This window comes from Lutimaribacter pacificus (assembly GCF_900142185.1).
GTDB classification, from domain to species: Bacteria; Pseudomonadota; Alphaproteobacteria; order Rhodobacterales; family Rhodobacteraceae; genus Lutimaribacter; species Lutimaribacter pacificus.
On record NZ_FQZZ01000002.1, the window covers coordinates 281,407 to 338,222 of the forward strand.

Annotated in this window: 52 protein-coding genes (2 of these 52 only partly in view); 36 read left to right on the forward strand and 16 right to left on the reverse strand. The window is 63.4% G+C overall.

Annotated elements, in window-relative coordinates; all coding sequences use genetic code 11:
- The 6 genes from F3H87_RS07400 to F3H87_RS07425 all read left to right on the forward strand — a co-directional run.
- Nucleotides 1-142: the 3' end of a type I restriction-modification system subunit M gene (locus F3H87_RS07400; protein ID WP_149787940.1), read on the forward strand. The gene continues 1,433 nt to the left of window position 1, outside the view; only the last 142 of its 1,575 coding nucleotides appear in the window; its start codon lies beyond the left edge, outside the window; the stop codon is at nt 140-142.
- Nucleotides 139-1,320, forward strand: a complete 1,182-nt coding sequence (locus tag F3H87_RS07405; RefSeq protein WP_149787941.1) for a restriction endonuclease subunit S — start codon at nt 139-141, stop codon at nt 1,318-1,320. Before F3H87_RS07400 ends, F3H87_RS07405 begins: the two co-directional genes overlap by 4 nt.
- Before the next feature lies 1 nt (nt 1,321).
- Nucleotides 1,322-2,254: a hypothetical protein gene (locus tag F3H87_RS07410; RefSeq protein WP_149787942.1), complete on the forward strand. Its 933-nt coding sequence runs from the start codon at nt 1,322-1,324 to the stop codon at nt 2,252-2,254.
- A 27-nt stretch (nt 2,255-2,281) separates the two neighbouring features.
- Nucleotides 2,282-4,381 carry a DUF262 and DUF1524 domain-containing protein gene (locus tag F3H87_RS07415; RefSeq protein ID WP_149787943.1) on the forward strand — a complete coding sequence of 700 codons (2,100 nt, stop codon included), beginning with the start codon at nt 2,282-2,284 and terminating at the stop codon, nt 4,379-4,381.
- Nucleotides 4,378-7,770, forward strand: a complete 3,393-nt coding sequence (locus F3H87_RS07420; protein ID WP_149787944.1) for a DEAD/DEAH box helicase family protein — start codon at nt 4,378-4,380, stop codon at nt 7,768-7,770. Before F3H87_RS07415 ends, F3H87_RS07420 begins: the two co-directional genes overlap by 4 nt.
- Before the next feature lie 155 nt (nt 7,771-7,925).
- Complete coding sequence (locus tag F3H87_RS07425) at nt 7,926-8,780, forward strand: hypothetical protein (RefSeq protein WP_149787945.1); 855 nt, start codon at nt 7,926-7,928, stop codon at nt 8,778-8,780.
- A 292-nt stretch (nt 8,781-9,072) separates the two neighbouring features.
- Here F3H87_RS07425 and F3H87_RS07430 read toward each other — a convergent pair whose 3' ends face one another.
- Nucleotides 9,073-9,291, reverse strand: a complete 219-nt coding sequence (locus F3H87_RS07430) for a helix-turn-helix domain-containing protein (RefSeq protein WP_149787946.1) — start codon at nt 9,289-9,291, stop codon at nt 9,073-9,075.
- A gap of 75 nt (nt 9,292-9,366) precedes the next feature.
- On the opposite strand from F3H87_RS07430, the gene F3H87_RS07435 reads away from it, so the two are divergent.
- Genes F3H87_RS07435 through F3H87_RS07455 form a run of 6 tightly spaced genes read left to right on the forward strand, consistent with a single transcriptional unit; the run spans nt 9,367 to nt 11,761 of the window.
- Entirely contained in the window at nt 9,367-10,212 is an 846-nt protein-coding gene (locus F3H87_RS07435) for a hypothetical protein (protein WP_149787947.1), read from the forward strand.
- A gap of 4 nt (nt 10,213-10,216) precedes the next feature.
- Nucleotides 10,217-10,513, forward strand: a complete 297-nt coding sequence (locus F3H87_RS07440; protein ID WP_149787948.1) for a hypothetical protein — start codon at nt 10,217-10,219, stop codon at nt 10,511-10,513.
- Nucleotides 10,514-10,523: 10 nt separating this feature from the next.
- On the forward strand, nt 10,524-10,697 hold the full coding sequence (locus F3H87_RS21790; RefSeq protein ID WP_188129192.1) for a hypothetical protein: 174 nt from the start codon (nt 10,524-10,526) through the stop codon (nt 10,695-10,697).
- A gap of 28 nt (nt 10,698-10,725) precedes the next feature.
- Complete coding sequence (locus F3H87_RS07445; RefSeq protein WP_149787949.1) at nt 10,726-11,292, forward strand: metallophosphoesterase; 567 nt, start codon at nt 10,726-10,728, stop codon at nt 11,290-11,292.
- A 5-nt stretch (nt 11,293-11,297) separates the two neighbouring features.
- Entirely contained in the window at nt 11,298-11,525 is a 228-nt protein-coding gene (locus F3H87_RS07450; RefSeq protein ID WP_149787950.1) for a hypothetical protein, read from the forward strand.
- The gene (locus F3H87_RS07455) at nt 11,522-11,761 is read left to right on the forward strand and encodes a hypothetical protein (protein ID WP_149787951.1); all 240 of its coding nucleotides are present in this window, start codon (nt 11,522-11,524) and stop codon (nt 11,759-11,761) included. The genes F3H87_RS07450 and F3H87_RS07455 overlap by 4 nt, the downstream gene beginning before the upstream one ends.
- 213 nt (nt 11,762-11,974) lie before the next feature.
- Here F3H87_RS07455 and F3H87_RS07460 read toward each other — a convergent pair whose 3' ends face one another.
- From F3H87_RS07460 to F3H87_RS07480, 5 genes are all read right to left on the reverse strand, one after another.
- Complete coding sequence (locus tag F3H87_RS07460) at nt 11,975-13,414, reverse strand: ATP-binding protein (RefSeq protein WP_149787952.1); 1,440 nt, start codon at nt 13,412-13,414, stop codon at nt 11,975-11,977.
- 131 nt (nt 13,415-13,545) lie between these two features.
- Nucleotides 13,546-14,202 (reverse strand): hypothetical protein, encoded by a 657-nt coding sequence (locus tag F3H87_RS07465; protein ID WP_149787953.1) that lies wholly within the window; start codon nt 14,200-14,202, stop codon nt 13,546-13,548.
- Complete coding sequence (locus F3H87_RS07470) at nt 14,199-15,605, reverse strand: plasmid recombination protein (RefSeq protein ID WP_149787954.1); 1,407 nt, start codon at nt 15,603-15,605, stop codon at nt 14,199-14,201. Before F3H87_RS07470 ends, F3H87_RS07465 begins: the two co-directional genes overlap by 4 nt.
- 237 nt (nt 15,606-15,842) lie before the next feature.
- On the reverse strand, nt 15,843-16,943 hold the full coding sequence (locus F3H87_RS07475; RefSeq protein WP_149787955.1) for a helix-turn-helix domain-containing protein: 1,101 nt from the start codon (nt 16,941-16,943) through the stop codon (nt 15,843-15,845).
- Nucleotides 16,944-17,466: 523 nt separating this feature from the next.
- The gene (locus F3H87_RS07480) at nt 17,467-18,678 is read right to left on the reverse strand and encodes a hypothetical protein (RefSeq protein ID WP_149787956.1); all 1,212 of its coding nucleotides are present in this window, start codon (nt 18,676-18,678) and stop codon (nt 17,467-17,469) included.
- Between the two features lie 280 nt (nt 18,679-18,958).
- On the opposite strand from F3H87_RS07480, the gene F3H87_RS07485 reads away from it, so the two are divergent.
- On the forward strand, nt 18,959-20,344 hold the full coding sequence (locus tag F3H87_RS07485) for an aspartate aminotransferase family protein (protein ID WP_149787957.1): 1,386 nt from the start codon (nt 18,959-18,961) through the stop codon (nt 20,342-20,344).
- Between the two features lie 33 nt (nt 20,345-20,377).
- Here the strand turns inward: F3H87_RS07485 and F3H87_RS07490 are convergent, their stop codons facing one another.
- Nucleotides 20,378-22,387: a glycoside hydrolase family 5 protein gene (locus F3H87_RS07490; protein ID WP_149787958.1), complete on the reverse strand. Its 2,010-nt coding sequence runs from the start codon at nt 22,385-22,387 to the stop codon at nt 20,378-20,380.
- 141 nt (nt 22,388-22,528) lie between these two features.
- Nucleotides 22,529-24,202 (reverse strand): bifunctional protein tyrosine phosphatase family protein/NAD(P)/FAD-dependent oxidoreductase, encoded by a 1,674-nt coding sequence (locus tag F3H87_RS07495; RefSeq protein ID WP_149787959.1) that lies wholly within the window; start codon nt 24,200-24,202, stop codon nt 22,529-22,531.
- Between the two features lie 201 nt (nt 24,203-24,403).
- Here F3H87_RS07495 and zapE point away from each other — a divergent pair, with 201 nt between their 5' ends.
- Both zapE and F3H87_RS07505 read left to right on the forward strand, forming a co-directional pair.
- Nucleotides 24,404-25,462 (forward strand): cell division protein ZapE, encoded by a 1,059-nt coding sequence (gene zapE, locus F3H87_RS07500; protein ID WP_394852159.1) that lies wholly within the window; start codon nt 24,404-24,406, stop codon nt 25,460-25,462.
- Between the two features lie 196 nt (nt 25,463-25,658).
- Nucleotides 25,659-26,123, forward strand: coding sequence for a lytic transglycosylase domain-containing protein (locus F3H87_RS07505; RefSeq protein ID WP_149787961.1), 465 nt, complete (start codon nt 25,659-25,661; stop codon nt 26,121-26,123).
- 293 nt (nt 26,124-26,416) lie between these two features.
- Here the strand turns inward: F3H87_RS07505 and F3H87_RS07510 are convergent, their stop codons facing one another.
- From F3H87_RS07510 to F3H87_RS07525, 4 genes are all read right to left on the reverse strand, one after another.
- A complete protein-coding gene (locus F3H87_RS07510) occupies nt 26,417-27,694 on the reverse strand; it encodes a bifunctional folylpolyglutamate synthase/dihydrofolate synthase (RefSeq protein WP_223228005.1) in 1,278 nt (425 codons plus the stop codon).
- Between the two features lie 82 nt (nt 27,695-27,776).
- Nucleotides 27,777-28,742: an acetyl-CoA carboxylase, carboxyltransferase subunit beta gene (gene accD / locus F3H87_RS07515; RefSeq protein ID WP_149787962.1), complete on the reverse strand. Its 966-nt coding sequence runs from the start codon at nt 28,740-28,742 to the stop codon at nt 27,777-27,779.
- A 58-nt stretch (nt 28,743-28,800) separates the two neighbouring features.
- Nucleotides 28,801-29,697 carry a CPBP family intramembrane glutamic endopeptidase gene (locus F3H87_RS07520; protein ID WP_149787963.1) on the reverse strand — a complete coding sequence of 299 codons (897 nt, stop codon included), beginning with the start codon at nt 29,695-29,697 and terminating at the stop codon, nt 28,801-28,803.
- 56 nt (nt 29,698-29,753) lie between these two features.
- A complete protein-coding gene (locus F3H87_RS07525; RefSeq protein ID WP_149787964.1) occupies nt 29,754-30,644 on the reverse strand; it encodes a CPBP family intramembrane glutamic endopeptidase in 891 nt (296 codons plus the stop codon).
- A 159-nt stretch (nt 30,645-30,803) separates the two neighbouring features.
- Here F3H87_RS07525 and F3H87_RS07530 point away from each other — a divergent pair, with 159 nt between their 5' ends.
- The 13 genes from F3H87_RS07530 (at nt 30,804) to F3H87_RS07590 (ending at nt 45,607) form a co-directional block, all read left to right on the forward strand.
- On the forward strand, nt 30,804-31,799 hold the full coding sequence (locus F3H87_RS07530; RefSeq protein WP_149787965.1) for a zinc transporter ZntB: 996 nt from the start codon (nt 30,804-30,806) through the stop codon (nt 31,797-31,799).
- A 412-nt stretch (nt 31,800-32,211) separates the two neighbouring features.
- Nucleotides 32,212-33,969: a dihydroxy-acid dehydratase gene (gene ilvD, locus F3H87_RS07535; protein WP_149787966.1), complete on the forward strand. Its 1,758-nt coding sequence runs from the start codon at nt 32,212-32,214 to the stop codon at nt 33,967-33,969.
- Between the two features lies 1 nt (nt 33,970).
- Nucleotides 33,971-34,651, forward strand: coding sequence for a hypothetical protein (locus F3H87_RS07540; RefSeq protein ID WP_149787967.1), 681 nt, complete (start codon nt 33,971-33,973; stop codon nt 34,649-34,651).
- A 59-nt stretch (nt 34,652-34,710) separates the two neighbouring features.
- Nucleotides 34,711-35,475, forward strand: a complete 765-nt coding sequence (locus tag F3H87_RS07545; protein ID WP_149787968.1) for a DUF6478 family protein — start codon at nt 34,711-34,713, stop codon at nt 35,473-35,475.
- Between the two features lie 13 nt (nt 35,476-35,488).
- Nucleotides 35,489-35,866, forward strand: coding sequence for a hypothetical protein (locus F3H87_RS07550; protein ID WP_149787969.1), 378 nt, complete (start codon nt 35,489-35,491; stop codon nt 35,864-35,866).
- 56 nt (nt 35,867-35,922) lie between these two features.
- Nucleotides 35,923-36,216, forward strand: coding sequence for a monooxygenase (locus tag F3H87_RS07555; protein ID WP_149787970.1), 294 nt, complete (start codon nt 35,923-35,925; stop codon nt 36,214-36,216).
- Between the two features lie 68 nt (nt 36,217-36,284).
- Complete coding sequence (locus tag F3H87_RS07560) at nt 36,285-38,312, forward strand: NADPH-dependent 2,4-dienoyl-CoA reductase (RefSeq protein ID WP_149787971.1); 2,028 nt, start codon at nt 36,285-36,287, stop codon at nt 38,310-38,312.
- A 95-nt stretch (nt 38,313-38,407) separates the two neighbouring features.
- A complete protein-coding gene (locus F3H87_RS07565; protein WP_149787972.1) occupies nt 38,408-40,144 on the forward strand; it encodes a heparinase II/III family protein in 1,737 nt (578 codons plus the stop codon).
- Between the two features lie 16 nt (nt 40,145-40,160).
- Nucleotides 40,161-41,753 carry a bifunctional phosphoribosylaminoimidazolecarboxamide formyltransferase/IMP cyclohydrolase gene (gene purH / locus F3H87_RS07570; protein ID WP_149787973.1) on the forward strand — a complete coding sequence of 531 codons (1,593 nt, stop codon included), beginning with the start codon at nt 40,161-40,163 and terminating at the stop codon, nt 41,751-41,753.
- Nucleotides 41,754-41,825: 72 nt separating this feature from the next.
- Nucleotides 41,826-42,308 carry a signal peptidase II gene (gene lspA, locus F3H87_RS07575; protein ID WP_149787974.1) on the forward strand — a complete coding sequence of 161 codons (483 nt, stop codon included), beginning with the start codon at nt 41,826-41,828 and terminating at the stop codon, nt 42,306-42,308.
- 50 nt (nt 42,309-42,358) lie between these two features.
- Nucleotides 42,359-42,883 (forward strand): DUF3035 domain-containing protein, encoded by a 525-nt coding sequence (locus F3H87_RS07580; RefSeq protein WP_149787975.1) that lies wholly within the window; start codon nt 42,359-42,361, stop codon nt 42,881-42,883.
- An 82-nt stretch (nt 42,884-42,965) separates the two neighbouring features.
- On the forward strand, nt 42,966-44,297 hold the full coding sequence (locus F3H87_RS07585; RefSeq protein WP_149787976.1) for a M16 family metallopeptidase: 1,332 nt from the start codon (nt 42,966-42,968) through the stop codon (nt 44,295-44,297).
- Nucleotides 44,294-45,607: a M16 family metallopeptidase gene (locus F3H87_RS07590; protein WP_188129193.1), complete on the forward strand. Its 1,314-nt coding sequence runs from the start codon at nt 44,294-44,296 to the stop codon at nt 45,605-45,607. Before F3H87_RS07585 ends, F3H87_RS07590 begins: the two co-directional genes overlap by 4 nt.
- Before the next feature lie 15 nt (nt 45,608-45,622).
- On the opposite strand, the gene F3H87_RS07595 is transcribed toward F3H87_RS07590, so the two are convergent.
- A complete protein-coding gene (locus tag F3H87_RS07595; protein ID WP_149787977.1) occupies nt 45,623-47,968 on the reverse strand; it encodes an aldehyde dehydrogenase family protein in 2,346 nt (781 codons plus the stop codon).
- A gap of 46 nt (nt 47,969-48,014) precedes the next feature.
- Nucleotides 48,015-49,004, reverse strand: a complete 990-nt coding sequence (deoC, locus tag F3H87_RS07600; RefSeq protein ID WP_149787978.1) for a deoxyribose-phosphate aldolase — start codon at nt 49,002-49,004, stop codon at nt 48,015-48,017.
- 146 nt (nt 49,005-49,150) lie between these two features.
- On the opposite strand from deoC, the gene F3H87_RS07605 reads away from it, so the two are divergent.
- Complete coding sequence (locus F3H87_RS07605) at nt 49,151-49,375, forward strand: AbrB/MazE/SpoVT family DNA-binding domain-containing protein (RefSeq protein WP_149787979.1); 225 nt, start codon at nt 49,151-49,153, stop codon at nt 49,373-49,375.
- On the forward strand, nt 49,372-49,758 hold the full coding sequence (locus tag F3H87_RS07610; RefSeq protein ID WP_149787980.1) for a type II toxin-antitoxin system death-on-curing family toxin: 387 nt from the start codon (nt 49,372-49,374) through the stop codon (nt 49,756-49,758). The genes F3H87_RS07605 and F3H87_RS07610 overlap by 4 nt, the downstream gene beginning before the upstream one ends.
- A 50-nt stretch (nt 49,759-49,808) precedes the next feature.
- Here the strand turns inward: F3H87_RS07610 and F3H87_RS07615 are convergent, their stop codons facing one another.
- Nucleotides 49,809-50,765, reverse strand: a complete 957-nt coding sequence (locus tag F3H87_RS07615) for an L-malyl-CoA/beta-methylmalyl-CoA lyase (RefSeq protein WP_149787981.1) — start codon at nt 50,763-50,765, stop codon at nt 49,809-49,811.
- Nucleotides 50,766-51,086: 321 nt separating this feature from the next.
- Here F3H87_RS07615 and dgcN point away from each other — a divergent pair, with 321 nt between their 5' ends.
- From dgcN to F3H87_RS07640, 5 genes are all read left to right on the forward strand, one after another.
- The gene (gene dgcN, locus F3H87_RS07620) at nt 51,087-52,091 is read left to right on the forward strand and encodes an N-acetyltransferase DgcN (RefSeq protein ID WP_149787982.1); all 1,005 of its coding nucleotides are present in this window, start codon (nt 51,087-51,089) and stop codon (nt 52,089-52,091) included.
- Nucleotides 52,092-52,186: 95 nt separating this feature from the next.
- Nucleotides 52,187-53,152 carry an N-acetyl-D-Glu racemase DgcA gene (dgcA, locus tag F3H87_RS07625; RefSeq protein WP_149787983.1) on the forward strand — a complete coding sequence of 322 codons (966 nt, stop codon included), beginning with the start codon at nt 52,187-52,189 and terminating at the stop codon, nt 53,150-53,152.
- A gap of 4 nt (nt 53,153-53,156) precedes the next feature.
- Nucleotides 53,157-53,786 (forward strand): PolC-type DNA polymerase III domain-containing protein, encoded by a 630-nt coding sequence (locus F3H87_RS07630; protein WP_149787984.1) that lies wholly within the window; start codon nt 53,157-53,159, stop codon nt 53,784-53,786.
- 55 nt (nt 53,787-53,841) lie between these two features.
- Nucleotides 53,842-54,705 carry a D-amino-acid transaminase gene (locus F3H87_RS07635; protein WP_188129194.1) on the forward strand — a complete coding sequence of 288 codons (864 nt, stop codon included), beginning with the start codon at nt 53,842-53,844 and terminating at the stop codon, nt 54,703-54,705.
- 280 nt (nt 54,706-54,985) lie between these two features.
- Complete coding sequence (locus F3H87_RS07640; protein WP_149787985.1) at nt 54,986-55,891, forward strand: patatin-like phospholipase family protein; 906 nt, start codon at nt 54,986-54,988, stop codon at nt 55,889-55,891.
- Nucleotides 55,892-55,924: 33 nt separating this feature from the next.
- Here F3H87_RS07640 and F3H87_RS07645 read toward each other — a convergent pair whose 3' ends face one another.
- On the reverse strand, nt 55,925-56,377 hold the full coding sequence (locus F3H87_RS07645) for an Lrp/AsnC family transcriptional regulator (RefSeq protein ID WP_149787986.1): 453 nt from the start codon (nt 56,375-56,377) through the stop codon (nt 55,925-55,927).
- Between the two features lie 102 nt (nt 56,378-56,479).
- Between F3H87_RS07645 and F3H87_RS07650 the strand changes: the two genes are divergently transcribed.
- A protein-coding gene (locus tag F3H87_RS07650) for an AzlC family ABC transporter permease (protein ID WP_149787987.1) crosses the window boundary here: on the forward strand, nt 56,480-56,816 show its 5' end (the start). Its footprint extends 344 nt past the window's final position; only the first 337 of its 681 coding nucleotides appear in the window; the start codon lies at nt 56,480-56,482; its stop codon lies beyond the right edge, outside the window.

Here is a 56,816-nt window from a genome sequence, read left to right on the forward strand (position 1 = left end):
GGACTTGTCGCTCAACCGCTACAAGGAAGTGGCCCATGAGGAGGTCGACCATCAGCCCCCAAAAGAGATCATCGCCGAACTGCGTGCGATTGAGGCCGAGATCACCGAAGGTCTGGATCGTCTGGAGGGGATGCTGGGATGAGTTGGCCAGCAGTCGAAGTAACCGAAGTTGCAAGAGTAGTCGGCGGCGCGACACCCAAGAGCGCTATCGAAGAGTTTTGGGATGGCGACGTCAATTGGGTTACCCCCAAGGACCTCAGCAACCTCGACGGCAAGTACATTGCGGAAACGCCAAGGAAGATCACCGCCCAAGGATTGCGGAGTTGTGCGGCTGAACTCTTGCCTGCCAACTCCGTTCTGTTTTCTTCCCGAGCACCGATAGGCCATGTGGCGATAAATGCTGAGCCAATGGCAACAAACCAAGGCTTTAAGAGCTTCGTTCCTGGCCCTGATCTCGATGCGAGTTTTCTGTATTGGTGGCTGGATGCCAATAGGGGCTATCTTCAGTCTCTTGGGACTGGCGCAACATTCAAGGAAGTCTCTAAGGCCGTCGTCCAGCGCATCAAAATCCCCCTCCCGCCGTTGGAGGAACAGAGGCGGATTGCGGGAATACTGGATCAGGCAGACGCGCTTCGCCGCCTCCGCACCCGCGCCTTGGACAAACTGAACACCCTCGGCCAGGCGATCTTTCATGAGATGTTTGGGGCGGCATTGGCCAACCAGTTCTTTGAGTTTGGCAAGGCCGTCGAAGAATTTCGCTATGGCACGTCAAATAAATCGGGTGACGGTGGGCTTCCTACACTCCGCATTCCGAACGTGATCGGCGGCGGCATCGACACTGGTGAAATCAAGAACGTCGAAGTGACCGGGGCAGAGCTTAACCGGCTACGACTTCGGGAGGGCGATGTCCTGTTCGTCCGGACCAATGGTAATCCCGATTATGTGGGTAGATGTGCAAGTTTCTCTCAGGATGCTGTCGCAGGCTATGGCGCGGAGACTGATTGGATTTTCGCGTCCTATCTAATCCGCGCGCGCCTGTCAGATCGGATCAACCCGGTGTTCGCCAAGACCTACTTCGCGTCTCAGATTGGACGGAAAGCAATCCGGGAGCGGTGCAAGACATCGGCGGGGCAATTCAACATCAACACCGAAGGACTGAGCTCTCTGCCCTTCCCTGATGTCTCGCGCGAGCAGCAGGATCGTTTCGCGGAAACCGTACTTGAAATTGAAAAAAACAGCGCTCCGATGAAGGCGTCTGCCGAAGCCATGGAACGCAAGTTTTCGTCCCTTCAGTACAGCGCATTCAGAGGAGAACTCTAAGATGCGTGGTGAGTTTTCTGGGGTTCGGCAAGAGATCATCGACGAGCTTGTGTCATCGTTCAATTGGCACGAAGCCGTTGATAGCACCTTCTTTCACAGCTTGTTTCGGGACACGATTCCGTCGCCAAAAGCGCCGCGCGCCCCTGAACCAACAGATTTGAATGATGATGGAGAGATTTACCTGCCCGGCGACCTCGAACGCTTCGCAGCGTACAAGCAAGATCTGGAAGACTTCGAAGACCGAAAAGCGGCATTTAATGACGCTACGTCTGACGAAGCCGCCGCGTGGGAGTACTTTCAAGGTTACATTCTAGAAGGAAAAACCACCGAGCTCGAACTCGTTCGCGTGGTTGAACGTGCATTCGATGTGTTCGAAGAGTTTGGTGGGGATGACCTGGCAAATGACTACTTCAACACGGTCAGCAGGTTCCTTGAACGGTACAGCTTGAGGTATGATCTTCGTCGTCCGCTCAGCCTTCATCCCACTCTGCCAGGGATTTTCGCAAAGTTGATCCGTGATCTGAAAGTGATTTCTGCCCGAGATGCCAACATGGCTGACCGCTTGCAAGACTTTGAAGAAGCGCTCCGTGATCTCAAGATCGACTATTCGTCGCGCCGCATTCGTGTCTGTGTGCAGGCGCAGATGAACCTCTTGGAAGCGGTCGCTTGCCGTCACCCGCAAGCTGAAGGTCAGGCGACGCTTGGAGAGATGTGCAAGTCCCTCGATACATGGCCCCACAAGGCTGTGAGCGGATCACTTTCTAGCCTTTACGGCTTTTCCTCCGACTTTTCAGGCGTCCGACATGGGAAGGCCTCTAAAGGGGTGAAGCGGGAGATCGACATGCGCGACTTAGTTTCAATGAGCGTGATCCTCGCCGGGTTTGTGCCCTATTTAACAGAAGAGCTTGATTCAGAAGCGATTTATGCAGGCTGATTTGCCAGTGAAAAGGACGTTTGATTAATGAAAGCCACCGATGCCAACCTCCTAAACTTCATCAACAGCGCGCCACAGTTCGTCATTCCGATCTATCAGCGGACCTATTCCTGGACTGAACGGGAATGTCGTCAGTTGTGGGAGGACATCCGGCGTGCGGGGCGTAGTGGTCATATCCCCGTACACTTCCTTGGCTCGGTCGTTTACATCGAAGAAAGCCTGTCCAACACATCCAGCCGCGCGCCGCTGCTTGTCATCGACGGCCAACAGCGCCTGACCTCGGTCACGCTGCTCCTCGCCGCCCTGTCGCGGAAGGTGGGTGACGATGAGCCGGTCGATGGCTTTTCGTTCAAGAAAATCCGCAACCGATACCTGCTGGACCCGGATGAAAGCGGGGAACGTGCTTTCAAGCTGTTATTGTCCAAGACCGACCGCACGACGCTGAACGCGGTGGTGTCGGGCGATGACTTGCCCGAGCCGCATTCGGTGCGTGTCGCCGAGAACTTCAAGATGTTCTCACGTTGGCTCGACCAGGACGACGCGGCAGTGTCGGAGGTTTGTTCTGGCCTAGCAAAGCTGATGATTGTGGACGTGGCGCTCAGCCGGGAACATGACAACCCTCAGCTGATTTTCGAAAGCATGAACTCGACGGGCAAGGAGCTGTCGCAGGCCGATCTGATCCGCAATTTCGTCTTGATGGGGTTAGAGCCGAAACTGCAAACCCGGCTCTATGAGCAATACTGGCGGCGCATGGAAGAAGGTTTTGGTCAGGCAGCCTATGCCTCGCACTTTGACGGTTTTATGCGGAATTATCTGACAGTCGTAACCGGGTCGATCCCCAGACTTGATGATGTCTATGATGCGTACAAGGCGTATTCCCAGGAACAAATTGGCGGTGGCCGTGAGGTGGAAGACCTCGTGCGGGAGGTCTGGGAATTCTCGCAGTACTACGGGGCGCTCGTATTGGGGCAAGAGAAAGATAAGGCCTTGGCGCTCGGCTTCAGGGATCTGCGAGAGCTGAAAGTTGATGTCGCCTACCCATTCCTTCTGGAGGTCTACAAAGACTATAAGACGAGCGCATTGAGCGCTGACGATTTCCTTGAAGTGGTCCGCTTGGTCGAGGCCTATGTCTTCCGTCGCGCGATCTGTTCCGTGCCCACGAATTCCCTGAACAAGACCTTTGCGACATTTGGCCGAGAGCTGAAAAAAGATCGCTACCTTGAAAGCGTCAAGGCACACATGCTCAACATGAAGTCATATCGCCGGTTTCCGCGTGACGAAGAGTTCATCGCGCGCATTCAAGATCGCGACCTCTACAACTTCCGTAGCCGCACTTACTGGCTTCGGAAATTTGAGAACTTCGGAAGAAAAGAACGCGTCGAGGTCGACGATTACACGATTGAGCACATCCTGCCGCAGAACGAGAACCTATCAACAGAATGGCAAGCCGCCCTTGGATCGGACTGGGCCGCCGTGCAAGAGAAGTGGCTTCACACGTTGGGGAACCTGACACTTACCGGGTATAATTCCGAATACAGTGACAAGAGTTTCGCTGAGAAGCGCGACATGGCCGGCGGTTTCAAAGAAAGCCCGTTGCGCGTCAATAAAGGGTTGGGTTTGTTGGAGACATGGGACGAAGTTGCGATCAAGTCGCGAGCCCAACAACTTGCGCAGCAGGCCGCTGAAGTTTGGGCGGCACCTTCTCTGAGCGCCGAGGTCCTGGCGACCTACCGTACCCCGACTGAAGAGGCCAACGGTTATACCATCGAAGATCATCCCCATCTAACATCAGGCAAGATGAGAGACCTCTTCGAGCAGTTTCGTCGCGAAGTGATGGCGCTGGACCCGAGTGTAAGCGAACAGTTCCTCAAGCTTTACGTGGCTTACAAGGCCGAAACAAATTTCGCGGATGTCGTACCACAGGCCAAGGCGCTCAGGATTTCTATCAACATTGAACCTTATGAACTGAACGATCCGCGCGGGATGGCGGTCGATGTCACTGATGTAGGTCGATGGGGCAATGGAAACACCGAGGTCAAGCTAACGGGCCACGAGGACTTGCCATATGTCTTGGGGTTGGTGCGGCAAGCACTGGACCGTCAACTCGGAGCGGATGAACCAGCATGACCCAATTCGTTTTCTTGACTGCCGATTTCCCCGACCTCCTAGCTCACGCGAAAAAGGCTGAGAGTGCGGCACTATCCGACCCACGAGGCGCATGCTTCTGGGCGCGGTTGACCTTGGAAACAGCGATAAAATGGCTTTATCGCAACGACCCGTCGATGCGCTCGCCCTACCAGGACACTCTCGCGGCGTTGATTGCCGAGCCGTCGCTCGGCCAACTCACTGGCCCGGCTATCGTCACCAAAGCGCGATTTATCAAAGATCATGGCAACCGGGCGGCGCATGACAGCGGCAAGCCGATCAAGCCTCAGGACGCCGCCGCCGTTGTGCGTGAACTGTTCCATGTCTGCTATTGGATGGCGCGGACCTATGCAAAGGATGCGAAGCCAGACTCTTCGTTGCAGTTCGATGCCTCAAAGTTGGAAAAAACCCTGACGATTAGTGCCAGCACAGTTGCACAAATCCAGGCATTGAAAGAGAAGCACGACGCCCATGCCAAAGCGCTAAAGGACGCTGAAGCCGCCGCGCTCGCATCTGAGGAAGGTCGAAAGAGGCTCGAGGCTGAACTCGCGCAAGTGCGGGCTGAAATCAAAGAAATTCGCCAGGCCAACACTGCGGTACAAGATGACCACGACTACAATGAGGCCGCGACGCGCGATGCTTTCATTGATCTGCTGCTGAACGAGGCTGGGTGGCCGCTCGACCAGGAGCGCGACCGTGAATTTCCGGTATCAGGTATGCCTAATGACAAAGGTGAAGGCCTTGTCGATTATGTGCTTTGGGGAAACGATGCCAAGCCACTCGGCTTGGTCGAAGCGAAACGAACCAAGAAGGACAGCCGGATAGGGCAGCAGCAAGCCAAGATTTACGCCGATTGTCTTGAAACGATGTATGGGCGCCGTCCGGTGATTTTCACGACGAACGGCTATGAACATTGGCTCTGGGACGACCAGATGTACCCCCCGCGTCGTGTATCGGGCTTCCTGAAGAGGGATGAGCTCGTCCTGCTTCACCAACGTAGAGGCACCAGAAAATCGTTAGATGGGGTGTCCGTAGACCAGGGTATTGCTGGGCGCTTTTACCAGCAGCGAGCCATTCGCCGGGTAGGGGAGGCTTTTGAACGAGACCGACAGCGGAAGGCCCTGCTTGTAATGGCGACTGGCAGTGGCAAGACGCGAACGGTCATCGCGCTTATCGACCAGCTCATGCGCGCAAATTGGGTGCGGCGTGTGCTCTTCCTCGCGGATCGCGTGGCTCTGGTGAAGCAGGCACACAATGCCTTCAAGACACACTTGCCGACGGCGGCAAGTGCAAACCTGCTGAAAAAGCATGACCCGGCCAAGAACGATCATTCTGGTGCTCGTATTTTTCTATCGACCTATCCCACGATGATGGGGTTGATCGACGACGTCAAAGGCGGTGAAAAGCAGTTTGGCCCCGGCCACTTTGACTTGATCGTGATCGACGAAGCGCACCGTTCTGTCTATCGGAAGTACCGTGCCATCTTCGACTATTTTGATGGACTCCTGGTCGGCCTCACGGCGACGCCGCGCGAAGAGATTGACCGTGACACATACTCGCTCTTTGAGCTGGAACGCGGAATACCAACCGACAGTTATGACTTAGAGGATGCGGTGGCGGATGAATATCTCGTGCCGCCTAGGTCGATCTCGGTCCCTTTGAAGTTCCAACGTGACGGTATCGACTACGACAGCCTTTCTGACGAAGAAAAAGCCGAGTGGGACGCAATCGAGTGGGATGATGAGGGCGCGGTTCCTGATCGGGTGGAGGCGGCTGACTTGAACCGCTGGCTGTTCAACAAGGATACAGTGGACAAAGTCCTTGAGCATTTAATGACCAACGGCATCAAAGTCGCCGGAGGCGACAGGCTTGGGAAGACCATCATTTTCGCTAAAAACAGCGATCATGCGAAGTTCATTGTCGAGCGCTTCGATGCCAACTACCCACATTACATGGGTCAGTTTGCACGTCTCATCGACTACAGTGTCACCTATGCCCAATCGTTGATCGACGATTTCTCAGAAGCGGAGAAAGCCCCCCATATCGCAGTCTCTGTCGATATGTTGGACACAGGCATTGATGTGCCCGAGGTCGTGAATCTCGTCTTCTTCAAGATTGTTCGTTCTAAAACGAAGTTCTGGCAAATGGTTGGTAGAGGCACCCGAACTTGCGAGGATCTGTTCGGGCCAGGGCAAGACAAAGAAGAGTTCATCATCTTTGACTTCTGCCAAAACTTAGAGTTTTTCAATGAGAACCCCCAAATCACGGATGGCCCCGCAGCGCGACCAATCGGTGAACGCCTTTTTGTCTCGCGTGTCGACTTGGTAAACGCCTTGGTCGAAAGCGGAAACGAGAGCTCATTGGCTGTCGATATTAAGGACCGTCTGCACCAAGAAGTTCTCGGTATGAACCTTGAGAACTTCATTGTGCGTCGAGTGCGCCGATCCGTCGAGCGCTTTCAAAGGGCTGACGCATGGGACGTGCTTGACCTCGATGCACGTCTTGCCCTGACTGAGGAGGTTGCAGGGCTTCCTACAGCCTTCGAAGATGGCGGTCTCTCAGCAAAGCAGTTTGATCTTTTAGTGCTCAATGCTCAGTTGCTTCTGCTTCGCGGCGACGCCGCCTTTGCCAACCTTCAGCGGAGGATCGTGTCATTTGCCTTCGCTCTGGAGGGCCTTTCCAACGTTCCGGCGGTCGCACAGGAGCTTGAGGTTGTGTTGGCGATCCAAACGGACGAGTTTTGGCAGGACATCACGCCTGAAATCCTCGAAGACATCCGCCGACGTCTGCGCAACCTTGCTGAGCTGATCCAGCCTAAAGAGCGAAAGAATGTTATAACGGATTTCGAGGACAGTATTGGCGAAGCGACGACCATCGACTTGCCAGAAGTTGGGAGCGGTGTGGATAAGGTGCGGTTCAAGGCGAAGACGCGGAAGTTCATAGAGACCCACTTAGACCACATCACGATCCAGAAAATCAGGCGCGGTGAACAGCTGACGCCTGCCGATCTTGAAGAACTAGAACGAATGCTGATTTCTGAAGGTGTTGCCGATCAGGAAATACTAGAAGGGCTTCAGAACGAGGGCGGTCTGGGGGTATTCCTGCGCTCTCTGACTGGTCTAAGCCGATCTGCCGCAAAAGACGTATTCAGCAATTTCGCGGCAACCAACCAGCTTTCGGCAAATCAAACCGAGTTTATCGAGCTGATCATCAACAGTCTCTGTGAAAACGGTGTGGTCGACCCCAAAAGCTTCTATGAGAGCCCATATACTGATCTAGACGACATGGGCATTAATGGACTTTTTGATCCTACACAAACAGCTCAAATCGTCTCGTTAGTTCGGAGCATCAATGAAACCGCTGCTGCTTGAACGGCTGCATGGAAGCCATTGGCTCTTAATAATGCTGGGACTACACCATCGTCGACACAACCGGGATTTAATAACTGATGATTGAGCAACCTGTTACAATATATTTCGATCTGAAAGCTGATGCTAGGCCGACTATAGGATCAGTTGGTCGGGCAATGGTCGAGTTTGAAAAAATGGCTGGTGAGACAATCTACCTACTCGAGCCAGGTATAGAGTTCTCACTGGTCTATGAATCTTCGGCGGAAGGTAGCCTGAGGATCATAACAATGCTTCGTGGTGTGGTGACCCGCGAGCGCTTGGTCACTCTAGCCATCGTATTGACTACCACCCTTTTCAATAACGCCGTTGGACATTTTCAAGGCAAGGCGATGGACGAGGTCATCCAGGCATTGGCCGACGAAAACACAACCCTTACAGATGGTGATGTCGCCAGAATTGCAGCCGCAGTTGCGAATGTTGAACGATCCGAGACTGTAAGAGCGCCCCGTCGGGAGTTTTATCACGCGATTGAACAAGATGAGGCGATTGCTGGTGTAGCAGCTGTTCCAAACAGCAAGGCTGAAAGACCCGCCGTTATTGTGCCTCGCTCGGAATTTTCGGAGCGTGCGACACGCTATACACCGGCTGAACCCAACAACGCCCCTGAACCGCGTGTGGTGCCTGAGAGATTGGAGGTCGTGCTCGTTCAGCCCCCACTCATCGACAGCAATCGGCAGTGGCGTCTTTTCGCCAATGGGCATGAATTTGGGGCCAAGATGCTTGATGAAAAATTCAAAAAACAGGTCTTGGAAGGAACTACTGACCTTCGATTGGCGGGTGGTGTGATCCTTGATATTACCCTTGAGACTACGCAGGTCAACGAGGGCGGGTTGTGGCACAACAGATCATTCGCTGTTGCAGAAGTTCATAGCTGGAGGCAAAATCCACAGCAAGCAGAGCTCTTACTTTCGCATCGACGCGATGATGATGATCAACATAATCAAGATGATAACGAGGATAGGCCACGCTGACACGAACCCAACCCAGTTGATGAATAGCTGAAGCAACACAACGGTCAGTGCAATCGCGAGCAGTTCCGCGATCAGCTTAATCAACCGTTTGATGAACTTTTCGTCCAAAATTAGATGCCTCGCAGTCTTTTGGGCGAGCTTATGCCAAACCTACTGAAAAATGGTAAGGCTTCTTGTTGCGCGCACCGAGCGCGTTCACACATAAGTGCCATTCGTCCCGTTCGGCTATAGTCTCCGCGAGGGCCATTCCGAACCATCAGGGCCCGAGAAAAGCCAAAATTGGCTGCTCATGTCATCTCGCTTTAAACAACTCCGCCGCAGGCACCCCAAGCGCTTCAGCTATCCTCAGGATCGTCTTGAGGCCCGGATTCCGTTCCCCACGCTCGATCCCCCCGATATAGGTTCGGTCAAGCTCCACGGTCAGGGCAAAGCCCTCCTGTGAATAGCCTTGTGCCTTGCGCAGCTCGCGCAGGCGCTTCCCGAAATCCTCGATTGTAAACGTGCGCTCCATACCGCTGTAGCGCAAAAAAGGTGTTTAATCGTCCACGGACTAATCGTATCATTTTGGGTAGCAGAGGAGATTTCGATGAGTTTCGTACGATTTGCCCGCCAGTTGTTCATGGCTTCGCTGATTTCCGGTGCAGCGGTTGCCGCCCACGCCCAAGATCGCCTGACCGAAACGTTGACGCCAGCCCCGCGCCCTTACCCCTACGCGATCCTCGACATTCAGCCGGGCGCGGAGGCGATGGACGCGGCCAGCATGTTCGGCGAGCGGATGATGCTGATCCTCGTGCCGGAGCAGGTTGCGCTGCGGGTCGAGAATGGTGAGGGACGCGCCTTTGCGCTGACCTTCGACCAGAAGCTGATCACACAGGGCGTGGGGCTGCACACGCGCGTGGGCCGCGATCCCTATGCCGAGATCAGCGCCACGCTGGCGACCGAGGCCATGGGCGGGAGGGTGCTGCAAATTCGGCGCACGATCCGCGAGCCGAACGAGAACCTGCCTGAACCCGCTGCGCTGATCGCGCAACTGGAAGAGCGCTATGGTCCGCCCTCAAAGCGCGACGGTAGCAGCGCAACATGGGCGTGGAGCGAGGATGGCTTTATTCCTGATCTCGATGGCCAGCCGCTGAATGAGATCACCACCGTCAGCCAGTTCGGGTCGCGCAAGACGATCCAGTACCGGCCTTGTACGACAGGCTTCAGTGCCGATGCCGAATACCGTTTCCGCCAGCATCGTGAAACGCCGATCATGCCCGGGTGCACGGCACTTTTCACGGTGGGGGTTAGCGGTGGCGCACAGCTCTCAACCGTCAGCTTTTCGCTGACCGATTTCGACCTGATCCGCCAGCATGTGGCCGAGGTGGATCGTCAGATCCTCGAAGCCTTGACCACCGACGCGCCGGTAGCGCCCGCCGACATGGACCTGTGACGCCATGACAGACGCCACAGCAGAAACCCAGACCTGTCCCTTCTGCTACACCGAGCTGGACGCCCGCGCGACCGTCTGCGGGCAATGCGGTGCTGTCAAAGACCTCACCCCCGCATGGATGAGCCGCCTGAAGTTCTATGGCCTGAGCATCGGGCTTGTGCTGGTCGGACTGTTCCTCGCCTTCGTGGACGGCAAAGGGATCAATTGGTGGGCGGTGCCTTTCGCCGTGATCGGAGCCGCCTTTCTGGTGATGGGGCGGAAAGTCGACCTCTCCAACCAGCTTTGGCACCGTAAGGAATGAGGAGGCTGCTATGGCTTGGTATGATACACCGGCGTGCAGGGAGCAGCGTCAAGAACTTTTCGCATTGGCAAAGCGCGACCGATCCGAGGCTGAAGAGGCCCGCTTTCAGGAATTGATCGACCTTGTGAAGAAATGCGATGCATACAACAAGGCCGCCGAGGATTTCGTAAACGGCGCGCCATGAGCGGCGGGCCGCCGCGCAAGGTTGAGTGATGGCACATTGGTACACGGCGGACCCGCATTTCGGGCATGAAGCGATTTTGGCTCATGCCGCGCGGCCCTTTCGCAGCATCGAACATATGGACGCGACCCTGATCGAGCGGATGTGGAGCCGTGTCGGCCCTGAAGACGATCTCTGGATCGTCGGGGATTTCGCCTTTGGCCCGAAGGCAAAGGATGAAGGCTGGCTGCTCGGCCTCTTCGGGCAGCTTCCCGGCGCGCGCAAACATCTGATCACCGGCAATCACGACCTTGCCCCAACACTGGCCCTACCCTGGAACAGCATCACGCCCATTGCCGAGGTGCAGGACACCGAGGCTGAACGCCCGATCACGCTCTGCCATTATCCGATGATCACCTGGAACCACGCCCGCGAAGGCGCGCTGCATTTCTTCGGCCATGTCCACGCCAACTGGCGCGGCTCGTCCAATGCGGTGAATGTCGGCGTCGATGTCTGGGACTATGCCCCTGTCAGCGCCCGCGAAGCCGCCGCCCGCGCCCGCAGCCTGCCGCCCAACAGGCACTGGCAGGATGCTGAGCCACGGGCGAAAGCGAGGTAATTCACATGTCCCGTTCCCACCGCAAAACGCCAATCATCGGCGTGACAAAAGCCCCAAGCGACAAGTCCTTCAAGACCAGCGAACACCGCCGGGCACGCCGCGCCCTGAACCAGATCGACCTGACCGCAGATGATGCGCCTCATGAAAAGCAATTCGGCGACCCATGGCGCCCCGACAAGGACGGCAAGCATCCTTTCGACCCGAAAGAATGCCCCGAGTTGATGCGCAAATGACCCGCAACCCTGAGCACCGCCCGACGCATCGCGGCAACAACAAGCCATTCCGCATGAAATGCACGCTCTGCGGCACCATTGCGGAAAGCTGGCACTATGCAGCCAAAGCGCCGAAGGGGGCGACGAAGGGCATGGCGTCATGCGCGTGCGGAAACATCACCGTCGACAGCCTGGGCTACAAGAACCTCGGGCGGGTTTTCGAGAAGCAGCCAGGCACAGCGGAAGGCGTGGAATGACCCGCGATTCTCCGCATCAGGTGCGGAGAATAGGCCGCGCAATCTCCGCACCCCGCCTGAAACCCCACAATCGCTCAATACTTGGCGTCTCGCTCATGTGGATTTTCCGGCTCCCGTGTGGCATCCGGCCCCGCCTGACATCGCCCGCCATAAGGCAGGGGAAGGCGGGGTGGCCATGAGCCTTGAACAGACCAGCAAGGCTGCCTCAATCCCTCAGGGCGCTCGCCCTTCGGCGACGTTCTTGCCAACCTGATAGCAATGCAGGGCGCAGGGAAAGTGCCGGATGAGGACCCCGTCAATTTCGCTCTCGGCGGTGATCGTCTTCGTAGTCGCCCCTGCGGGCACGCTGTTGGCAAAGTTGCGTTTGGCGAACTCGACAAGCCCGCGCAATTCGCCTGGTTGATCGCTGGCGTAGCGGTCGGACCATTTGATTTCATATGCCCAGGTCGGCTTGAGGCGCGCCGGATCGACACGAACCAGATCAACTTCCAGATCGGTCCTTCCCTGCTTCCACCGCGCGTAATGCAGGTTTTTCATCAGATCGGAGTGGAACCATTGCGAAAAAATCGCCGTCTCGGCCATTGCGCCCATCGCATCGTCACCATCGGCAATCGGAGCGAATAGCGCGGCGCGCATGGATGGGTTGGTCAGGTAGACCTTGAAGTTTCGCATCCGCTGAAATGTCTTGCCAGTGTCGTCCACACGGCGGATTCGGACAACCAGAAAAGCGGCTTCCAAGTATTCGAGATACTTCGTGATCGTGTTCTTGGCTACGCCCGAGCTTTGAGCCAGGCCGTCGAGGCTGATTTCCTGCCCCGTATGGTAGGCTATTGTCGTGAAAAGCCGATTGAGTTCCTGAATGTCCTGAATTCCGTAGAGGCTGGGGAGGTCACGCAGCAAAACCTTGTCGATGATATCACGGCCAAGGAAACGCTGCACATCCGCTTGAATCGCCGGGTTGAGAACCGCCTCTGGATAGCCTCCGAAGTTCAGGTAATTGATGAACTCATCGTTCAGTCGTTCGATGTTCGGCGTGGAAAACCGCAAGGTAGCCCCAATCGGAGCGGATTTGATCAGATCGGCTTCCATCTCCCTAAATGCGAGGAATTCGGCAAAGGTGAGTGGCGGGAGGAAAAAGTCAGTGAAGCGACCCGCGCCCGATTCCTGGCTTTTCAGGCGCAGCGCTGCCGCCGCCGAACCGGATGCGATGAACCTTGTGTTCGGGTGCTGGTCGGTCAGAACCTTGAGATGGACTTCCCAGTCTTTCAGATACTGGATCTCATCAAAGACGATGATCCGCTTTGCCTGCGCATCATGCTCAGTCTCCTCCTCGAACAGGTCAATCAGGCGCGAGAGCGGCATTCCGCTATAGAGTGGTGTGTCGATGGATACGAACAGGATGTTCTGGCCGCTGAACCCCTCGTTTATCGCCTTCTCGATCAACTGACGCAGCATGACGGTCTTGCCAACCCGTCGCGGCCCCATCAGGATGGTTGAGCGTCGCACAGACCAGTCCAGGGCAAGCGTCGAGAAGGGGCTGAAATAGGCGCGCGTCTTCTCGGTCGGACTTTGAGCCATCTTATACGAAGCATCCCACCACGGGTTATCCCGGCGGAGACTTTTTAGAATGTCTGATTTCGCAATTTCGAGCATGTTTCTCTAGTATCAACGCATTGATCTTATGTCAACGCCACCGCTCATGGCACTGATAATATGAGGATATTCATGTAAGGTTAGTGAGCCGTACCTGCTTTCTGGACGGCCCCTTACGTTTAACCGAACGCTTAGTCTGCGCGCACCACCCGGAACATCCGCCCGTTGTAGCGGGCGAGATCCGACAGGCCAGGGGCGCTCCAGCGGGTGATGGTTTCGCCCTGCGGCACCACGATCACTACTCGGTTGCGGTAGGGGATCAGATCAAACCCGATTTGCTGCCGCAGGTCTGCAAAGTGCTCCAGATCGGCGCGCGCTGCATCGCGGTCGGCACCGAGCTGTGCCAAATCGGCACCCATCGCCTCGATCTCGGCGGTCAGTACGGCCTCACGGCTTGCCAACCGATCGGCGAGGGCTTGCAAGGCGGCCTCCCCTTCGGCGCGGGCCTCGGCAATCTCTTGGGTGTTCTCGGTGCGGATGCGAGCGGCCTCGCTTCGTGCTTCATCGACCATGCGGCTGGCGACTGCCCCGGTCAGTGCCAAGACCAAAGCCCCGACGAGGGCGACGAATACCACACCAACAGTCACCCGGCGACGAAGGGCCGTGATCCTTCGGCTATCGGCTTTGACGGCCTCAGACAGGGTTTGCCGGACAGCGTCCAGTTCCGCAAGTTTGCTCTGGGCCTCGGCCAACCCGTCTTTCAACTGCGCAAAATCATCGGCAGCCGAGGTGCGGGCTTCCGCTTTTTGCCGTCGTATCCTCGCAAGTCGCTCATCGAGCTCATTCATGGTTGGTGGCCGGGCTGTCGGTCTAGCGCCGCCTTCACAGGCTCCGCAATCTTGTCGGCGACCACCGCTTGTTCGGTGGACGGCAGTCGTTTGGAAAGCTGCGTCCAGGCGACGTGCAGAGCTTTCATCGTGTCTTTGATCAACTCGATCAGGTCGAGCTTCTTCGCCCGCTCCCGAAGATCATCATCGCGGATAGTCCACACTCTCGGGTCGGCGGGATTTGGGCGCACCGAACCATCAAGCACCCCAAGAAACAGCTCCAGAACAACATGCGCAGCCTCTTTCGCCGCATTGCGCAGCGCGTCAGCCCGATCTTGGTTGAGCTGCGCCTGTGCATCCCGCAGGCGGCGAGCTTCCTGTTCGGCCTCCTGCCGGGCGCGGTGCAGGTCGGCGCGTTCCGCTTCGCGCTGTTGCCGATGCAGAGCCTCAAGCTCCTCTTGCTTCTGGTCAAGCTGCTGCTGAATACGAGCTTCGGCATTCTGGGCATCCCGCGCCGCCTGCTCGCGCAGACGCTTGGCCTCTGCACGATCCGCCTCCGCCTCTTCCAGCGCTTGATCAGCCAAATCGAGCTTTTCCACGATCTCCTCGGCCTTGGCGGCCAGTGACCGCTCCAGACCATCTTCCGCGTCAACCACATCTTCCAGCCGCCCGTCGATTTCCTGGCTGATTTGGGCCGTCAGCTTTGCTGCGTCCTTCCGCGCCTTCCATTGCTGGCGGCTGAGGCGCTCGCGCTTTGGGCCAGTTCGAGTCAGGCCACAGGCCAGACTGACATGCTCATAGTAGTGGTCCTGCAATTCACGCGCCTTCGCGCGATAGGCAGCATTGCCCAATTTCAGCGCGGCTTTGTCGTCATGACCGGCGGCACGGGCCGTTTCCATGGCCTTCTCCTTGGCCTGCCATGCTGGGTTGAGCTGGCGTGCCGAACAGGTCGGATCGTCCAACGGGAGGATATAGGCGTGAATGTGGGGGTGCTTTTCGTCCCAATGTTCGATCACGGACACCAGCTTGTCGCCGAAACGCGCCTTTAGCCAGGCAAGGTTGTGGTCCCGCCAGCGCTCGTAATCGGCGCGGGCGTCGGGTTTCGTGTTCACAAGATCGGTCGGCAAGGGATGCGATGCGACAGCCGTCATCAACGTGTGCCGGTCTTTACGGATACCCCGGCGAGCCGTTCGGCCATCCTTCAGGGTGACTTCGACGCCGCCAGCGGCGACCATCTCGTCGTGCAGCCTGCGGACCTCATCAGCAGCCACCCCATAGACGAGAGACGGCGGGAGTGGATCGGCCACATGCTTGCTGTATTCAGGTGCGCGGGAGGCCTCTGCGAGCACCTGTTCAACAGACTGCCCGCGCTCGTTGGCTTTGCGTGCATAGGATTGGAGGTGCATGAATTGGGGACCGGACATCACAGCCCCCTAGTTTGATAAGAAACACAATATGGACCGACTATTATGTTGCAAGCAACATGTCGGCCAGGGCGCTGCACCCCTGAACCCAGCCAAGCGGCTGCGCCGCCGGTCCCATTGGGACCGAAGCCGCCGACGGCGGCTGCAACCTCAGCCCGCGCCAGCCATGTGGTGGGCGCGCGGTCTGAGGTTGCGAAGGGGGCTTCGTGTGAAATGGGAACCTGTGCAAGCGGTGCATTAAGCGCCATTTCTATGCCCTCCCACGTTGTCGATCAGTTCCCCGAGCAAGCTGTTGATGACGGCGCCCTGACGCGCTTCTGATCGTGCCATACCGATGAACGCGGCGGCGGCATCCCGAACCCTGTAGCCATCCAGTCGTTCAGAGTTGCGATCCGCAATCATGAGGCACAGCGCCGTCCGTTCCTCCCCCAACATTCTGCAATGTCGTTCCCAGACGCTGGAGTTTACCCCAAGCTGATCGGCCCGCTCCTTCGCTGCCTTCTGGATCGTTCGCGGACTGAGTGCGCCACGTTTGTCTAGCGCGCTCCAATAAAACTCGATGATCTCTCGCAGCGGCTCGCTTGCCAGCAACGCCACCTGGGCGGGCGTTGTGCGGATCGGCTGAGCGTCATGCCGTTTCTCAACCCTACAGGTTTTATTGATATTTTCTTTACTTGTATTGGGTGCGGGTGAAATGTCGCACTGGTGGGACTTTTCACCCCTACTGACTTCCGCAGAAAAATCTTCCCAGACCGCTTCCAGCGCTTCGGCCACCTGCTTCAGGCGTTCGAAGTTTTGAATGGTTGAAGGACGGCGGTTCGGCAGGATTTCTTCGGCGGCCTCCACCGCATCTTTGAGGCACAGCCTGCGAATGTCGCCGAACAGCTTTTTGATCCGGCGGCACAGTCGATTTGCCTCCTCCTCTTCAAACGCAGCTTTTCGAGCCGCAACCTGAATCTCTGTGGCGCGGGCGATCAGCGGAGCGAGGTTGATCCCGAATTCACTGCTGATCTTGCCGTCCCTTCGGGAACCATCGCGCCGACTGTGGTCCGAGGCGGTTTTTGCCACTAGCCCCCGCCGGATCAGATCAGCCTCGATGCGCGCCACCTGTCGCCTGTCCACTCCCGCCTGAGCCGAAATCTTCGTGACCGAGGTCCAGAAGCTGCAAATCCGGCCAGCAAAGTAATCTTCATCCATTGTGTTGGAGATCGCGACTTCGAGATAGGAGACGGCCCCGTTGCTGAGACCCAGCTGACGCCGTGCCTTTTTGATCAACCCGAAGAACTGCCAGCGCGTCATACCACTCGGCAGACCGCCATGTGTGAGGTGCTGCGTCATGCCCGCACCTCTTTTCTGGACGGCATCTCTCTGGTGATGCTATACATGTTGGGAAAGTCGGGTACTTTCACATGAACTTTGACCCCGGTTTCGGTTGCCGCCGAACCGGGGTTTTTCTTTGCCCTGGGCCACAATCTGTGTCCCATTTCGGAGGGTAAGTCATTGTTCTGCAAGGCCCCACAACGGCTATTTGTGTCCCAAAGCCTTGTTTGATTTTGTTGGATTTTTCTGCGATCCTCGGTGTTCTGCCGGGGTCACCATTTCAAAAAGCATGGAAACTCAACCATCTTAGTGGGTGGTGGGGACCAATATGCGGTGTGAAGGACACTATCGAGGGTTACCACCGGAGCGCGGCAGCGCAATGCATCGAGCCGCCAAAGGGGCTGAGGACGGCATGCCGATTCAGTTTGAAAGCGCCCAATAGCTTGTGTGAAACACTGAACTCGTGGGTCGACAACAAATCATTTGGGCGTGGATCATCAGGACCATGATCGGTGATGGTCTCCCATTGAGGCAGGCCCGTTCATCCCGAGCCTTTTCGCTCCAGGCCCTTCAACAGCTGATCGATCAACTTTCCGTTTGGTCGTATTTCCGCCGCCCTTTTGAGGAGGAGGTATGCAACTTCTGGATCGCTGTCATAAAGCTTGATCCCTGCATCTCTATAGCGGACTGCAAGTGCATCATTGACATTATGCTCCGACATCAGCTTCTCGATCAGGCGATATATGTCCGAAACGCTTTTCTTGCTGAATGTCAAAGGATTTGCATGAGAGGCATCTATCCGCTCTCGGTCAAGTTTCCTCATCAGCTCGCTCCCGAAGAGATCGTTGATCTTGTCTATTGATGAGTTGATGTCAGAAAGTTCCGAATCCGAGATTTGGACAGGAAAAACAGCCTTTCTACCACTCACGGACTTCAATAGATCAACAAGCTCAATATTTCTGGGACCGACATTCTTTCCCCCGTTATATCGTTCATTCTCACTGTTATAGACACTGATCAATGCGGCGGCCTCAGCACTCATCGACGAATTACTTCTTAGTTCTTTTATGGTCTTGTCCCTTGCTTTGTCTCCGGATTGACACAGGACAAAATTTGCCAATCCGGTCTTGGTTACATCTTCAAACCTACGGAAATTGCAATTCTGAACGCCAAATTCCTTTGCAAATCTCTCAAACGACGGGAGGTAAATTTGCATAAGGATATTGGCTGCTCCGCCCCCAAAGCCCGGGCAACTCTGGTAAGAGTAGTTTCGATATATATTTTCGGTGATATCTTCGAGTGAGGTCAGTCCGGGCTTGATGTATTGCTGAATGCTTGACTGAAGATAGTCGAATGGATCACGCGCCAATCCCACAATCGTAATTCTACTCGCGGAGCATTTATCGTATAGGAAACGGTGCATCTCTGCCAGGCCCTCCTCCGGCAGGATTGACAGGTCCTCAGAAGAAACGATGAGGGTTTCAGCTTGGCACTTCAGAATGTTCTCCTCGATACTGTTCCTCATATCATCTTGAGATAATCTCTTCAGGCTGCCGAACCAAGGAGTGTGGAAATGACTTTCCAGGCAAGGTGTAAAAGCATGATGGAAAATATAATGATTGTTTGGATTGAATATTGAATCCTGATAGAAGCTGACATCGACACTCTTCAAATCAGATGCCGCTTGCCCAAGGGATTTCTGAATACTGGTAGTTCCAGTCTTGTGAGGTCCGATATGAAGTATGATATGCAAGCGCGCGCCCCAGGCTCCGATGTAGAACTTTGATATTTACAAACACTTCCAAATGGGGGGAGTCAATCGAACGTCTGCCGCAAGGCTTGGATCAGTCTCGAGTGCACTGGCGATGTTCTTCGAATACTATTTGCGCAGAAGGTGTCAGGGGCTGGGCACGCGGTCGTGCACCCCGGTCCTTTTCCCGGGTACCGGCAAATTTGATCAGATTCCACTGGCCCCGGCGCCGCCGATCCGTAAGGATGTGGCCCAAATCGCCATGCCATAAGGGAGTCGTGCCATGACCACGCCGCTGTCGAACTCGTTGAACATCGCCGATATCAGCACCACGCTGCACCCCTACACCGATGCCCGCAAGCACGAGAAGCAGGGCCCGCTCGTCATCGACCGGGGCGAGGGTATCCATGTCTACGACACCAACGGCAAGAAATACATCGAGGCGCTGTCGGGCCTGTGGTCGGTTGCCGTGGGCTTTGACGAGCAGCGCCTGTGCGACGCCGCGATGGCGCAGATGCAAAAGCTGCCCTATTACCACACCTTCGCCCACAAATCGCACGAACCGTCGATCCGCCTGGCCGAAAAGCTGGTCGAGATGACGCCCGAGCACCTGACGCGCGTATTCTATACCTCGTCGGGGTCCGAGGCGAACGATACCGTCGTCAAGATGGTCTGGTTCTACAACAACGCGCTGGGCCGGCCGGAGAAAAAGAAGTTCCTCGCCCGCGACAAGGGCTATCACGGCATCACCGTGGCCTCGGGCAGCCTGACCGGCCTGCCCGCCAATCACAAGCATTTCGACCTGCCCGCGATCCCCGTGGTGCACCTGACCTGCCCGCATTTCTACCGCTTCGGCAAGGATGGCGAGTCCGAGGCCGAGTTCACCCAACGCCTGCTGGACGAGGCCGAGGAAACCATCCTGCGCGAAGGCCCCGAAACCATCGCCGCCTTCATCGGCGAGCCGGTGATGGGCGCGGGCGGCGTGATGGTCCCGCCCCAAGGTTACTGGCCGGGGATCGAGGCGCTGTGCCGCAAATACGATATCCTGCTGGTGTCGGACGAGGTGATCAACGGCTTCGGCCGGCTGGGCACCACCTTCGGCTGCGAAAAGATGGGCTTCAGCCCCGATATCATGGTGACCTCCAAGCAGCTGACATCGTCCTACATGCCGCTGGCGGCAGTCGTGTTCTCCGAGGCCGTCTATGACGTGATCGCCGACAACACCCATGCGCTGGGCACCTTCGGCCACGGCTATACCGCCACCGGCCACCCGGTCGCCACCGCGGTGGGGCTGGAGAACCTCAGGATCATCGAGGAACGCGACCTGATCGGCAACGCCGCCCGCCTGTCCGGTCCGTTCCAGGAGGGGCTGCGCCAATACGCAGATCACCCGCTGGTGGGCGAGGTGCGCGGCACCGGCCTGATCGCGGCGCTGGAGATGGTGGCCGACAAGGACAGCAAGCGCCAATTCGATCCGGTGGGCAAGCTGGGCCTCAAAGGGTTCGAGATCGGCCACGAAGAGGGGCTGATCTGCCGCAGCCTGGGCGACACGCTGGCGCTGTGCCCGCCGCTGATCATGACAGAGGACGACGTGGCCGAGATCGTGCGCATCATGGGCGTGATCCTGGACCGCACGCTGGACTACGCCAAATCCGAAGGCATGGTCTGATCCGCCGGGCCGGGCGGGTCCGCCCGCCCGCCGCTATTGCAGCAGCAGCCAGCGCACCGGCCCGAGGCGCGACAGGTCGATCACATGGGTGCTGTCCTGCACCGTATGGGCACCGGGATCGGCCAGCGGTCGGCCCGTGCCATCGGTCAGCGTCAGGTCCGGCGGGGCGCCGATCCGCAGTGCACCGCCAAGTGGCTCGATCCGGTAGGCGGGGTTTTTGCCGCCCACCGGCATCGCCCGCCCGGTGAGCGAGATCATGATCCTGAGCGATCCCGCGATCGCCCGTCCGTCCAGGCTCTGCACCGCCACAGCCGCCATCGGCATGTCGCTGTCCAGCCGGATCGAGGACAGCGAGATCGCCCCGCCCGCAAGCGCCCCGGCGGCAAGCTGGCTCTGCGCGGTATCGACAGTGTAAAGCCCGCGGCGGAAATCGCGCCGTATCTCGCCCGTGTCCGAGGCGATATGCCCGGCCCCCGCGTCGATAAGGGCGGTGTCGGGATCGGTGACCGGGATGGCGTCCCTGCCGGCCCGCGTCGGCCGCAGCCAGCCCAGTTCCGGCGTTTCGGGCAATTCGACCACCAGCCGCCCCTGCTCCGCCAGCGTGCGCAGCGCGGTCGAGGTGGCCGGAGTGATCTTCCGCCCATAGAACACGTCCGCCGACAGCTGCAGCGCAAAGGTTCGCCCGGCGGGCCGGACGTGCCCCTGCCGGTACATCAGTGCCGCCGCAGGAAGCATCGCAAGGATCGCCGGATCATACGCCACCGACCAGTTCCCCGGCCGGGTCGGCCCGTTCAGTGGCCGCTGGGAATAACCAAAGATCATCGGCGCATCCCAGCCCTGGTAGGCCGCGCTCGCCGCCATGCGCAGCGGGCCGGCAAGGCGATCCCCGGCGGGAAACCCGGTGATGTTCCATTCGGAAACGCTCAGCGGCATCCCCGCGACCTGCGCCGCCGCAGCCCAGTCGGGAAATCCCGCCGCATCGCGCGGGTTCCGGCGCAGTTCGTCCGGCTGGCCATAGGCATGCACGTCGATGATCGTGCCCAGCGTCAGCGACGGCAGCGCGGCGATGGAATTACCGCCCCAGCTGTTCGTCGTTGCCACCAGCCCGTCGAACCCGGTGGCGCGGATATCGGCGATCGTGGTCTGGAAGAAACGGCGCTCAAGATCGTTGAGAAACAGCTTGGACGGCCCGAATGTCCACGCCTTCCAGGTCTCTTTCGGGGGCAGCCCCTGCGCTTTGGCAAAATCGCGCGCCCGCGCCATGTAGATCGCGGAATGCGCCGGCACGCCCTTGTCGGGCAAAAGCGCGTTGCCGAAATGATGGGTCAGGTCGTTCTCGTTGGTGATCAGCACGGCAATGATTGCCGGGTCCTCGGCATAGCGCAGCCCGGTATGCGGGTTCCGGTGCGAAAGATAGGCGCGCTGGAACTCCAGCATTCGCGCCCGGATACTGTCTGAAACGTAGTTGAAGCCGCGAATATCCGCCCGCGCCTTGCCCCCGGCGATCTCGTCGAAGGCGTCGATGCCGTCCCGCGCGGTAACCTCGCGCCCGACATGCAGGTCCAGCCAGACATAGATTCCCTCGTCCCGCAGCGCCGCGATCCAGAGGTCGAGCATCGCCATCGCCTCCGGGTCCAGCCGTGTCGTGGCGGGTGCCTTGGCGCCAAAGACATTCGGGGTGACCCAGCGCGAATCGTGGTGGTGGATGCGCACCAGGTTGAAGCCGAGCGCCGCCAGCCGCCGCGCATGTGCCGCGATGTTCTCCGGTGCGGTCCGAAACAGCGCATAGGCCTGCAGGTTGGCCCCCCAGAACCGCGCGGGGCTGCCGTCGTCAAAGACCAGATCGGCCCCCGCTGCCCGGACCCGGCCCTTGCTGCCGGCGGGGGTATGGTTGAGGAACCCCAGGTCGGGATTGCCGGGCGCGATGCCCACCGTTGCTTCCGGCCACAACACCGGATCGCCGGGGGATTGCGCGGTGGCAAGGGGCGGAACGCCCAGCAAGGCCAGGATCAGAACAAGCGAACGGATGCGAAAATTCGGCATGGGACAAGGCCAGTGCTTCGGACGACTATATCGCGGACCCGCCGGCAGGTCCGTCCGGCAACAGCCTGACCCGGGCGATCCGCCCTTGCATCCTATCACATTGTGCGGCGTTGCCCGCGCGTCTTTCGCTCCTGCCGGGGCTTACCTGGCGGTCACCTTCTCGGGCCTGGCCAGCCATTCCTTGCCGCGCAGCATGGCCTTCCAGTAGACCGGCGGCAGGATCTGTTCCTTCAGGATCCAGGCCGCGCGGGTGGGCCGGGTGCCGTCCAGCAGCCATTTCGGAAAGCTGGGCAGCAGCGCGCCGCCATAGCCGAACTCGGCCAGCACGATCTTGCCCCGTTCCACCGTCAGCGGGCAGGAGCCATAGCCGTTATACATCGCCCGCGGCGCACCGCCGTAGATATCGGCGACGATGTTCTCCGCGACGACGGGCGCCTGCATCCGCGCGGCGGCGGCGGTCTTGGCGTTGGGCGCGTTCATCACGTCGCCCAGACTCCAGATATTGTCGAACTCGGTGTGGCGCAGCGTGCTCTGGTCCACGTCGACCCACCCCGCCGCATCGGCCAGCGGCGAGACGCGGATGAAATCGGGTGCGGTCTGGGGCGGGCAGACATGCATCATGTCGAACCCGACAGTCACCTCGTGCGACTCCTTTTCGGGCTCGGACACCCGGAAGGTGGCGGTCTTCGAGGGGCCGTCAACGGCGATGAGGTTGTTCCAGAAATTCAGCGTGGCGTCGTATTTCCTGACATACCGCATCAGCGCCGGGACATAATCCTTGACCCCGAACAACACGCCGCCCGCATTCATGAACTGCACGTCGATATCTTTCAGCCGGTTGCTGCGGACCCAGTGATCCGCCGAAAGATACATCGCCTTCTGCGGTGCGCCCGCGCATTTGATCGGCATCGGCGGCTGGGTGAACAGCGCGCGGCCCTCGTGCAGGTTGCGGACCAGCTCCCAGGTATAGGGCGCCAGGTCGTAGCGATAGTTCGAGGTGACGCCGTTCTTGCCCAGCGTTTCCACCAGCCCGTCCACCGCGTGCCAGTCGAGCTTGAGCCCCGGGCAGACCACCAAGCGGTCGTATTTCACTACGCGGCAGCCGTCCAGCACCACGGCATTGTCCTTCGGCTCGAACGCGGCGACGGCGGATTTGATCCAGTGCACGCCCTGCGGGATCAGGCTGCCCATGGTCCGGGCCGTGGTGGCCGGGTCGAAGATGCCCGCGCCCACCATCGTCCAGCCGGGCTGGTAATAGTGGATATCGGCAGGATCGAGGATTGCGATGCTCAACTCGCGCTTGCGTTCCCGGATGCTGGCGGCCACGGCGATGCCGGCCGCCCCGCCGCCCACGATCACCACGTCGAATTTCGCGTCACCGGTATCGGTGGGGGTCTTGCCGCCGTTCACGATGCGGCGCACCACCCCGGCCATGTCGTAACCGGCGTCTCTGGTCGCGGCAAGGATCGCGGCGGTGTCGCGTGTGCCGGCCTGCGACAACGACCACAGCGTCGCCGACCGCGTGCCGGTGCGGCAATAGGCCAGCACCGGGCCGGGCAGTTCCACCAGCGCGCGGCCGAAATCCTCGGCATCCTCGTCGCGCACCTTGCCGGAAACGATGGGCATATAGCGGGTTTGCAGCCCGGCGGCCTGTGCCGCGGCCTCGACCTCGTCGAATGTCGGCTGGTCCGCGGCCTCGCCATCGGGCCGGTTGCAGATGACCGATCGGAACCCCTGTGCGGCGGCCGCCGCCATGTCCCCGGGCAGAAGTTGCGGGGCAACGCTGACTTCGTCGGTGATCTTCCTGATATCCATGTCGGTCTCCGCGCGAATGGGAATCGGTTTGCCGGTGTTTCTACATTCCGGGCGGGGAATATGTCAGATGCCACACTGTCACAGCGCCCGGCCCCGCCGATATCGCCGATTGCCGCGCCGCCCGGCAATGACGCGCCAAGGCGGGGACCGCGCCTGTGGTCTTTTCTTGGCCGGACCGGCGCGCTATGCGGGGGCATGACGATGCGCATTCAGGACCGATACGCCGAACTGGTGCAGGCGGGCGAGCTTCATGCCGATCCCGCGCAGGAAGCCGCGCTGCCCGAGTTCGAGCGTATTCGCCACGCCCTCGAACAGCCGGTCAAACGCGGCTGGTTCGCAAAGAAACCCGAACCGCCCAGGGGCTTGTACCTCTGGGGCGGTGTGGGCCGTGGCAAATCCATGCTGATGGACCTGTTCGTCGGCATGGTCGATGCGCCCAAGCGGAGGGTGCATTTCCACGCTTTCATGCAGGAAATCCAGAACGCGCTGCACGAGGCGCGCAAATCGGGTGCCGAGGACGCGATCGAACCGGTGGCAAAAGCGGTGTCCGACGAGCTGCGCCTGCTGGCCTTCGACGAGATGCAGATCACCGATATCGCCGATGCGATGATCGTGGGGCGGCTGTTCGAAAAGCTGTTCGATGCGGGTGTCGTCGTTGTCACCACGTCGAACCGGGTGCCCGACGATCTGTACAAGGACGGTCTGAACCGGCAGATTTTCCTGCCTTTCATCGAGTTGCTGAAACAGCGGATGGAACTCCACGAACTGACCAGCCCGCGCGATTACCGGCAGGACAGGTTGCAGGGCGAGCAGGTCTATTTCACGCCGGCCAATGCCGACGCCCGCCGCGCCATCGCGTCGATCTGGGACGACCTGACCGATGGCGGGGAAGAGGCGCTGGTGCTGGTCGTCAAGGGCCGCAAGGTCGAAATCCCGCTTTATCACAACGGGGTGGCGCGGGCGTCGTTCCACGACCTGTGCGGCCGGATGCTGGGCGCGGCGGATTACCTTGCGCTGGCCGAGGTGACGCGGGTTCTGATCCTGGAAAACATCCCCGCGCTGGGCCGCTCGAACTTCAACGAGGCCAAGCGTTTCGTCACGCTGATCGACGCGCTGTACGAGGCGAAGGTGCGGCTGATCTGTTCCGCCGCGGCAGACCCCGAGATGCTGTATCTGGAAGGCGAAGGCGTTTTCGAGTTCGAGCGCACCGCCAGCCGGTTGCGCGAAATGCAGGCCGAGGACTGGGGCCGCGAGGCGTGACATGATCGCGTGCGCCGGGGGGCGCACACAGGGTATCTGCGGTGCTCGCCTCCGGCTGCGCTCCTCGGGGTGCCTCCGGCGGGGATATTTGCGGAAAGGGGAAAACCGCGCGGTTTTGTGCCGATACCGCGCGGTTTTCCTGTGCATGGCCCCGGAACATGCTAAGCGGCGGGGCAGGGACAAGCGGGAGATCGGGATGCACAGACGTTTCTTCGTGCTGGGATTTGTGGCGCTGGCGGGCTGCGGGCGGCGCGGGCGGCAGCGGGCGCATTCGCCGCGCCACGACATGCCGCTTCATCCGAACGAAACGCCCGAGCTGCGGGCGCTGATCGTGGAATACTCGGATCACTACGATGTGCCGGTCGACCTGGTGCAGCGGGTGATCGTGCGCGAAAGCACCCACCGTCCGGGGGCGCGCAACGGGCCTTATTACGGGCTGATGCAGATCCTGCCGCAAACGGCGCGCTCGATGGGGTTTCGCGGCGCCCCCGAGGATCTGCTGGATGCCGAGACCAACCTGAAATACGCGGTCAAATACCTGCGCGGCGCCTGGCTGGTTTCCGATGGCGATCGGGACCGCGCGGTGATGTGGTATGCGCGTGGTTATTATTACGAGGCCAAGCGGCGCGGGATGCTGCGCGAGACCGGCCTGCGATCCTGATTGCCAAAAGAAAGGGGGCCGTTGGATCGGCCCCTCTTTCCCACCTGCCGTCGTCATTCAACAAAGCGTGGGGGCCATCGCCCGGTGCGGCGCCGGAGCGCGCCGGCGGTCCCCCAAGGTCCCGCGATACCCCACCGATAGGGGGCGCGATGCGGGTGTTCTGCAAGATATAGGCGAAGCGCCGCGAAGCGGTCAACAAGCCATGATTCGTTTTGCGTCTTCCGCAATCGAATCCGTTGATTTGACTCGAAACTTTCCTGCCCCTTTCTTGCGCTGAGGCCGGGCCGCCCGGGTCAGCCCCCGGCCTGCAACCGCAGCACCGCCCCCGACAGGTAGAGCGAGCCGCAGATCAGGATGCGGGCATCGGGCGTGTGCGCGGCGATCCGCGCCAGCGCGCCGAGGATATCCCCGGCCTCGTCGGCGGGCAGGCCAACCTGCCGGGCGGCCTCGGCCGTGCGGGCGGCGGGCAGGGTGTTGGCCTCGCCGGGGATCGAAATCGCCGTCAGCCCGTCGGCCACCCCCGCCAGCGGCGTGAGATAGCCGGTAACGTCCTTGGTGTTCAGCATCCCGCAGACCAGATGCGTCGGGCGTTTCGGCAGGCTGGCCAGATGCGCGGCAAGCGCCTGCCCGGCCGCCGGGTTGTGCCCGCCGTCGAGCCACAGCTCGGCCCGTGGCGCCGCCGCGGCCAGCGGGCCGTCGGTCAGGCGTTGCAGGCGCGCGGGCCAGAAGGCGCTGGTCACGGCAGCCTCGGCGGCGGTGTCGTCAAAGCCCAGATGCCTGAGTGCGGCGATGGCTGCGCCCGCGTTCTGGATCTGGTGCGCGCCCGGCAGGTTGGGCAGGGGCAGGTCCAGCAGGCCGGTTTCGTCCTGATAGACCATGCGCCCGCGTTCCGTTCCCACATGCCAGTGCTGGCCATAAGCCAGGACCGGCGCGCCCAGCCGTTCGGCGCGCGCCTCGATCACCGCCAGCGCGTCGTCCTCCTGCGGGCCGACGATCACCGGCACGCCGCGCTTGATGATCCCGGCCTTTTCTCCCGCGATGGCGGTCAGCGTCGTGCCGAGATAGCTTTCGTGATCCATCGAGACCGGGGTGATGATGCTCAGCGCCGGCTTTCCGACCACGTTGGTGGCGTCGAGCCGCCCGCCCAGCCCAACCTCGAGCAGGGTGTAATCGGCGGGGGTGCGCGCCATGGCAAGGATCGCGGCGCAGGTCGTGATCTCGAAATAGGTGATCGGCACGCCGCCATTGGCGGCCTCGCATTCGTTCAGCACATCCGACAGCGCGTTTTCGTCGATCAACGCGCCCGCCAGCCGGATACGTTCGTGGAACCGCGCCAGATGCGGCGAGGTATAGGCATGCACGCGCTTGCCCGCGCTTTCCATCCCGGCACGGATCATGGCCTGCGTGCTGCCCTTGCCGTTGGTGCCCGCGATATGGATCACCGGCGGCAGGTCGTCTTGCGGGTTGCCGAGCGTGTCGAGCAGCTGATGTACGCGGTCGAGTGTCAAATCAATGATCTTCGGATGCAGCGCCATCATCCGTTCGAGGATGGCATCGGAACGCTGGGTCATGTCTGAGGGGTGTCCGGGCGTTGCTTTCGGTGCGGTGATCCTGGCACATACGGCGCGGGCGGCCAGGCGGATTTGCGGCGCTTCAGCCCTTCTTCGCGGCGTCCTTGGCGGTGGCGGCCTTTGCCGTCCTGGCAGCCGGTGCATCGCCTTCGTCTTCGCCGTCCTGTTCGGGCGCGGGCAGGTCGCCCTTGATCTCCGGCGGCAGGCCCAGCAGCATCCGGGTGATCGAGATCAGCTCGGCCCGCATCTCGGTGCGCGGGGTCACGCGGTCGAGCATCCCGTGATCCAGCAGGTATTCGGCGCGCTGGAAGCCCTCGGGCAGCTTTTCGCGGATCGTCTGTTCGATCACGCGGGGGCCGGCGAAACAGATCAGCGCGTTGGGTTCGGCGATATGCACGTCGCCCAGCATGGCGTAGGACGCGGTGACGCCGCCCGTCGTGGGATGGGTCAGCACGACGATATAGGGCAGGCCGGCCTCTTTCAGCATCTGTACGGCGACGGTGGTGCGCGGCATCTGCATCAGGCTCAGGATGCCTTCCTGCATCCGCGCGCCGCCTGCGGCCGAGAACAGGATCAGCGGACGCTTGAGCTTTACCGCCTCCTGCGCGGCGGCGATGATGGCGTTGCCGACATACATGCCCATCGACCCGCCCATGAAGCTGAAATCCTGCGCCGCCGCCACGATGGGGGTGCGGCCGATCTCGCCCGTGGCGACCAGCATCGCCTCTTTCTCGCCGGTCAGTTTCTGGGCCGCCTTCATGCGGTCGGGATATTTCTTCTGGTCGCGGAAATGCAGCGGGTCGGCCAGCGGTTCGGGCACCGAAATCTCGGCAAAGATGCCGCCGTCGAACAGGGCCCTGAACCGGTCGCGCGGGGTGATCGCCATGTGATGCCCGCAATTCGTGCAGACATTCAGGTTGTCGCTGAGTTCGCGGTGGAACAGCATCGTGCCGCATTCGTCGCATTTCGACCACAGGTTCTCGGGCACTTCGCGGCGCGAGAAGATCGAGTTGATGCGGGGGCGGACGTAGTTGGTGATCCAGTTCATTCAGGCATGTCCCGTTGCGGCTTTGGCCTGAAATAAGCCCCGGCGCGGTGAAATGCAATCAACGCCTGAGCATCACGCGCGCCGCCAGCCACATCAGCCCGACACCGGCCAGCTCGGTCAGGAACGGCGCGGACAGCAGCGGCCCGGCCGGGGACAGGTCGCCGCTGAGGCTGCCCTGCGGGAACAGCAGCAGCGCCAGGCCGGAATCCGGCGCGGCGAATTCGGCGAAGAACAGGAAGGCATAGGCGTTGTTGGCCAGGTGAAACCCGACCGCCGCGCCCAGGGTGCCGGTGCGCGCCGTCAGGTCCGAGGCGGCAAGGCCGAAGCAGAGGGCCCAGATCATGTATTGCAGCCCCGGTGTCGAGAAATCGCCCGGCTCCCAATGGGCGAGGGCGAACATGACGTTCGGGGCCAGCAGCCAGATCAGTGCGTTGTCGTAACGCGCGGCCATCTGCTGCTGGATATAGCCGCGATAGAAAAGCTCCTCGGCGCCGGTCTGCACGGTCAGGGCCAGCAGGGCCAGCGGCAGGGTCAGCAGCCAGAGCGGCAGGCTGCGCGCGTGGCTGGCGGCGGTGGCGTCCCAATAGGGCGGCAGCATCTCGACGATGGCGAACAGCAGGGCGACGGCAAGGAAGGTCAGGCGGAAATCGCGCAAAAGCGGGCGCAGCGGGCCGGTAAGGCTGTGCAGACCGCGGTGATGCAGCCGGTGCGCCACGAGGACGACCCCGAGCCCGAGGAAGCCGAAGCTGCAAAGCTGCAGCAAAAGCCCGGCGCGGGTGCTGCCATACCAGACCGCCTGCGCGCTGATCCCGGGCAGCCATTGCAGCGCCGCATCGAACAGCCAGCGCAACCCGCTGTTGAACGCCTCGATCAGCACAACGCCGACGACCAGCCGGGGCATCTGCGCGGTCGGCCGCGCGGCGGCGGCGAATTGGCGGTGCGGGTGATAGCTCATGTCCTGTCCCGGCCGGTGGCGGCCCTGACAGGCTTAGCCGATGGCGCGGCCGGGCGCTAGCGGCGCAGCGCCACACGCGCGGCCAGCCAGCCGCAGAGCTGCGCCGCGGTGTCGATCAGCAGGGTGCTGCGCATCTGCGCCGGGTCGGACATGTCGATCGGCCAGAGGTAAAGAGCCAGCGCCCCGATCTCTTCTTGTGCCGCGATCAGCAGAAAGGCGATGGCGTTGTTGACGAAATGCAGCGCGATGGCGGGGCCGAGCGATCCGCTGCGCGCCGTCAGGTCGCTGGCCAGGATGCCGAACAGCGTGGCCGAGGCCATGATCCAGACCGAGTTCGCCCCCAGCGCCGGGTCGTGGTGAAGCGCGCCGAACAGCACCGAGGGCGCCACCATCCAGATCGCCGGGTGGCTGAACCGGGCGGCCAGTTGTTGCAGCAGGTAGCCGCGAAAGATCGCCTCTTCGGTCGTGACCTGCAGCAGCACGCCCAGCAGCCCCAGCGGCAGCAGCGTGATCCAGCGGCGGGTGTCGAGCCCGGATTGCAGCGATCCGCCATCCCATGGCGGCAGAACCCACAGCGCGAGGTACAAAAGCCCCAGCGCCACCACCACCCGCCGCCCCTGCCACCAGGCCAGCCCGGGCCGCCCCAGCAGCGTGACCGGGCGCCGGCCGTGCAGGATGTCGACGCAGACCAGCGTCGGCACCAGGAGGAAGACGGAGCCGAACAGCAGGAACAGGATCTCGCCCGGCCCGGCGGATGTCGCCTCGATATAGGCGGTGTAGGTCGTGGGCGGCAGCAGCGCGCCCAGCAGCGCCCCGAAGGCGGTGGCCATGGTCAGCGCCAGCATCAGGATCAGCGCCATGCCCGCCCCGAGCCGCCACGGCTCGGACCGTTCGCGGGCCGGGGCGACATAGGCCGCAAGCGGCGTGTAGGAGGGCGGAAGTTTCACGGGTCTGCCGGCTTTCGGGGTTGCGGCGCGGGATCGGGCGGATCGCCACGGCGCGCATGGTGCCGGTTCTGCATATCCGCTCCTGTCCGGGGGTCAAGCCGGTGCGCGGGATGCGTGAAAGCCTGTGACAAGCGCGCCGCCGCCGCGCAAACTGCGGCCATGACGAACGATTCCCTTGCCACGGATGCCCCGCCCTCGCTGCCCGATGCGCTTTATGCGCGGTTCGACGGGGTCGGGGGAATGCGCCGGATGGACGGGGCCGCCGCTGCCGTGCCCGAGGCCGGGTTCGACTGGGTGCATTTGCGGCACGGCGACGAGGGGGCGGTTGCAGGGCTGGCGGCGCTGGGCCTGGACGAGGTGGTGATCCACGCGCTGACCGCGCAGGAAACCCGCCCGCGCTGCACGGTGCATGGCAACGGTGTCGTGCTGGTGCTGCGCGGCGTGAACCTGAACCCGGGCGCCGATCCCGAGGACATGATCTCGGTCCGGCTGTGGCTGGAGGAACGCCGGGTGATCGGCGTCTGGCTGCGGCCGCTTTACGCGGTGGGCGATCTGCTTGCCGCCGGCGGGCGCGGGCAGGGCCCGCTGTCGCCCGGCGATTTCGTGGCCAAGCTGGCGCTGCGGCTGGCCGACCGGGCCGAACCCGCGGTGGCCGCGCTGAACGAGACGGTGGACGATCTGGAAACCGCACTGGATGCCGGGGAAGGCACGCATATGCGGCGGCGGCTGTCGGATACGCGGCGCACGGCGATCCTGTTGCGCCGCTACATGGTGCCGCAGCGCGATGCGCTGACGACGCTGGAAATCGAGGACCTGCCCTGGCTGGGCCATTCCGACCGGATGCGCCTGCGGGAGGCGGCCGAGCGCGTGTCGCGTCTGGGCGAGGAACTGGACGCGATCCGCGACCGGTCGCAGGTGGTGCAGGATCAGATCATGGACCGCCGCTCCGAGGTGATGAACCGGCAGATGCTGCTGCTGTCGGTGGTCGCCGCCGTGTTCCTGCCGCTGGGGCTGTTGTCGGGAATGCTGGGCATGAATGTCGGCGGCGTGCCCGGAGCGAACGCCCCGGTGGCGTTCTGGATCGTGACAGCCCTGATGGCGGCGATCGGGCTGGGTCTGTGGGCCGTCTTTCGCTGGATGGGGTTTCGCGGTTAGGGGCAGCCACGTAGCCCATATGGCCAGAGCCGTTATACGCCAGGCGTGGCCGCCGGTTGAGCGACGCACCCTGCCCGGAACAGCCGCGCAGCGGCCCGGGCATCGCACGGCCGCCCCCGGCCGGGCGATTGGCTGCCGCCAGTGCCACACTTTGAGGGAGGATGTGGCTGCACCATAAAATGCCAGCCACAAACCGTCGGATCGCCCGACCGTGGCCGTGCGACGCCCTCTGTCGCGCCTGCCGTGAAAGGAGCGTGTCAGCACCTCCCCCCAGCCCCGCAGCCTCGATCCCCAACCCGTCCCGTAAACCAAAGACCCGGGCGCCACGCTCCACCTGCGACGCAATTCGCCTTGTGCCTCTTCGGGGCGTTGATTATTCCCTGAACGCAACATTCTTTCCCGGGAGGACGCCATGACGAAATTCGACAAGTCCAAGCTGCCCAGCCGCTACGTGACGGAAGGGCCCGAACGCGCGCCGCATCGGTCGTATTACTACGCGATGGGCATGACCGAGGACGAGATTCACCAGCCGCTTGTCGGCGTGGCGACCTGCTGGAACGAGGCCGCGCCCTGCAACATCGCGCTGAGCCGCCAGGCGCAGGCCGTCAAGGGCGGCGTGAAAGAGGCGCATGGCACCCCGCGCGAGTTTACCACCATCACCGTGACCGACGGGATCGCGATGGGGCATGAGGGGATGCGCTCCTCTCTCGCGTCGCGCGAGGCGATTGCCGACACGGTCGAGCTGACGATGCGCGGCCATTGCTATGACGCTATCGTGGGCCTTGCCGGTTGTGACAAGTCGCTGCCGGGGATGATGATGGCGATGGTGCGCCTGAACGTGCCCAGCGTGTTCATCTACGGCGGTTCGATCCTGCCGGGCAAGGCACCGCAGGTTCAGGAAATCCCCGAGGATTTCCGCACCCGCGACCTGACCGTGCAGGACATGTTCGAGGCCGTCGGCCGCCACCAGAACCAGGAATTGTCCGACAAGGCGCTGGACATGCTGGAACGTGTGGCCTGCCCCTCGGCAGGGGCCTGCGGCGGGCAGTTCACCGCCAACACGATGGCCTGCGTCTCCGAGGCGATCGGCCTGGCGCTGATGAACAGCTCGGGCATGCCCGCGCCCTATGAATCGCGCGACCAGTATGCCGAGGCGTCGGGCCGCGCGGTGATGCAGCTTCTGGAACGGAACATCCGCGCGCGCGATATCGTGACCCGCGAAAGCCTGGAAAACGCCGCGCGCGTGGTGGCCTGCACCGGCGGGTCGACCAATGCCGGCCTGCACCTGCCCGCCATCGCGCATGAGGCGGGGATCGAGTTCTACCTCGACGATGTATGCGAAATCTTTCGCGACACGCCCTATTTCGTCGATCTCAAACCCGGCGGGCAGTTCGTGGCCAAGGATCTTTACGATGCCGGCGGCATCCCCGTGGTGATGAAGGAACTGCGCAAGGCGGGCCTGATCCACCAGGATTGCATGACCGCCACCGGCCGCTCCATCGGCGAGGAACTGGACCGGATCGAGCGCGAGGCCGATGGCCGCGTGATCTATCCCATCGAAACGCCGATCACCCAGACCGGCGGCGTGGTGGGGCTCAAGGGCAACCTCGCCCCGCAGGGCGCCATCGTGAAGGTGGCCGGGATCGAAAAGCAGCACCAGCGTTTCGTCGGCCCCGCCCGCGTCTTCGAATGCGAAGAGGATGCCTTTGCCGCGGTCAAGAACCGTGAATACAAGGAGGGCGAGGTGATCGTCATCCGCAACGAAGGCCCCGCCGGCGGTCCGGGGATGCGCGAGATGCTGGCCACCACCGCGGCGCTGTCCGGCCAAGGCATGGGCAAGAAGGTGGCGCTGATCACCGACGGGCGCTTCTCGGGCGCGACGCGCGGGTTCTGCGTCGGCCATGTCGGCCCCGAGGCCGCGCAGGGCGGGCCGATCGCGCTGATCCGCACCGGCGATGTGATCACCATCGACGCGGTCAGCGGCGAGCTGTCGGTCGACCTGTCGGAGGCCGAGCTGGAACAGCGCAAGGCCGACTGGGCCGGGCCACGCAAGACGATCTACACCTCGGGGGCGCTGTGGAAATACGCGCAACTGGTGGGGGAAACCTACAAGGGCGCGGTCACCCATCCGGGCGGCGAGGCCGAGGCCCATGTCTACATGGATCTCTGACATGTTGCGGCGGGGCGGTCTGCGCCCCGTCCTTGTGATCTGTGCGAGTGTCGTGGTGTCGGGTTGCCTGGACGGGAGCGGCGCCGCCGGCGTGCCCGTCGCACGCCGCGCCGCGCTGGCCGGCGGGGCGGTGGTCGTGGTGCCGCCCGCGGGCTATTGCCTAGACAGGACCAGCATCGCCGACCGGCCCGGCGGCAGCTTTGCCCTGATCGCAAGCTGCGAGTCGCTGACCGGACGGCCGGGCGGCGGGGCGGAACCGGCGGTCATCACCGTGTCGATATCGCCCCCGCAGGAAGGGCGCGAACAGCCCGAGGCCGCGGCCCTGGCCGGTGCGCTGGGCAGGGGCGCCGCGCTGAGCGAGGTCAATGGCGACGGGCTGATCGTGGTGCAGGTCAAGGGCGCGGGCGCCCTTCCGCGTCAGCGCGGCGATACCCGGCACTGGCGCGGGGCGATGGTGGTCAACAACCGGCTGGTGGGCCTTGCGCTGTACGGGGCGCCGGGCAGCGACCTGTCGGGCGACAACGGAGAGCGGTTGCTGGTGGCGCTTGCCGAAGCGATCCGCGAGAACAGCCCCTTCCGTCAACCCGCGCCGCCGCAGGCGCAGGAAACCACCCCGGCAACCCGTGCCGCAACGGCGCCACAAACGGGATTGGGCGGGATTTTCGGACGTTTGTTTCCATGAGGCTATTTATTTATCTTTCGGATTCATACAGTTTCCGTAAGTGAAACGACGGGGCAGGCATGGCTGGACGGCTGTTGAGAACGATCATGTACCGCGCGGCGCTGCGGCGCTGGGCCAGGGCGGCGCGCGCGGCCGAGACCGAAAAGCTGAGCCTGCTGCGGGTGCAGCGCAACCGGGCGCGGCGGCTGCGCTATCACCTGGACCAGTTGATCTTCAAGGCCGAGAACCGGCTGGCGCTGCCCCGGATCGGCTCGACCGCCTTTCGCAAACCCGCCAATGCCGACTGGGCCTGGCGGCCTGAATTGTGGCGCGGCCCGCTGCCGGTGCCGGGCATCGCCTCGGCGGCGAACAAATCGCAGCTTGGCGACGAGGTGACGCTGTTCCACGATTGCGAGTTTTCCGAACTGACCCTGCGCCAGCTCCGCAACCAGCGCGAAGCCGACCTTGCGCCCTATGGGTTGCGGATGGATGTTTTCCGCTTCGACGGTTCGTATCTTTCGCTGGTCGTGAGTTTGCCGCCGGGCGCGGTCGACGGGCTCAGGCGGCGGCACCTTATCCGCATGGACACCATCGTCGAGATGGAAAAGCCGCTGGAAATCTTTGCCCGGCTGAACATCAAGCACGGCCCCAATACCGAACAGATCGTGCGGGAACTGCCGCTGCACGAGGAAGAGGTCATGGTCGAATTCGACCTGGCCTATACCAAGCTGAACGAAAAACGGGTCGAACGCGCCTGGCTCGACCTGATCTTCGAGGGGCCCGAGATGAACCAGGTCACGATCCGCGACCTGACCTTCAGCCGCCGCCCGCGCGCCGAACTGTAACGGGAGCCACGCGATGAGCACCATGAACCTGACGAAAACCCGCCTGTTCGAAGGGGTGTGGGAGGGTGTGCTGACCATGACCGACAGCGGCAAGAGCCAGCCGGCGATCCGGGTCACGCATCTGGACCGCCCGCTGGACGGGGTCGAGGTGATCGAGGACCGCGGGCAGGGGCATTGGGTGGTGCGCGTGCCGATCCCGGCAAAGCTGCTGTCGGACGGGGTGCAGACATTCGTGATCTCGGACCCGGATACCGGCGAGACACTGGAAAGCTTCGCGGTGCTGGCGGGTGACGCGCTGGGCGACGATATCCGCGCCGAGATGGAGCTGTTGCGGGCCGAACTGGACATGCTGAAACGCGCCTTCCGCCGGCATTGCGTGGAAACGATGTAACGGGCTTGCCCCGCGCCGCCGGGCCGCTACCCTGACCGCAACACAGGGAGGAGCCCATGATTACCGAGATCGTCCGCTTTACCATCGCGCCCGGCATCGACCGCGACGAGGTGATCCGCCGGTTCGAATCCACCATGCCGGGGTGGCAGGTCAACGAAAATCTGGTACGCAAATACTACCTTTACGACGCGGAAACCCGGCAGGGCGGCGGCGTCTACCTGTGGCCCGACAAGGCTGCGGCGCAGGCCGCCCATGACGCGGAATGGTGCGACCGGGCGGAAAAGCTGTACGGCTCGCGCCCGACCTTCGAATATTACGAAACCCCCTGCATCGTCGACAATTCCGGCTGACGCGGCGTTGCGCGTGACAAGTCCCGCCCGCCTGCGCCACTCTGCGCGCAAGCCAGGGAGGACCAGCCATGACATCGTATCCGCATCTTCTGTCGCCGCTCGATCTGGGCTTTACCACGCTGAAGAATCGCGTGCTGATGGGCTCGATGCATACCGGGCTGGAGGAAACGAAGGACTGGAACCGCGTGGCCGAGTTCTATGCCGAGCGCGCGCGCGGCGAGGTCGGGCTGATGGTGACGGGCGGCATGGCCCCGAACCGCGAAGGCGGCGTGTTTCCCGGTGCGGCGGGCCTGTTCACGCCCGAGGATATCGCCAACCACCGTATCGTCACCGACCGGGTGCATGACGCGGGCGGCAAGATCGCCATGCAGATCCTTCATGCCGGGCGCTATGCCTACAGCCCGGACTGCGTGTCGGCCAGCGCGATCAAGTCGCCGATCTCGCCCTTTCCGCCGAAAGAGCTGGACGAGGGCGGCATCCAGAAGCAACTGAACGACATCGCCACCGCCGCCGCCCGCGCCCGCGAGGCCGGTTATGACGGGGTCGAGGTGATGGGGTCCGAGGGGTATTTCATCAACCAGTTCCTTGTCACCCATACTAACAAGCGCAGCGACGATTGGGGCGGCTCTTACGAGAACCGGATGCGCGTCGCCATCGAGGCGGTGAAACGCGCGCGCGAAAAGGCGGGCGAGGATTTCATCATCATCTACCGGCTGTCGATGATCGACCTTGTGCCCGATGGCTCGACCTTCGACGAGGTGGTGCAACTGGCCAAGGAAATCGAAAAGGCCGGGGCGACTATCATCAACACCGGCATCGGCTGGCACGAGGCGCGCATTCCCACCATCGCCACCTCGGTGCCGCGCGCGGCTTTTGCCTGGGTGACGAAAAAGCTGATGGGTCAGGTGTCGATCCCGGTCATCACCTCGAACCGGATCAACACGCCAGACGTGGCCGAGCAGGTTTTGGCCGAGGGCTGTGCCGACATGGTCAGCATGGCCCGCCCGATGCTGGCGGATGCGTATTTCGTGGGCAAGGCAATGGCGGGGCGTGCCGACACGATCGCGCCCTGCATCGCCTGCAACCAGGCGTGCCTGGACCACACCTTTTCCGGCAAGATTTCGACCTGCCTGGTGAACCCGCGCGCCTGTTATGAAACCGAAATCGCGGTGGAGCCCGCCGCCGCGCCGAAAACCGTGGCGGTCGTCGGGGCGGGCCCGGCGGGGCTGTCTGCGGCGCTGACGGCGGCCGGGCGCGGGCACCGGGTGACGCTGTTCGACAAGGCCGACCGGCTGGGCGGGCAGTTGAACATGGCGCGGGCGATCCCGGGCAAGGAAGAGTTCCACGGGCTTGTCGACTGGTTCGCCACGATGGTCGCGGATGCGGGCGTTACCCTGCAACTGGGGCAGGCGGCCGGGGTGGACGACCTGAAAGGGTTTGACGAGGTCATCATCGCCACCGGCGTCGTGCCGCGCGATCCGGGCATTCCGGGGCAGGAGCGTGACAACGTGCTGTCTTATATCGATGTGCTGGCGGGCAAGGCGCCCGTGGGCGAGCGCGTGGCGATTATCGGCGCGGGCGGCATCGGGTTCGACGTGGCGGAATACCTTGTCCATGACGGCGACAGCCCGACCGAGAACCTGCCGGAATGGATGCGCGAATGGGGCGTTGCCGACCCGGCCCAGGTGCGTGGCGGGCTGGCGCCCGACGGCCCGCAACCCCACGCGCCGGCGCGGCAGGTGACGCTGATGCAGCGCAAGGCCAGGGCGCTGGGCAAGGGGTTGGGCAAGACGACCGGCTGGATTCACCGCGCCGCGCTGAAGATGAAGAATGTCGAGATGCTGGGCGGCGTGAACTACGAAAAGATCGACGATGCCGGGCTGCATGTCAGCTTTGGCGAGGCGCGCGAGAATCCGCGCGTGATCGCGGCCGACACCATCGTCCTGTGCGCGGGCCAGCTGTCCGAGCGCAGCCTGGCCGACGCGCTGGAGGCCGAAGGCGTGCCCTGCCACGTGATCGGCGGGGCCGACCTGGCGGCGGAACTCGACGCCAAGCGCGCCATCGACCAGGGCACGCGGCTGGCCGCCGCATTGTGACGGTTCGCAGATTGCCGAACTCCGCCGGTGACAAGACGGGCCGCGCGCGGTAGACTGCCTGCAACCGCCACGAGAGCGGACGAAGAGGCAGAGCGATGGGACATCCCGACGGTTTCGCGGCGCGCTGGACGCGCTGGATGCACCGCGTATACGCGCGGCTCAGCACGCTTGCGCGGCCGGCCACCGGTTTCGTCAGCCAGCCCGAACCGCGCACGGTGGGCAGTTTCGCCCGGGGCCGGCAACTGGTGGCGGGTAATTACCTGTTTGCGGGCTACCTGGTCGAAGGCGGTGAAACCGGGATCTGGGATGTCAAATCGCCCGCCGCGATCTTTGACGAGGACCTGCACGGTTTCACCTGGCTCGACGATCTGGCGGCCGTTGGCGATGTGCCGGCCCGCGCGCGGGCGCAGGCGTGGCTGTGGACATGGATCGACCGCTTCGGCGCCGGGCAGGGGCCGGGCTGGACGCCCGACCTGACCGGGCGGCGCGTGATTCGCTGGATTCATCACGCGATCTTCGTTCTGCGCGGACAGGAACGCGACGCGTCCGAGGCATTCTATCGCTCGCTGGCGCAGCAGACGATCTTTCTGGCGCGGCGCTGGCCGGCCACCACGCCCGGCCTGCCCCGGTTCGAGGCGCTGACCGGGCTGATCTATGCCGGGCTGTCGCTTGAGGGGATGGAAAAGCACGTCGCCCCGGCCACCCGTGCGCTGGAACGCGAATGCCGCCGGCAGGTGGACGACCAGGGCGGTATCCCCACCCGCAACCCCGAAGAACTGCTTGAGGTCTTTACCCTGCTGACATGGGCCGCCGCCGCGCTGGAGGAAAGCGACCGGCCGGTGCAGCCCGAGCTGCGCGCCGCCATCGACCGGATCGCGCCGACGCTGCGCACCCTGCGCCACGCCGATGGCGGACTGGCGCGGTTCCATGGCGGCGGGCGGGGCCTCGACGGGCGGCTGGACGCGGCGCTGGCCGCCTCGGGCGTCAAAAGCCGCACGCCCGACGGGTTGTCGATGGGCTTTGCCCGGCTCAGCGCGGGGCGCACCAGCGTCGTCGTCGATGCCGCCCCGCCGCCGAAAGGCGCCGCCTCGCGCTCGGCCCATGCCTCGACGCTGGCGTTCGAGCTGACGTCGGGCCGCAGGCCGGTGGTGGTGAATTGCGGATCGGGCGCCAGTTTCGGGCAGGAATGGCGCCGCGCAGGCCGGGCCACGGCCAGCCATTCGACGCTGTCGATCTCGGGCTATTCCAGCGCGCGTTTCGGGGCGTCGGGGCAGCGGGGCGACTGGCTGACCGATGCGCCCACCCATGTCCCGATCGAGATCGGGCAGGCCTCCGACGGGATGCGGTTTCAGGGCGGGCATGACGGGTACCTGCGCACCCACGGGCTGACCCACGCCCGGACGCTGGAGCTGACATTCGACGGGCGCGGCATGGCGGGCGAGGACCTGCTGGTCGCGCTGGACGAGGCGGGCAAGCGGCAATTCGATCACGTGCTGGACGGTGCGCAATTGCAGGGCGTGCCCTTCGACATCCGTTTTCACCTGCACCCCGAGGTCGACGCCACGCTGGACATGGGCGGCGCCGCGATCAGCCTGGCGCTGAAAAGCGGCGAGCTTTGGGTGTTTCGCCATGACGGCAAGGCCGAAATGCATCTCGATCCCAGTGTTTACCTCGAAAAAGGCCGGTTGCGGCCGCGTGCGTGCAAACAAATCGTTTTATCCGCCCGCGCAATCGACTATGCGACCCGCATCCGGTGGTCGCTGGCCAAGGCGCAGGACACGCCCATCAGCATCCGCGACACGCACCGGGACGAGCTGGATTTGACCGAATGAACCGGAGCCTGACCCCATGACGACCGACCTGCATCCCATCCGCCGCGCGCTGCTTTCCGTATCCGACAAGACCGGGCTGGTCGAGCTTGCGCAGGCGCTGGCCGCGCGCGGGGTCGAACTGCTGTCGACGGGCGGCACGGCCAGGGCGATGCGCGATGCCGGGCTGACGGTGCGGGACGTGTCCGAGGTGACGGGCTTTCCCGAGATGATGGATGGCCGGGTCAAGACGCTGCACCCGGTGGTGCATGGCGGCCTTCTGGCGCTGCGCGACAACGAGGCCCATATGGGCGCGGCCACCGCGCACGGGATCAGGGAAATCGACCTGCTGGTGGTAAACCTCTACCCGTTCGAGGAAACGGTCGCCAAGGGCGCCGATTACGACACCTGCATCGAGAACATCGATATCGGCGGCCCCGCGATGATCCGCGCGGCGGCCAAGAATCACCGCTTCGTCAACGTGGTGGTGGATGTCGAGGATTACGCCCCGCTGCTGGCCGAACTGGACGCCAATGACGGACAGACCTCTTACACCTTCCGGCAGCGGTTGGCGCAGACCGCCTATGCCCGCACCGGCGCCTATGACGCGGCGGTCAGCACCTGGATGGCGGATGCCATCGGCGACACCGCGCCGCGCCGCCGCGTGGTGGCGGGCACACTGGCGCAAACCCTGCGCTACGGCGAGAACCCGCATCAGAAGGCCGCGTTCTACACCGATGGCAGCGACCGCCCCGGCGTGGCCACGGCCCGGCAGTTGCAGGGCAAGGAACTGTCCTACAACAACATCAACGACACCGACGCGGCCTTTGAACTGGTCAGCGAGTTCCTGCCCGCCGACGGGCCGGCCTGCGCGATCATCAAGCACGCCAACCCCTGCGGCGTGGCGCGTGGTGCGTCGCTGAAAGAGGCATATATGCGCGCCTTCGATTGCGACCGGACCAGCGCGTTCGGCGGGATCATCGCGCTGAACAACATCCTGGATGCCGACACCGCCGAAGAGATCGCAAGGATCTTTACCGAGGTGGTGATCGCCCCCGGTGCCGATCAGGGCGCGCGCGACATATTCGCCGCCAAGAAGAACCTGCGCCTGCTGATCACCCCCGGCCTTGCCAATCCGGCGGCGGGCGGCATGGCCTTCAAGCAGGTGTCGGGCGGGATGCTGGTGCAGGACAAGGACAATGGCCGGATCGAGGCGGGCGACCTGAAGGTCGTGACCAAACGCGCCCCCGATGACCGGGAACTGGCCGATCTGCTGTTCGCCTGGAAGGTGGCCAAGCACGTCAAGTCGAACGCCATCGTCTATGTCAGGGACGGGGCGACCGTGGGCGTGGGCGCGGGCCAGATGAGCCGCGTCGACAGCTCGACCATCGCGGCGCTGAAAGCGCGCCGCATGGCCGAGGAACTGGGCCTGCCGGACACGCCGGCCAAGGGCTCGGTCGTGGCGTCGGACGCGTTCTTTCCCTTTGCCGACGGCCTGCTGGCCGCGGCCGAGGCCGGCGCGACGGCGGTGATCCAGCCCGGCGGCTCGATGCGCGACGACGAGGTGATCAAGGCCGCGGACGAGGCCGGGCTGGCCATGGTATTCACGGGCATGCGCCACTTCCGGCACTAGGGCCGGGGGCGCGTGCCCTCAACACGCCAAGCGCCGGTAACGGGCGCGGGCACAGAGGCAGGAGGACGCGCCATGCGTCTGGTATTCTGGGTAGGGTTCTGGACCTTCCTTCTGGATCAGGCGACCAAGTATCTGGTCGTCCACTGGCTGAATCTGCGCACCCTGCACGAGATCGACGTGCTGCCGCCCTTTCTCAACCTGCGCATGGCGTGGAACTACGGGATCAATTTCGGCCTGCTGGGCGATGCATCGGCGGCGACGCGCTGGGTGCTGATCGCGGTGGCGCTGATCGTGGCGGGCGGCGTGATCTGGTGGGTGCGCCGCGATCCGCCGGGGCGCTGGGGCTATGCCGCGGCAGGGCTGATGGTGGGCGGCGCGCTGGGCAATGTCGTGGATCGGCTGCTTTACGGCGCGGTGGCGGATTTCCTCAACATGTCCTGCTGCGGGTTCGAGAACCCGTATGCCTTCAACGTGGCCGATATCGCGGTTTTCGCCGGGGCCTTTGGCCTGATCCTGTTCACGGGCAGGAAGGACGCGCCGAAAAACGCCCCGTGACGCGGCCCGCGATATCGGATATGGCTCGGACACAAAGACGGAGAGGGGCGATGCGGATCACGCGCGCGAGCATGGGATTGGTTCTGGTTCTGGCGGTTGCCGCCTGCGCCCGCGGCGACCGCGAGGTCGATCTGCGGCAGTTGCGATCGATGGATAACGGGCCCGACGAATTCTCGGTCCTGCCCTCGAAACCGCTGCAGGCGCCCGACAGCTATGCCGCCCTTCCCGCGCCCACGCCGGGCGGTCGCAACCTTGTCGACCAGAACCCGGTGGGCGATGCGGTGGCCAGCCTGGGCGGCCGGCCCGCGGCGCTGGATGCCACCGGCGTGCCCGCCTCTGATGGCGCGCTTGTCCAGCACGCCAGCCGCAACGGCGTGCCGGGCAATATCCGCCAGACCGTCGCGCAGGAGGATGAGGAATTCCGCCAGCGCCGTGGCCGGTTCCAGAAATGGCGGATCTTCATCAAGAACAAGTATAACGAAGTCTACAGCAACCAGAAGCTCGACTCGGTGCAGACCAACCAGGCCTATCGCCGCGTCGGTGTGCCCACGCCATCGGCCCCGCCGACCCGCTGACGCCTCACAACAGCGTCAGCGGTGCTTGCGGCGCGCGGGCTGTGGCGTATCTTGGGCCAAGTAACCTTCAGGAGGTCTGCCGATGCTGCGTCTTGTCGCGCTCATGTTCGGTCTTGTCGCGCTGGCCCATCCGGCCCTGGCGCGGGACGACGTCACGACATTCACCCTCGATAACGGCATGGAGGTGGTGGTGATCGAGGATCACCGCGCGCCGGTCGTGGTGCACATGGTCTGGTATCGCGCCGGATCGGCGGATGAGCCGCCCGGCAGTTCGGGCGTGGCGCATTTCCTGGAACACCTGCTGTTCAAGGGCACCGATACATTGGCCCCGGGCGAGTTCTCGGCCACCGTGGCGCGCAACGGCGGGTCGGACAACGCCTTTACCAGTTACGACTACACCGCCTATTACCAGCGCGTCGCCGCCGACCGGCTGGGCCTGATGATGCAGATGGAGGCGGACCGGATGGTCAACCTGAAACTGTCCCGGCAGGATATCGCGACCGAGCGCGACGTGATCATCGAGGAACGCAACCAGCGGGTCGAGAACGATCCCTCCTCGCTGTTTCGCGAACAGAAGAACGCGGCGCAATACCTCAACCATCGCTACGGCGTCCCCGTCATCGGCTGGCGGCACGAGATGGAGGCGCTGGATCAGGCCAAGGCGCGGGCGTTCTATGACCGCTACTACGCGCCCAACAACGCGGTTCTGGTCGTCGCGGGCGACGTGCAGCCCGACGAGGTGCGCGCGCTGGCCGAACAGCATTACGGCCCGCTGGCCGCCAATCCCGACCTGCCCGCCCGGGCCCGCCCGCAGGAACCGCCGCAGACCTCGGAGCGGCGCATGGTGTTCCGCGATGCGCGCGTGGCGCAGCCCTATGTCAGCCGTTCCTACCTTGCGCCCGAGCGTGACAGCGGCGCGCAGGACCGGGCCGCGGCGCTGTCGATCCTGTCGGATATCCTTGGCGGGGGCACCACCAGCGTCCTGACCGAAAAGCTGCAATTCGAGGACAAGATCGCCGTGTTCACCGGCGCCTATTACAGCGGCGGTTCGCTGGACGACACGACCTTCGATCTTGTCATCGTGCCCGCCCCCGGCGTAACGCTGGAAGAGGCCGAGGCGGCGCTGGATCGCGCGCTGGCCGAATTCCTTGAAACCGGCGTCGATCCCGAACAGCTGGACCGCATCAAGATGCAGGTCCGCGCCAGCCAGATCTACGCGCGCGACAATGTCGAAACGCTGGCCAACCAGTATGGCCGCGCCCTGACGCAGGGCCTGACCGTCGAGGATGTGCAGGCCTGGCCGGACGTGTTGCAGGCAGTGACCGCCGACGACGTGATGGAGGCCGCCCGCGCCGTGTTCGACCGGCGCACATCGGTGACCGGCTACCTGATGGCAGAGGAGGTGACGCAATGATCCGCCTGATCTGGGCTGCCGTTCTGATCCTGGCCGCGCTGCCCGCGCGCGCCGAGGTCGATATCCACGAGGTTACGACACCCGGCGGCATCACCGCCTGGCTGGTCGAGGAACAGTCGATCCCCTTCACTGCGCTGGAAATCCGCTTTCGCGGCGGCGCGGTGCTGGATGCGCCGGACAAGAAGGGTGCGACCAGCCTGATGGTGTCGCTGCTGGAGGAAGGCGCCGGCGATCTGGACGCCCGCGCCTTCGCCAAGGCGGCCGAGTCGCTGGCCGCCTCGTTCCGCTACGATATTTCCGACGATACCGTGCGGGTGTCTGCCAGGTTCCTGACCGAGAACCGCGATCAGGCGGCGGCGCTCTTGCGTGACAGCCTGGTCAGCCCCCGTTTCGATGAGGACGCGGTGGAACGCGTGCGCGCGCAATTGCTGTCGATTTTGCAATCCAACGAAAAGGACCCGCGCAACATTGCCGGTCGGCGGTTCGATGCGATGGTCTATGGCGACCACCCCTATGGCCTGCCGCAGGACGGCACGGTCGAAACCGTTTCCGCCCTGACCCGCGACGACCTGCTGGCCGCGCACAAGGGCGCGCTGGCGCGCGACCGGATCTATGTCGGCGCGGTGGGCGATATCACGCCCGAGGAGCTGTCGGCGCTGCTCGACGACCTGCTGGGCGACCTGCCGGCGACCGGCGCACCGCTGCCCGGCCCGGCACAGGTGGCGCTGGATGGCGGCACCCATGTCGAGCCGTTCCCCACGCCGCAATCCGTCGCCGTGTTCGGTCAGCCGGGGATCGACCGCGACGATCCCGATTTCTTTGCCGCCTTCGTGCTGGATCACATCCTTGGCGGCGGATCGTTCGAAAGCCGCCTGATGCAGGAGGTGCGTGAAAAACGCGGGCTGACCTATGGCGTCTATTCCTACCTTGTCGACAAGGACCAGGCGCAGCTTTGGCAGGGGGCGGTGTCGTCGGCCAACGACCGCGTGGCCGAGGCCATCCAGGTGATCCGCGACGAATGGCGGAAACTGCGCGACAGCGGTGTCTCCGCCGAGGAACTGCAGGATGCCAAGACCTACCTGACCGGCGCCTACCCGCTGCGGTTCGACGGCAACGGCCCGATCGCCAACATCATCGTGGCGATGCAGATGGAGGGGCTGCCGATCGACTATATCGCCACCCGCAACGACAAGGTCGAGGCGGTGACGCTGGACGATATCAACCGCGTGGCGAAAGAACTGCTGGACCCCGACCGGCTGACCTTCGTGGTGGTCGGTCAGCCCGAGGGGCTGGAACCGGCGGCGAACTGACCGGCGGGCGGGCCGTCATTCGCCATAGGGCACCCAGATCGTCCTGACCTCGGTCGCGGCCTCAAGGAACGCGTGCCCCTCGCCCTCGGCACCCGCCCAGTCGCGGGCGCGGGTATGGTTCACCCATGTGCGTTTCAGGGTGGCGGCGCTGTCGGCCTCGATCCGGGCGGACAGGTCGGTCGAGGAAAACGACCACAGCGCATCGACACCCGCATGCTGCGCCAGCGTCGGGGCCAGCTCGGCATGGCTGCCGGTCAGGATGTTGACCACGCCGCCCGGCATGTCCGAGGTATCGAGCACCTGGTAGAAATCCGTCGCCGCCAGCGGAAACGGCTCGGACGCGACCAGCACGCAGCGATTGCCCATCGCCACCGCCGGCCCCATGACCGAGACCAGCCCCAGCAGCGGCGCCTCGTCCGGGCACAGCGCGCCGATCACCCCCACGGGCGACCGCATCGCCATCGCCACGCCACGCAGCGGTACGCCCTTGACCCGGCCATCGAACTTGTCGGCCCAGGCGGCCCAGGTGAACAGGCGTCGGATACTCGCCCCGACCTCCTCCGCGCCCTTGCGCCCGCCTGTCATCGCGTCGATGCGATGGGCGAATTCCCCGGCGCGGGCCGACAGGTTCTCGGCGATGTAATACAGGATCTGCGCGCGGGCGTGCCCGGTGGTTTTCGCCCAGCCCGCGGCCCCCGCCGCCGCCTCGACCGCGTTGCGGATGTCCTTGCGGTTGGCAATGGGCACCTCGCCCAGAACCGCGCGGTTCTTGCCGTAAACCGCGCGGGTATAGCCGCCATCGGGCCGCGCCTGCCTGCCCCCGATATAGAGCTTGGCGGTGCGGTCGATGCCCTCGGGGTCGGCGCCGTTTCCGGCGAAGGGGTCGATCCGCGCCAGCGGTTTCGTCTTGCGGTCGGGCCGCAGGTAGGCGCGCAGCCCTTCCCAGCCGCCCTCGCGCCCGAAGCCGCTTTCGCGCATCCCGCCAAAGGGCGCGGCGGCGTCGAACAGGTTGGTGGCGTTCACCCAGATCACGCCCGCCGCCAGTTTCGGCGCGACATCCAGCGCAAGGTTCAGGTTCTCCGACCACAGGCTTGCCGCCAGCCCGTAGCGCGTGTCATTGGCCAGCTCCACCGCCTCGGCCGGGGTGCGGAAACTGGTCGAGACCAGCACCGGGCCAAAGATTTCCTCCTGCATCAGCGGATCGCTGGGCGACAGGCCGGTGATCAGGGTGGGCGGATAGAAACAGCCCTGCGCGGGCAGTTGCGCGTTCAACTGGTGCACGGTGCCGGTGGAACAATCCGCCACCATCCGCGCGATGCGGTCGCGCTGCACCGGGTCGACGATGGCGCCCACGTCGATGGATTTGTCCAGCGGGTCGCCGATGCGCAGCTTGTCCATCCGCGCGCGCAGGCGGTTGTGGAACTCGTCGGCCACGCCTTCCTGCACGATCAGGCGCGACCCGGCGCAGCAGACCTGCCCGCCATTGAACCAGATCGCATCCACCAGCCCCTCGACCGCGCTGTCGAGATCGGCATCGTCGAACACGATGTAAGGGGATTTCCCGCCCAGCTCCAGCGTCAGCGGCTTGCCCTGCCCGGCGGTGGCGCGGCGGATCGCGCGGCCCACCTCGGTCGAGCCGGTAAAGGCCACCTTGTCGATACCGTCATGCGCCACGATCATCTCGCCCACCGCGCCATCGCCGGTGACGATGTTCACAACGCCCCGGGGCAGCCCCGCGCGCCGGCAGATATCGGCGAACAGGAGTGCGGTAAGCGAGGTGTATTCCGCCGGTTTCAGCACCACGGTATTGCCTGCCGCCAGCGCCGGGGCGACCTTCCACGCCAGCATCAGCAGGGGGAAGTTCCACGGGATCACCTGCCCGCAGACGCCATGCGGCGCCATCCCCGGCAGTTCGCTGTCCATCAGCTGCGCCAGCCCGGCATGGTGATAGAAATGCCGGTGCACCAGCGGCACGTCGATATCGCGGCTTTCGCGGATCGGCTTGCCGTTATCCATCGTTTCCAGCACTGCGAACAGGCGCGCGTGTTTCTGGATCATCCGCGCCAGCGCATACAGATGCCGCGCACGGCCGTGCCCGCCCAGCCGCACCCATTTCGGCTGTGCCTTGCGGGCGGCGGCCACGGCGGCATCCACATCCGCCGCACTGGCCTGCGTCAGCGTCGCCAGCACCTCGCCCGTGGCGGGGTTGCGGCTGTCGAACCCGTCGCCGGGATCGGTGAAGGCGCCGTCGATGAAATGGCCGAACCGGTCGCCCTGATCGACCAGCCATGCCAGCGCTTCGGCGGCGCTTTCGGGGGCGGGGCCGTAGTCCATGCTGTCGAAGATCTCTTTAACGGTCATTTCATCGTTCCCCAAGTACTCCTGTTGCGCCGCCGGATGCGTGCGGTCAGCCCATCGCGTGCCGCCATTTGGCGGAATAGGCGCCGGTCACATGGTGTTCCAACTGGCGCTCGATATCGCCCAGCAGGCTGGACGCGCCGAAACGGAACAGGTCGGGGCGCAGCCAGCGGTCGCCCAGCTCTTCCTTGATCAGCGCCAGATAGGTCAGCGAATCCCTGGCTTTGGAAATCCCGCCCGCCGGCTTGTAGCCGATGCGATAGCCCGTGCGCTGGTGGAATTCGCGGATCGCGCGGATCATCACCAGGCTGACGGGCAGGGTGGCGTTGACCGTTTCCTTGCCGGTCGAGGTCTTGATGAAATCCGCCCCCGCCATCATGCAGACCAGCGAGGCGCGCGCCACGTTGCGCAAACTGCCCAGCTCGCCCGTGGCCAGGATCGCCTTGACATGCGCCGGGCCGCAGGCGGCGCGAAAGGCGCGCATCTCGTCATAAAGCGCCTGCCAGTTCCCCGTCAGCACGTGGCGGCGCGAGATCACGATGTCGATTTCATCGGCGCCGGCCTTTACGCTTTCTTCGATCTCGGCCACGCGCAGGTGAAAGGGCGACAGCCCGGCGGGAAAGCCGGTCGAGACCGCGGCAACGGGAATGCCGGAGCCGGACAGGGCGTCCTTCGCGGGGGCGATCATGTCGTGATAGACGCAGACCGCGCCGACGGTCAGCCCCTCCATACCCAGCGCCTGCAGGATATCGGCGCGCACCGGCTGGCGGGCCTTGGCGCACAATCGCGCGACGCGCCCCGCCGTGTCGTCGCCCGACAGCGTGGTCAGGTCGATGCAGGATATCGCGCGGCAAAGCCATGCCGCCTGATAGTCCTTTTTCACGCTGCGGCGACCGGGCAGCGTGGCGCAGCGGCGTTCGATGGCCGAGGTGTTGGCACGCGCTGACATCACCCAGTCCATGTCCAGATCCATGCCCGGATTGCGCGGTTCCGTCACCTGCGGAAGCTGCGTTTGTGCGATCGTGTCGGATGCCTGCATCCATCCCTCCCTTTCGGTACCGAAAAGGGTGTCACGGGGCCCGGCACTTGGCAAGCAGGGTGCCCCGGCCTCAGCGCAAAATGACGGTGCCCTTGCCCGGCACGGCGTTGCCGCGTATATACAGACGCATATACGGAGGCAGATCCATGATTGAAACCAAGATCCGCAAGGTCGGGAATTCGGCTGTCATTACGCTGACGACCGAAATGCTGACCATCCTCGATGTGAAAGAGGGGGACACGCTTTTCGTGCTGCGCGGCGATGACGGGAGCCTCAGGCTCGTGGCGCATGATCCGTCGCTGGCCGATGCCCTTGCTGCCGCCGAACACGTGATGGACGAGAACCGCGACCTGCTGCAGGCACTTGCGTGAAAACGCCCGTCTGGGTTCCGCTGGCAGCTGTCGTGGTCATCCATGACCGGCAGATTGCCCGGCATGGCGGTGCGCCCGGATTGCGCGACATGGCCCTGCCGGAGATGGGCTGCGCCCGCGCAATGAACCGCGCCGTCAATACCGAGGCCGACATCGCCGGGATCGCGGCGGCCTATGCCTATGGTATTTCCAAGGCCCGCGCTTTTGCGGATGGCAACAAGCGCACGGCTTTCGTGACCGCCGTGACCTTCCTGCGCCTGAACGGGTATTCCTTCCGTCCCGACCCGGTCGAAGGCGTCAGGATGATGGAGGGGCTTGCATCGGGGCGGGTCGACGAGGCCGGGTTCGCCAAATGGCTGGCGGCCGGTCTGGGCCCGATCTGAGTTTTCCGGGGCGCCCTGCCGGGCGCCCCTTTCGGTCGTTTCGATCCTGCTTATCCGGCGATCATTTCCGCCTGGCGCACGATCACCTCGGCCTGCTTGATCGAGGCGATGTCGATCAGCTTGCCCTTGTAGGTGGTCGCGCCCTCGCCGCGGGCCTTGGCCTCTTCCATCGCGGCCAGGATTTCGCGGGCTTCGGTCACGGCCTCTTGGGTCGGGGTGAAGACCTCGTTGGCCAGCGTCACCTGCTTGGGATGGATCGCCCATTTGCCGACCATGCCCAGCGTGGCCGAGCGCAGCGCCTGCGCGCGGAACCCGTCATCGTCCGAAAAATCGCCGAACGGGCCGTCGACCGGCAGCACGCCGTGGGTGCGGCAGGCGGCGACGATGGCGGCCTGCGCCCAGTGCCACGGATCGGACCAGTATTTCGCGCCTTCGCGCAGCATGTAGTAGTTTTCCTGCGTGCCGCCGATGCCGGTGGTGGCCATGCCCATCGAGGCGGCGAAATCCGCGGCGCCCAGGCTCATGGCCTGCAGGCGGGGGCTGGCGGCGGCGATCTCCTCGACATGGGCGATGCCGGCGGCGGATTCGATGATCACCTCGAAGCCCAGTTTCTTTTGCCGGCCCTTGGCGGCCTCGATGGCGGTGACAAGCGCATCGACGGCATAGAGGTCGGCGGCGCAGCCGACCTTGGGGATCATGATCAGGTCCAGCCGCTCGGACGCGTTTTCCAGCAGGTCCACCACGTCGCGATACCAGAACGGCGTGTCCAGCCCGTTGATCCGCACCGACAGGGTTTTGTTGCCCCAGTCGATAGTGCCGATGGCGTCGATCACGTTCTTTCGGGCGCTGTCCTTGTCCGAGGGGGCGACCGAATCCTCAAGGTCGAGGTTGATCACGTCCGCGGCGCTGCCGGCCATCTTTTCGAAGATCGCGGGGCGCGAGCCCGGGCCGAACAGCTGGCAGCGATTGGGGCGGGCCACGGGCGCGGGTTGGGTGCGAAAGCTCATCTTGTCACCTTTCGGGTAAGGAAATTACGCAATTGTCGGGCATGGGGATATTTATTTGCGCGATGCCGTGCAAGGTGATTCTGCCCTGCAGCATCGTGACGGGGCAAGGGGGCTGTCGCCCGTGGTCATTTCCGGCGGTTTGGCGGCGCCGGGCGCTGCCTGTTTTTCGTGCGCCGTGAAAACTTGCATGATTCTTCGGCGTTAACGGCAAGATGCAGGATAATCTTCGATGAGTTTCGTGTGTGGTTCGCAGAAACGAAGCAATTTGCCCGGCGAATCCCCGAGACTGTCGTTTAACATGCGAACCGAAGGGGGACCGCCATGATCGAAACGCCGTATCTTCTGTTTCTGGGCGATGCGCCCGACCAACTGGCCGCGAAGGTCGCGCAGGGCATCAAGGACTGGCGCCCGGAAAACGCCGTGGGCCAGTTCCGCATGGAGGGCTGCAAGGCGGATATGGGCCTGACCGACATGACGCTGGCCGAGGCCAGGGCGGCCGGCGCCAGGACGCTGGTGATCGGCGTGGCCAACCGGGGCGGCGTCATCAGCCAGGCCTGGAAAAAGGTGCTTGTCACCGCGCTGGAGGAAGGGTTCGACCTGGCCTCGGGGCTGCACAACCTGCTGCGGGACGAACCCGACCTTGTGGCCGTGGCCGAGGCGACGGGCCGCAAGCTGCACGATGTGCGCATCCCGTCGGTGAAATACCCCATTGCCAACGGCATCAAACGGCGCGGCAAGCGTTGCCTGGCCGTGGGCACCGATTGCTCGGTCGGCAAGATGTATACCGCGCTGTCGATGGATGCCGAGATGCGCGAGCGGGGGATGAAATCGAGTTTCCGCGCCACCGGGCAGACCGGCATCCTGATCACCGGCAACGGGGTGCCGCTGGATGCGGTGATCGCGGATTTCATGGCCGGGTCGATCGAATGGCTGACGCCCGACAACGACGATGACCACTGGGACCTGATCGAGGGGCAGGGCAGCCTGTTCCACGTGTCCTATTCCGGCGTCACGATGGCGCTGGTGCATGGCGGGCAGCCCGACGCGCTGATCGTCTGCCACGAACCCACGCGCGCGCATATGCGCGGGCTGCCGGGATACGAGTTGCCCAGCCTCGAGGCGGTGCGGGACATGGCCACCACGCTGGCGCGGGTCGCCAACCCGGCGGCCGAGGTGGTGGGCTATTCGATCAACACCCAGCACATGGGCGAGGACGAGGCGCGCGCCTACCTGACCGATATCGAGACCCGGCTGGGCCTGCCGGCGACCGACCCGTTCCGGTTCGGTTCGGGCAAGCTGGTGGATGCGCTGATGGCGATGACCTGAGCGCGGCTGGGGCCGGCGGGGCAAAGGGGGGCGCTGCCCCCCGGCCTGCGGCCTCCCCCCCCGGAGTATTTCAGGCAAGATGAAGGAGCAGGGTCATGCAGGTTGAGGTCACGCGGGATGTCTTTCGGCTGGCGCAGGTGTTCACCATCAGCCGCGGATCGCGGACCGAGGCGAAGGTGCTGACCGTGCGCATCACCGAGGCGGGCGTGACCGGCTGGGGCGAATGCGTACCCTATGCGCGCTATGACGAGACGCTGGAAAGCGTCGAGGCCGAGATCGCCGGGCTGCCGGAGCGGTTCGGCCGGCAGGCGCTGTACGATCTGCTGCCCGCCGGTGCGGCCCGCAACGCCGTGGATTGCGCGTTGTGGGACATGGAGGCAAAGCGCGCGGGCAAGCGCGTGTGGGAACTGGCCGGTCTGCCGGCGCCGGGGCCCGAGATCACCGCCTATACCCTGTCGCTGGCCGAGCCCGTCGAGATGGAGGCGCAGGCCGCGAAAAACGCGCATCGCCCGCTGCTGAAGATCAAGCTGGGCACGCCCGACGACATGCCCCGGCTGGAGGCCGTGCGGCGCGGCGCCCCCAAGGCGCGGATCATCGTCGATGCCAACGAAGGCTGGTCGGCGGCGGTCTATGCCGACCTGGCCCCGCATCTTGTGCGGCTGGGGGTGGCGCTGGTCGAACAGCCGCTGCCCGCGGGCGAGGACGCGGCGCTGATCGGGATGGAGCGCCCGGTGCCCGTCTGCGCCGACGAAAGCGCCCATGACCGCGAAAGCCTGCCGGGGCTGAAGGGAAAGTATGACGTGGTGAACATCAAGCTGGACAAGACCGGCGGGCTGACCGAGGCGCTGGCGCTGAAGCAGGAGGCGCTGGCCGAGGGCTATGACATCATGGTGGGCTGCATGGTGGGGTCGTCGCTGGCGATGGCGCCTGCCACGCTGGTGGCCCAGGGGGCGATGGTGACCGATCTCGACGGGCCGCTTCTGCTGGCCGAGGACCGCTACCACGCGCTGCGTTTCGATGCCGAAGGGGTGCATCCGCCATCCGCCGCGCTGTGGGGGTGACGGGATGAAAACGGCGATTGTCTGGGATGTCGAGTTCCTGACCGATGCGGGTGCGCCGCAGCGGTTCTGGTGCGGGCCGGACGACCCGGACCCGGTGCTGGTTCAGATCGGCGCGGTGCGGCTGGGGCTGGAGGGGGATTTCCCGATCCTCGACAGGTTCGAACGGGTGGTGATCCCGCGCGACCGGGCGGGCGCGGTCTGGCCGCTGTCGCCGCTGTTCACCCGGCTGACCGGCATCGGTGACGCGCGGATCGCGGCCGAGGGGGTGGAACTGGAACCGGCGCTGGGGGCGCTGGCGGATTTTGCCGGGCAAGACACGATCTGGGCCTGGGGCAATGACGAGATCTTTGCGGTCGGCATCTCGTGCTATCTTGCCGGGGTTGCTCCGCCGATCCCCGCGACGCGGTTCGGCAATGCCACGCGGCTGCTGGTCAGGGCGGGTGTGCCGGCGGAGGAGGTCGTCACCCTGCGTTCCAACACGCTGTGCGGCCATTTCGGCGTGGACGATGCGGGCGCGCAGGCCCATGACGCGCTGGGCGACGCGCAAAGCGTGGCCCTTGTCCTGCAGCATTTCCTGCGCCGGGGCCGCTTGCACCCCGACGATTTTCGGCACGACAGACCTGCCACGGCTTGACCTTTGGTCACGCACGCCCGATGAACCGACAACCCAATCTACAGGAGCCCCGATCATGTCCCGCACTGTCTATGTCAATGGCGAATACCTGCCCGAAACCGAAGCCACGGTCTCGATCTTCGACCGGGGGTTCCTGATGGCGGACGGGGTTTACGAGGTGACCAGCGTTCTGGACGGCAAGCTGATCGACTTTGACGGGCACCTTGCGCGGCTGGAACGGTCGCTGACCGAGCTGGATATGGACAAGCCCGACCAGTTCGACGAGCTGCTGGAAATTCACCGCGAACTGGTGCGCCTGAACGGCATCGAAGAGGGCATGATCTACCTGCAGGTCACGCGTGGCGCGCCGGGCGACCGCGATTTCGCTTTCCCCGACGCCGAAACCACGCGGCCGACGCTGGTCCTGTTCACCCAGAACAAGCCGGGGCTGGCCGACAGCCCGGCGGCGAAGACGGGGATCAAGGTGATCGCAATCGACGATATCCGCTGGGGCCGGCGCGACATCAAGACGGTGCAGCTGCTGTACCCGTCGATGGGCAAGATGATGGCGAAAAAGGCCGGCTGCGACGACGCCTGGATGGTCGAGGACGGGTTCGTGACCGAGGGCACCAGCAACAACGCCTATATCGTCAAGGGCGGCCGGATCATCACCCGGCAATTGTCGAACGACATCCTGCACGGGATCACCCGTGCCGCCGTGCTGCGGTTCGCCCGCGAAGCGCAGATGGAGGTCGAGGAGCGGCCCTTTACCATCGAAGAGGCGCAGGAGGCGGACGAGGCGTTCGTGACCTCGGCCTCGACCTTCGTTTTCCCGGTTATCGAGGTCGATGGCGTGACGCTGGGCGACGGCACGCCCGGCCCGGTCGCCAGGCGCCTGCGCGAGATTTACCTGGACGAAAGCCGCAAGTCGGCGGTCTGATCCCGTGCGGCGCGCATGGGGCGGGCCGGAGGCTTGTCCGGGCGTGATGAAGCTCCTGGCGGATGTATCCGCATGTGGAATGGCTCTTGCGTGGTAACGCAAGGGCCTTTGTCCACTGTCCGCCATGCGGGGCTGTCAGCGGGATGACATGAGCCACGGCCAGGATGCCGCCTGAATGATGCGCCTGCAGCATTCGGCACCACGGGGCCGGATCATGTGCTATGACGAAGCTGCGCATCGGCGCGGTGCGGGCCGGACGACATGAACGGGGGTGCTTGCGATGGTTGCTCAGCGAAGGCCGATACTCGGGCTCGCCCTCGGGAGTGGCGGCGCACGGGGCTGGTGTCACATCGGCGTCCTGCGGGAGCTTGAGGCCATGGGGATCAGGCCCGACGTGATCTCGGGCGCCTCGATGGGGGCTTTCGTAGGTGCGATTTACGCGGGCGGCAGCCTTGATGCGCTGGAGGACTGGGCATGCAACCTGACGGGGCGGCAGTTCTTCGGAATGCTCGATGTCAGGCCGGGCTCGGGCGGGCTTATCCAGGGCGGTGAGATTCCCAGCACGATACGGCGGCTTGTCAAACAGCAGCAGATCGAGGACCTGCCCATTCCCCTTGCACTGGTTGCGACCGACATGGCAACGGGGCGCGAGGTCTGGATGACGAAGGGCGACCTTGCCGACGCGGTGCGCGCCTCGGTTGCCTTGCCGGGGGTGATCAGCCCGATACGGATCGACGACCGCTGGTTTCTCGACGGGGGGTTGACGAACCCGGTGCCGGTCAGTGTCTGCCGCGTCCTGGGGGCCGAGGTGGTCATCGCGGTCAATCCGAACGGCCGGCTGGACGGCACGTTCTGGGCCGAGCGCGAACAGCAGGGTGTGACGCTGTGGAAATCCTGGGGCGACCGGCTGCGCATGCTGCCCGCCCCGGTCGCCGAAATGCTGCTGAACAACAACGGGAAAGAGGCGGCGCCGCATTACCTGGACGTTCTGTCGGCCTCGATCGACATCATGACGGATGGCATTCGCCGCACCAAGCTTGCGGGCGATCCGCCGCATGTGCTTCTCGATGCGCATCTGTCCGACCTGTCGGTGCTTGATTTCCACCGCGCGCGCGAGGCCATCGAGGAGGGGCACCGCCTGGTCCGGGAGAATGCCGACGCCATCGCGCAGGTGATGCGGCTGTGATCCTGCCGGGCGTGACGGGCCGCGGAAACATCGTCAGACCGGAAGCGCGAGCGTCACTTTTTCGGTCGAAACCACGATGGATGTTCGGAACTTCCTTACCGTCCTGTCGGCGAAAAAGAACCTGTACGTGAATTCCTCGTATTCCGGGATGTCCCTGGCCACGACGATCATTATGAAATCGGCGTCCCCGGCGATGCAGTAGAAATTGGTTACCTGGCTGTCTTCGCGGGCCTTTCGCTTGAAGGCGTCGATCTGATCGAGGCGATCCCGTTCGAGTTCGACCGAAACGATCGCCGTTACGCCCAGGTCGATCCTTTTCGGGTCGAGAACGGCCACCTCTTTCAGGATCACCCCGGTATCCCGCAGGGCCTTTAGCCGGCGCTGGACAGAAGCCGTGGAAATCCCGGCCCGGTCCGCCATGTCCTGAATGGAGGTCCGCGCGTTCTGCTGCAGGATGCCGAGAAGCTGGCGATCGGTGGCGTCCATGATCTCTTTTCCTCCCATTGGGGTGATTTCTGATCGTATCAGATCATGAATTTGCGAAAAACCTTGTGTATCGCATCACCTGAACCGCGTATTCATGATGTCATGAAACAGGGTGCAATCGCTATCGTTCCTCTTGCCGCCGGGGCCGCGCTTTATGGTTTCGCCTTTGGCCTGCTGGCCGCCCAGGTCGGGTTTCCGTGGTGGGGCGTCGGCCTGATGAGCGCGTCGGTTCATGCCGGATCGTCGCAGATCGTCGCGGTCGAACAGTTTTCCGGTGCTTCGGGCGTCTTGGGCGCGGCGCTGGCGGGGGCGGCGCTGAACCTGCGCTATGTCGGGATCATCGCGTCGCTGTCGGAAATCCTTGCCGGTCTTTCCCTGCGGGCAAAGCTGCTGGCCATCCATATCACCGGCGACGAGAACTGGGCCCTTACGATGGCCG

Coding starts and splice junctions, on each gene's coding strand:
- F3H87_RS07560 (WP_149787971.1), top strand. CDS start 36,285: ATGACATCGTATCCGCATCTTCTGTCGCCGCTCGATCTGGGCTTTACC.
- F3H87_RS07415 (WP_149787943.1), top strand. CDS start 2,282: ATGAAAGCCACCGATGCCAACCTCCTAAACTTCATCAACAGCGCGCCA.
- F3H87_RS07580 (WP_149787975.1), top strand. CDS start 42,359: ATGCGGATCACGCGCGCGAGCATGGGATTGGTTCTGGTTCTGGCGGTT.
- purH (WP_149787973.1), top strand. CDS start 40,161: ATGACGACCGACCTGCATCCCATCCGCCGCGCGCTGCTTTCCGTATCC.
- F3H87_RS21790 (WP_188129192.1), top strand. CDS start 10,524: ATGGCTTGGTATGATACACCGGCGTGCAGGGAGCAGCGTCAAGAACTT.
- F3H87_RS07590 (WP_188129193.1), top strand. CDS start 44,294: ATGATCCGCCTGATCTGGGCTGCCGTTCTGATCCTGGCCGCGCTGCCC.
- F3H87_RS07510 (WP_223228005.1), bottom strand. CDS start 27,694: ATGACCCAGCGTTCCGATGCCATCCTCGAACGGATGATGGCGCTGCAT.
- F3H87_RS07455 (WP_149787951.1), top strand. CDS start 11,522: ATGACCCGCAACCCTGAGCACCGCCCGACGCATCGCGGCAACAACAAG.
- F3H87_RS07490 (WP_149787958.1), bottom strand. CDS start 22,387: ATGCCGAATTTTCGCATCCGTTCGCTTGTTCTGATCCTGGCCTTGCTG.
- F3H87_RS07405 (WP_149787941.1), top strand. CDS start 139: ATGAGTTGGCCAGCAGTCGAAGTAACCGAAGTTGCAAGAGTAGTCGGC.
- lspA (WP_149787974.1), top strand. CDS start 41,826: ATGCGTCTGGTATTCTGGGTAGGGTTCTGGACCTTCCTTCTGGATCAG.
- F3H87_RS07565 (WP_149787972.1), top strand. CDS start 38,408: ATGGGACATCCCGACGGTTTCGCGGCGCGCTGGACGCGCTGGATGCAC.
- F3H87_RS07440 (WP_149787948.1), top strand. CDS start 10,217: ATGACAGACGCCACAGCAGAAACCCAGACCTGTCCCTTCTGCTACACC.
- F3H87_RS07410 (WP_149787942.1), top strand. CDS start 1,322: ATGCGTGGTGAGTTTTCTGGGGTTCGGCAAGAGATCATCGACGAGCTT.
- F3H87_RS07420 (WP_149787944.1), top strand. CDS start 4,378: ATGACCCAATTCGTTTTCTTGACTGCCGATTTCCCCGACCTCCTAGCT.
- zapE (WP_394852159.1), top strand. CDS start 24,404: ATGCGCATTCAGGACCGATACGCCGAACTGGTGCAGGCGGGCGAGCTT.
- F3H87_RS07435 (WP_149787947.1), top strand. CDS start 9,367: ATGAGTTTCGTACGATTTGCCCGCCAGTTGTTCATGGCTTCGCTGATT.
- accD (WP_149787962.1), bottom strand. CDS start 28,742: ATGAACTGGATCACCAACTACGTCCGCCCCCGCATCAACTCGATCTTC.
- F3H87_RS07470 (WP_149787954.1), bottom strand. CDS start 15,605: ATGTCCGGTCCCCAATTCATGCACCTCCAATCCTATGCACGCAAAGCC.
- dgcA (WP_149787983.1), top strand. CDS start 52,187: ATGCAGGTTGAGGTCACGCGGGATGTCTTTCGGCTGGCGCAGGTGTTC.
- F3H87_RS07645 (WP_149787986.1), bottom strand. CDS start 56,377: ATGGACGCCACCGATCGCCAGCTTCTCGGCATCCTGCAGCAGAACGCG.
- F3H87_RS07520 (WP_149787963.1), bottom strand. CDS start 29,697: ATGAGCTATCACCCGCACCGCCAATTCGCCGCCGCCGCGCGGCCGACC.
- F3H87_RS07630 (WP_149787984.1), top strand. CDS start 53,157: ATGAAAACGGCGATTGTCTGGGATGTCGAGTTCCTGACCGATGCGGGT.
- ilvD (WP_149787966.1), top strand. CDS start 32,212: ATGACGAAATTCGACAAGTCCAAGCTGCCCAGCCGCTACGTGACGGAA.
- F3H87_RS07460 (WP_149787952.1), bottom strand. CDS start 13,414: ATGCTCGAAATTGCGAAATCAGACATTCTAAAAAGTCTCCGCCGGGAT.
- F3H87_RS07595 (WP_149787977.1), bottom strand. CDS start 47,968: ATGACCGTTAAAGAGATCTTCGACAGCATGGACTACGGCCCCGCCCCC.
- F3H87_RS07450 (WP_149787950.1), top strand. CDS start 11,298: ATGTCCCGTTCCCACCGCAAAACGCCAATCATCGGCGTGACAAAAGCC.
- F3H87_RS07615 (WP_149787981.1), bottom strand. CDS start 50,765: ATGAGCTTTCGCACCCAACCCGCGCCCGTGGCCCGCCCCAATCGCTGC.
- dgcN (WP_149787982.1), top strand. CDS start 51,087: ATGATCGAAACGCCGTATCTTCTGTTTCTGGGCGATGCGCCCGACCAA.
- F3H87_RS07430 (WP_149787946.1), bottom strand. CDS start 9,291: ATGGAGCGCACGTTTACAATCGAGGATTTCGGGAAGCGCCTGCGCGAG.
- F3H87_RS07505 (WP_149787961.1), top strand. CDS start 25,659: ATGCACAGACGTTTCTTCGTGCTGGGATTTGTGGCGCTGGCGGGCTGC.
- F3H87_RS07425 (WP_149787945.1), top strand. CDS start 7,926: ATGGTCGAGTTTGAAAAAATGGCTGGTGAGACAATCTACCTACTCGAG.
- F3H87_RS07485 (WP_149787957.1), top strand. CDS start 18,959: ATGACCACGCCGCTGTCGAACTCGTTGAACATCGCCGATATCAGCACC.
- F3H87_RS07605 (WP_149787979.1), top strand. CDS start 49,151: ATGATTGAAACCAAGATCCGCAAGGTCGGGAATTCGGCTGTCATTACG.
- F3H87_RS07475 (WP_149787955.1), bottom strand. CDS start 16,943: ATGACGCAGCACCTCACACATGGCGGTCTGCCGAGTGGTATGACGCGC.
- F3H87_RS07640 (WP_149787985.1), top strand. CDS start 54,986: ATGGTTGCTCAGCGAAGGCCGATACTCGGGCTCGCCCTCGGGAGTGGC.
- F3H87_RS07530 (WP_149787965.1), top strand. CDS start 30,804: ATGACGAACGATTCCCTTGCCACGGATGCCCCGCCCTCGCTGCCCGAT.
- F3H87_RS07495 (WP_149787959.1), bottom strand. CDS start 24,202: ATGGATATCAGGAAGATCACCGACGAAGTCAGCGTTGCCCCGCAACTT.
- deoC (WP_149787978.1), bottom strand. CDS start 49,004: ATGCAGGCATCCGACACGATCGCACAAACGCAGCTTCCGCAGGTGACG.
- F3H87_RS07465 (WP_149787953.1), bottom strand. CDS start 14,202: ATGAATGAGCTCGATGAGCGACTTGCGAGGATACGACGGCAAAAAGCG.
- F3H87_RS07555 (WP_149787970.1), top strand. CDS start 35,923: ATGATTACCGAGATCGTCCGCTTTACCATCGCGCCCGGCATCGACCGC.
- F3H87_RS07545 (WP_149787968.1), top strand. CDS start 34,711: ATGGCTGGACGGCTGTTGAGAACGATCATGTACCGCGCGGCGCTGCGG.
- F3H87_RS07585 (WP_149787976.1), top strand. CDS start 42,966: ATGCTGCGTCTTGTCGCGCTCATGTTCGGTCTTGTCGCGCTGGCCCAT.
- F3H87_RS07550 (WP_149787969.1), top strand. CDS start 35,489: ATGAGCACCATGAACCTGACGAAAACCCGCCTGTTCGAAGGGGTGTGG.
- F3H87_RS07445 (WP_149787949.1), top strand. CDS start 10,726: ATGGCACATTGGTACACGGCGGACCCGCATTTCGGGCATGAAGCGATT.
- F3H87_RS07635 (WP_188129194.1), top strand. CDS start 53,842: ATGTCCCGCACTGTCTATGTCAATGGCGAATACCTGCCCGAAACCGAA.
- F3H87_RS07540 (WP_149787967.1), top strand. CDS start 33,971: ATGTTGCGGCGGGGCGGTCTGCGCCCCGTCCTTGTGATCTGTGCGAGT.